51 protein-coding genes (1 of these 51 running past the window's edge) are annotated in these 57,107 nt (G+C 69.5%); 31 read left to right on the top strand and 20 right to left on the bottom strand.

What is annotated here, in order from left to right; all coding sequences use genetic code 11:
- Positions 1-21: 21 nt before the first annotated feature.
- The 5 genes from uraH to alc all read left to right on the top strand — a co-directional run bounded on the left by uraH (position 22) and on the right by alc (position 5,526).
- Entirely contained in the window at positions 22-366 is a 345-nt protein-coding gene (gene uraH, locus ABZ717_RS18670; protein WP_358511984.1) for a hydroxyisourate hydrolase, read from the top strand.
- A 183-nt stretch (positions 367-549) separates the two neighbouring features.
- Entirely contained in the window at positions 550-1,446 is an 897-nt protein-coding gene (gene pucL / locus ABZ717_RS18675; RefSeq protein ID WP_358512123.1) for a factor-independent urate hydroxylase, read from the top strand.
- A gap of 341 nt (positions 1,447-1,787) precedes the next feature.
- Positions 1,788-3,281, top strand: a complete 1,494-nt coding sequence (locus ABZ717_RS18680) for a nucleobase:cation symporter-2 family protein (RefSeq protein ID WP_358511987.1) — start codon at positions 1,788-1,790, stop codon at positions 3,279-3,281.
- Positions 3,282-3,371: 90 nt separating this feature from the next.
- Positions 3,372-4,310 carry a LysR substrate-binding domain-containing protein gene (locus ABZ717_RS18685; RefSeq protein ID WP_358511990.1) on the top strand — a complete coding sequence of 313 codons (939 nt, stop codon included), beginning with the start codon at positions 3,372-3,374 and terminating at the stop codon, positions 4,308-4,310.
- Between the two features lie 88 nt (positions 4,311-4,398).
- On the top strand, positions 4,399-5,526 hold the full coding sequence (gene alc, locus ABZ717_RS18690) for an allantoicase (RefSeq protein ID WP_358511993.1): 1,128 nt from the start codon (positions 4,399-4,401) through the stop codon (positions 5,524-5,526).
- A gap of 99 nt (positions 5,527-5,625) precedes the next feature.
- On the opposite strand, the gene allB is transcribed toward alc, so the two are convergent.
- Both allB and ABZ717_RS18700 read right to left on the bottom strand, forming a co-directional pair.
- A complete protein-coding gene (gene allB, locus ABZ717_RS18695) occupies positions 5,626-6,972 on the bottom strand; it encodes an allantoinase AllB (RefSeq protein ID WP_358511996.1) in 1,347 nt (448 codons plus the stop codon).
- The gene (locus ABZ717_RS18700) at positions 6,972-8,252 is read right to left on the bottom strand and encodes an aldolase (RefSeq protein ID WP_358511999.1); all 1,281 of its coding nucleotides are present in this window, start codon (positions 8,250-8,252) and stop codon (positions 6,972-6,974) included. Before ABZ717_RS18700 ends, allB begins: the two co-directional genes overlap by 1 nt.
- 244 nt (positions 8,253-8,496) lie before the next feature.
- Here ABZ717_RS18700 and ABZ717_RS18705 point away from each other — a divergent pair, with 244 nt between their 5' ends.
- Positions 8,497-9,279 carry an IclR family transcriptional regulator gene (locus tag ABZ717_RS18705; RefSeq protein ID WP_358512002.1) on the top strand — a complete coding sequence of 261 codons (783 nt, stop codon included), beginning with the start codon at positions 8,497-8,499 and terminating at the stop codon, positions 9,277-9,279.
- Positions 9,280-9,361: 82 nt separating this feature from the next.
- Here the strand turns inward: ABZ717_RS18705 and era are convergent, their stop codons facing one another.
- The 6 genes from era to ABZ717_RS18735 all read right to left on the bottom strand — a co-directional run bounded on the left by era (position 9,362) and on the right by ABZ717_RS18735 (position 14,365).
- Complete coding sequence (gene era / locus ABZ717_RS18710; RefSeq protein ID WP_358512005.1) at positions 9,362-10,330, bottom strand: GTPase Era; 969 nt, start codon at positions 10,328-10,330, stop codon at positions 9,362-9,364.
- A gap of 9 nt (positions 10,331-10,339) precedes the next feature.
- Positions 10,340-10,684, bottom strand: coding sequence for a cytidine deaminase (locus tag ABZ717_RS18715; protein ID WP_358512008.1), 345 nt, complete (start codon positions 10,682-10,684; stop codon positions 10,340-10,342).
- Positions 10,681-12,072: a hemolysin family protein gene (locus tag ABZ717_RS18720; protein ID WP_358512010.1), complete on the bottom strand. Its 1,392-nt coding sequence runs from the start codon at positions 12,070-12,072 to the stop codon at positions 10,681-10,683. The genes ABZ717_RS18715 and ABZ717_RS18720 overlap by 4 nt, the downstream gene beginning before the upstream one ends.
- Positions 12,069-12,566 carry an rRNA maturation RNase YbeY gene (gene ybeY, locus ABZ717_RS18725; protein WP_304077739.1) on the bottom strand — a complete coding sequence of 166 codons (498 nt, stop codon included), beginning with the start codon at positions 12,564-12,566 and terminating at the stop codon, positions 12,069-12,071. Before ybeY ends, ABZ717_RS18720 begins: the two co-directional genes overlap by 4 nt.
- Positions 12,567-12,703: 137 nt before the next feature.
- Entirely contained in the window at positions 12,704-13,798 is a 1,095-nt protein-coding gene (locus ABZ717_RS18730) for a PhoH family protein (protein WP_358512014.1), read from the bottom strand.
- Positions 13,799-14,014: 216 nt separating this feature from the next.
- Positions 14,015-14,365, bottom strand: coding sequence for a histidine triad nucleotide-binding protein (locus tag ABZ717_RS18735; protein WP_358512017.1), 351 nt, complete (start codon positions 14,363-14,365; stop codon positions 14,015-14,017).
- Positions 14,366-14,706: 341 nt separating this feature from the next.
- Here ABZ717_RS18735 and ABZ717_RS18740 point away from each other — a divergent pair, with 341 nt between their 5' ends.
- Together ABZ717_RS18740 and ABZ717_RS18745 are read left to right on the top strand one after the other, a co-directional pair.
- A complete protein-coding gene (locus tag ABZ717_RS18740) occupies positions 14,707-15,237 on the top strand; it encodes a SigE family RNA polymerase sigma factor (protein ID WP_358512126.1) in 531 nt (176 codons plus the stop codon).
- Positions 15,234-15,947 carry a hypothetical protein gene (locus ABZ717_RS18745; RefSeq protein WP_358512020.1) on the top strand — a complete coding sequence of 238 codons (714 nt, stop codon included), beginning with the start codon at positions 15,234-15,236 and terminating at the stop codon, positions 15,945-15,947. The genes ABZ717_RS18740 and ABZ717_RS18745 overlap by 4 nt, the downstream gene beginning before the upstream one ends.
- A gap of 86 nt (positions 15,948-16,033) precedes the next feature.
- On the opposite strand, the gene ABZ717_RS18750 is transcribed toward ABZ717_RS18745, so the two are convergent.
- Genes ABZ717_RS18750 through hrcA form a run of 3 tightly spaced genes read right to left on the bottom strand, consistent with a single transcriptional unit; the run spans position 16,034 to position 18,937 of the window.
- A complete protein-coding gene (locus ABZ717_RS18750) occupies positions 16,034-16,771 on the bottom strand; it encodes a 16S rRNA (uracil(1498)-N(3))-methyltransferase (RefSeq protein ID WP_358512023.1) in 738 nt (245 codons plus the stop codon).
- A complete protein-coding gene (gene dnaJ, locus ABZ717_RS18755) occupies positions 16,768-17,919 on the bottom strand; it encodes a molecular chaperone DnaJ (RefSeq protein WP_358512026.1) in 1,152 nt (383 codons plus the stop codon). Before dnaJ ends, ABZ717_RS18750 begins: the two co-directional genes overlap by 4 nt.
- 4 nt (positions 17,920-17,923) lie before the next feature.
- Positions 17,924-18,937 carry a heat-inducible transcriptional repressor HrcA gene (gene hrcA, locus ABZ717_RS18760; RefSeq protein ID WP_067605768.1) on the bottom strand — a complete coding sequence of 338 codons (1,014 nt, stop codon included), beginning with the start codon at positions 18,935-18,937 and terminating at the stop codon, positions 17,924-17,926.
- A gap of 177 nt (positions 18,938-19,114) precedes the next feature.
- On the opposite strand from hrcA, the gene ABZ717_RS18765 reads away from it, so the two are divergent.
- Positions 19,115-19,954 carry a DUF3097 domain-containing protein gene (locus tag ABZ717_RS18765; RefSeq protein ID WP_358512030.1) on the top strand — a complete coding sequence of 280 codons (840 nt, stop codon included), beginning with the start codon at positions 19,115-19,117 and terminating at the stop codon, positions 19,952-19,954.
- A 40-nt stretch (positions 19,955-19,994) separates the two neighbouring features.
- On the opposite strand, the gene ABZ717_RS18770 is transcribed toward ABZ717_RS18765, so the two are convergent.
- The gene (locus ABZ717_RS18770; protein WP_358512033.1) at positions 19,995-20,501 is read right to left on the bottom strand and encodes a hypothetical protein; all 507 of its coding nucleotides are present in this window, start codon (positions 20,499-20,501) and stop codon (positions 19,995-19,997) included.
- Between ABZ717_RS18770 and ABZ717_RS18775 the strand changes: the two genes are divergently transcribed.
- Both ABZ717_RS18775 and ABZ717_RS18780 read left to right on the top strand, forming a co-directional pair.
- Positions 20,490-20,819, top strand: a complete 330-nt coding sequence (locus tag ABZ717_RS18775) for a DUF4870 domain-containing protein (protein WP_358512036.1) — start codon at positions 20,490-20,492, stop codon at positions 20,817-20,819. The genes ABZ717_RS18770 and ABZ717_RS18775 overlap by 12 nt on opposite strands.
- 33 nt (positions 20,820-20,852) lie before the next feature.
- Positions 20,853-21,494 (top strand): DUF4870 domain-containing protein, encoded by a 642-nt coding sequence (locus ABZ717_RS18780; RefSeq protein ID WP_358512039.1) that lies wholly within the window; start codon positions 20,853-20,855, stop codon positions 21,492-21,494.
- Between the two features lie 75 nt (positions 21,495-21,569).
- Here ABZ717_RS18780 and hemW read toward each other — a convergent pair whose 3' ends face one another.
- Complete coding sequence (gene hemW / locus ABZ717_RS18785; protein ID WP_358512042.1) at positions 21,570-22,802, bottom strand: radical SAM family heme chaperone HemW; 1,233 nt, start codon at positions 22,800-22,802, stop codon at positions 21,570-21,572.
- A 257-nt stretch (positions 22,803-23,059) separates the two neighbouring features.
- On the opposite strand from hemW, the gene ABZ717_RS18790 reads away from it, so the two are divergent.
- Entirely contained in the window at positions 23,060-23,605 is a 546-nt protein-coding gene (locus ABZ717_RS18790; RefSeq protein ID WP_358512045.1) for a hypothetical protein, read from the top strand.
- Positions 23,606-23,715: 110 nt separating this feature from the next.
- On the opposite strand, the gene ABZ717_RS18795 is transcribed toward ABZ717_RS18790, so the two are convergent.
- A complete protein-coding gene (locus ABZ717_RS18795) occupies positions 23,716-24,783 on the bottom strand; it encodes a LacI family DNA-binding transcriptional regulator (protein ID WP_358512048.1) in 1,068 nt (355 codons plus the stop codon).
- Between the two features lie 96 nt (positions 24,784-24,879).
- On the opposite strand from ABZ717_RS18795, the gene ABZ717_RS18800 reads away from it, so the two are divergent.
- From ABZ717_RS18800 to ABZ717_RS18820, 5 genes are all read left to right on the top strand, one after another.
- Positions 24,880-26,481 carry a glycoside hydrolase family 13 protein gene (locus ABZ717_RS18800; RefSeq protein ID WP_358512051.1) on the top strand — a complete coding sequence of 534 codons (1,602 nt, stop codon included), beginning with the start codon at positions 24,880-24,882 and terminating at the stop codon, positions 26,479-26,481.
- Positions 26,482-26,623: 142 nt separating this feature from the next.
- Positions 26,624-27,856, top strand: a complete 1,233-nt coding sequence (locus tag ABZ717_RS18805) for a maltose ABC transporter substrate-binding protein (protein ID WP_358512054.1) — start codon at positions 26,624-26,626, stop codon at positions 27,854-27,856.
- A 216-nt stretch (positions 27,857-28,072) separates the two neighbouring features.
- Entirely contained in the window at positions 28,073-29,323 is a 1,251-nt protein-coding gene (locus ABZ717_RS18810; RefSeq protein WP_358512056.1) for an extracellular solute-binding protein, read from the top strand.
- Positions 29,324-29,325: 2 nt separating this feature from the next.
- On the top strand, positions 29,326-30,942 hold the full coding sequence (locus tag ABZ717_RS18815) for an ABC transporter permease subunit (protein WP_358512059.1): 1,617 nt from the start codon (positions 29,326-29,328) through the stop codon (positions 30,940-30,942).
- Positions 30,939-31,841: a sugar ABC transporter permease gene (locus ABZ717_RS18820; RefSeq protein ID WP_358512062.1), complete on the top strand. Its 903-nt coding sequence runs from the start codon at positions 30,939-30,941 to the stop codon at positions 31,839-31,841. Before ABZ717_RS18815 ends, ABZ717_RS18820 begins: the two co-directional genes overlap by 4 nt.
- Positions 31,842-31,935: 94 nt before the next feature.
- Here the strand turns inward: ABZ717_RS18820 and lepA are convergent, their stop codons facing one another.
- Positions 31,936-33,774, bottom strand: coding sequence for a translation elongation factor 4 (gene lepA, locus ABZ717_RS18825; protein WP_358512065.1), 1,839 nt, complete (start codon positions 33,772-33,774; stop codon positions 31,936-31,938).
- A 232-nt stretch (positions 33,775-34,006) separates the two neighbouring features.
- Between lepA and ABZ717_RS18830 the strand changes: the two genes are divergently transcribed.
- From ABZ717_RS18830 to holA, 5 genes are all read left to right on the top strand, one after another.
- Entirely contained in the window at positions 34,007-34,987 is a 981-nt protein-coding gene (locus ABZ717_RS18830) for a hypothetical protein (protein WP_358512068.1), read from the top strand.
- A 208-nt stretch (positions 34,988-35,195) separates the two neighbouring features.
- Positions 35,196-35,465: a 30S ribosomal protein S20 gene (rpsT, locus tag ABZ717_RS18835; RefSeq protein ID WP_067605805.1), complete on the top strand. Its 270-nt coding sequence runs from the start codon at positions 35,196-35,198 to the stop codon at positions 35,463-35,465.
- A gap of 153 nt (positions 35,466-35,618) precedes the next feature.
- Positions 35,619-36,734, top strand: coding sequence for a helix-hairpin-helix domain-containing protein (locus ABZ717_RS18840; RefSeq protein ID WP_358512071.1), 1,116 nt, complete (start codon positions 35,619-35,621; stop codon positions 36,732-36,734).
- Between the two features lie 7 nt (positions 36,735-36,741).
- Positions 36,742-39,081 (top strand): ComEC/Rec2 family competence protein, encoded by a 2,340-nt coding sequence (locus ABZ717_RS18845; protein ID WP_358512074.1) that lies wholly within the window; start codon positions 36,742-36,744, stop codon positions 39,079-39,081.
- 48 nt (positions 39,082-39,129) lie between these two features.
- Complete coding sequence (gene holA / locus ABZ717_RS18850; RefSeq protein WP_358512077.1) at positions 39,130-40,092, top strand: DNA polymerase III subunit delta; 963 nt, start codon at positions 39,130-39,132, stop codon at positions 40,090-40,092.
- Positions 40,093-40,097: 5 nt separating this feature from the next.
- On the opposite strand, the gene ABZ717_RS18855 is transcribed toward holA, so the two are convergent.
- Both ABZ717_RS18855 and hflX read right to left on the bottom strand, forming a co-directional pair.
- Complete coding sequence (locus ABZ717_RS18855; RefSeq protein ID WP_358512080.1) at positions 40,098-41,306, bottom strand: amidohydrolase family protein; 1,209 nt, start codon at positions 41,304-41,306, stop codon at positions 40,098-40,100.
- 448 nt (positions 41,307-41,754) lie between these two features.
- On the bottom strand, positions 41,755-43,203 hold the full coding sequence (gene hflX / locus ABZ717_RS18860) for a GTPase HflX (protein ID WP_358512083.1): 1,449 nt from the start codon (positions 43,201-43,203) through the stop codon (positions 41,755-41,757).
- Between the two features lie 314 nt (positions 43,204-43,517).
- Between hflX and aceB the strand changes: the two genes are divergently transcribed.
- From aceB to ABZ717_RS18880, 4 genes are all read left to right on the top strand, one after another.
- Positions 43,518-45,122 (top strand): malate synthase A, encoded by a 1,605-nt coding sequence (aceB, locus tag ABZ717_RS18865; protein ID WP_358512086.1) that lies wholly within the window; start codon positions 43,518-43,520, stop codon positions 45,120-45,122.
- 123 nt (positions 45,123-45,245) lie between these two features.
- Positions 45,246-46,736, top strand: coding sequence for an FAD-linked oxidase C-terminal domain-containing protein (locus ABZ717_RS18870; protein WP_358512088.1), 1,491 nt, complete (start codon positions 45,246-45,248; stop codon positions 46,734-46,736).
- A 31-nt stretch (positions 46,737-46,767) separates the two neighbouring features.
- On the top strand, positions 46,768-47,958 hold the full coding sequence (locus ABZ717_RS18875; protein WP_358512091.1) for an FAD-binding oxidoreductase: 1,191 nt from the start codon (positions 46,768-46,770) through the stop codon (positions 47,956-47,958).
- A 32-nt stretch (positions 47,959-47,990) separates the two neighbouring features.
- Positions 47,991-49,346 (top strand): (Fe-S)-binding protein, encoded by a 1,356-nt coding sequence (locus tag ABZ717_RS18880; protein WP_358512093.1) that lies wholly within the window; start codon positions 47,991-47,993, stop codon positions 49,344-49,346.
- Here the strand turns inward: ABZ717_RS18880 and dapF are convergent.
- Positions 49,312-50,127 carry a diaminopimelate epimerase gene (gene dapF, locus ABZ717_RS18885; RefSeq protein WP_358512096.1) on the bottom strand — a complete coding sequence of 272 codons (816 nt, stop codon included), beginning with the start codon at positions 50,125-50,127 and terminating at the stop codon, positions 49,312-49,314. The two genes, ABZ717_RS18880 and dapF, sit on opposite strands and share 35 nt — an antisense overlap.
- Before the next feature lie 92 nt (positions 50,128-50,219).
- On the opposite strand from dapF, the gene miaA reads away from it, so the two are divergent.
- Positions 50,220-51,227: a tRNA (adenosine(37)-N6)-dimethylallyltransferase MiaA gene (gene miaA / locus ABZ717_RS18890; protein WP_358512099.1), complete on the top strand. Its 1,008-nt coding sequence runs from the start codon at positions 50,220-50,222 to the stop codon at positions 51,225-51,227.
- Here the strand turns inward: miaA and ABZ717_RS18895 are convergent, their stop codons facing one another.
- Positions 51,228-51,914, bottom strand: a complete 687-nt coding sequence (locus tag ABZ717_RS18895) for a class III extradiol dioxygenase subunit B-like domain-containing protein (protein ID WP_358512102.1) — start codon at positions 51,912-51,914, stop codon at positions 51,228-51,230.
- Between the two features lie 134 nt (positions 51,915-52,048).
- Here ABZ717_RS18895 and ABZ717_RS18900 point away from each other — a divergent pair, with 134 nt between their 5' ends.
- Together ABZ717_RS18900 and ABZ717_RS18905 are read left to right on the top strand one after the other, a co-directional pair.
- The gene (locus tag ABZ717_RS18900) at positions 52,049-52,792 is read left to right on the top strand and encodes a helix-turn-helix domain-containing protein (protein ID WP_358512105.1); all 744 of its coding nucleotides are present in this window, start codon (positions 52,049-52,051) and stop codon (positions 52,790-52,792) included.
- Positions 52,793-52,811: 19 nt separating this feature from the next.
- Positions 52,812-54,059 carry a cytochrome P450 gene (locus ABZ717_RS18905; RefSeq protein ID WP_358512108.1) on the top strand — a complete coding sequence of 416 codons (1,248 nt, stop codon included), beginning with the start codon at positions 52,812-52,814 and terminating at the stop codon, positions 54,057-54,059.
- 18 nt (positions 54,060-54,077) lie between these two features.
- Here ABZ717_RS18905 and miaB read toward each other — a convergent pair whose 3' ends face one another.
- On the bottom strand, positions 54,078-55,544 hold the full coding sequence (gene miaB / locus ABZ717_RS18910) for a tRNA (N6-isopentenyl adenosine(37)-C2)-methylthiotransferase MiaB (protein WP_358512129.1): 1,467 nt from the start codon (positions 55,542-55,544) through the stop codon (positions 54,078-54,080).
- 358 nt (positions 55,545-55,902) lie between these two features.
- Here miaB and ABZ717_RS18915 point away from each other — a divergent pair, with 358 nt between their 5' ends.
- Positions 55,903-56,646 carry an amino acid ABC transporter ATP-binding protein gene (locus tag ABZ717_RS18915; protein WP_157091065.1) on the top strand — a complete coding sequence of 248 codons (744 nt, stop codon included), beginning with the start codon at positions 55,903-55,905 and terminating at the stop codon, positions 56,644-56,646.
- A gap of 56 nt (positions 56,647-56,702) precedes the next feature.
- Positions 56,703-57,107, top strand: partial view of a glutamate ABC transporter substrate-binding protein gene (locus ABZ717_RS18920; RefSeq protein ID WP_358512132.1) — the 5' portion only. The gene runs 438 nt beyond the window's last position; only the first 405 of its 843 coding nucleotides appear in the window; it begins with the start codon at positions 56,703-56,705; its stop codon lies off the right edge, out of view.

A 57,107-nucleotide genomic window follows, 5' to 3' on the forward strand; every position in this document is an offset into this window, starting at 1 on the left:
GGTCAAACTGTTGGAGGCGGCATGAGCCACGTGACCACCCACATCCTCGACGCCGCGCTGGGGCTGCCCGCCCGGAACGTGCCCGTACGTCTGGAGGCGGCCGCCGACGACGCGCGCACCTCCTGGAAACCGGTGGCCGAGGGCCGTACCGACGACGACGGGCGCATCCCCGACTTCGGCCCCGATCGGCTCGACGCCGGGTACTACCGGGTCGTGTTCGACACCGGGTCCTACTTCACCGCGACCGGGCAGAAGGGCTTCTACCCCGAGGTCACCATCGTGTTCGACCTCGCGGACGAGGACGCGCACTACCACGTGCCACTCCTGCTCAGCCCGTTCGCCTACTCGACCTACCGGGGCTCCTAGCCCCGGACCACCGGCCCCGAGAAGGAGGAACACCAGACCGTATCCCCGCCGCACACAAGGCATCCCCCGACTCTTCGAGTGCGTGACAGGTCCTTCCGCATGACCACAGCGGTCCTCCCTCATACGCACAGCGCGCACCGGCGCGAGCGATGAAACGAATCCACACGGATGGAGTTCACCCTGATGGGCATCAGGCTCGGAGACAACCAGTACGGCAAGGCCGAGGTCCGCCTCGTCCACATCAACCGCGACACCGACGTCCACCGGATCAAGGACGTCAACGTCACCTCCCAGCTCCGCGGAGACCTGGAGGAAGTCCACACCATCGGCGACAACGCCAAGTGCCTGCCGACCGACACCCAGAAGAACACCGTCTACGCCAAGGCCCGGGAGTGGGGCGGCGTCGGCGCGATCGAGGACTTCGCCCTTCGACTCGCGCGGCACTTCGTGGACGAGCACGACTACGTGTACGGCGCCCGGCAGGAGGTCCAGGAGTACTCCTGGGACCGCATCACCACCGCCAAGGGCCCGCACGACCACGCGTTCACCCGCCGTGGCGCCGAGACCCGCACCACCGTCGTCAACAAGGACGGGGACAAGGAGTGGGTGGTCTCCGGCTTCGAGGGCCTGACCGTCCTCAAGTCCACCGGCTCGGAGTTCCACAGCTACCCCAAGACCCGGTACACCACGCTGCCCGAGACCAACGACCGGATCCTCGCCACCGACGTCACCGCCCGCTGGCGCTACGTCGGCACCGAACACGACTTCGACAAGGTCTACGCCTCCGTCCGCGGCCTGTGCCTGGAGGCCTTCGCCGAGACGCACAGCCTCGCCCTGCAGCAGACGCTGTACGCGATGGGCAAGGCCGTCCTCGAAGCCCACCCGGAGATCGCCGAGATCCGCTTCTCCATGCCGAACAACCACAACTTCCTGGTGGATCTGTCCCCGTTCGGCCTGGACAACCCCAACGAGGTCTTCTTCGCCGCCGACCGTCCCTACGGCAAGATCGAGGCCGTCGTCGAACGTGACGACGCCCCCGAGGCGGGCGACGCCTGGAAGGCCGTCCCGGGCTTCATCTAGTACCACGTCGAGGGACCACGTCCCCATGATCGCGACGTGCGGGGCCGAGGCGGCACCGTCTCGGCTCCGACCTCGACAGGACTCCCGTTCTCCGGGGCCCGCATGTGCGGCCGGGCCCCGGTCCCTCGTCGGCGTACCCCGCGACCGGTTCATGCTCCCGTCCGCTCCGCCGTCCTGAGGGCACCATCCGAGGACCACCTCGCCTGGCCCACGCTCCAGTGGGCCCCGCCGGCCTCAGGCGTACCCGAAATCGGTCCGCCGGGCCGTAGCGACACCACGGATCCCCCGCATCCGCAATCAGGTCTTCCACGACCGCCGATCGCAAAGGCTGGAAACTGGCCATGTCGAACAGTCCGTCCGCGAAGGACTCGGCCACAACGAACGCCACGACCCCCGATCGTCCGGAGGACGAGAAGCTGCCCGTCCGGCTCCTCCTCGTCTACGGGCTCCAGCACATCCTCACCATGTACGCCGGTGCGGTGGCACCGGCCCTCGTCATCGGCAGCGCCGCTGGACTCGCGAACGACCCCGCGGCCATGGGAATCCTCGTCAGCGGCGCGCTCCTGATGGCGGGTATCGCCACGCTCCTGCAAACCGTCGGGCACCGGAAGGTCGGCGCGCAGATGCCGATCGTGGTGGCCTGTTCGTTCGTCCCCGTCAGCGCCATCGCCACCCTGGCCGCCGGGCAGGACGGGGAGAACATGCCCGTCGCCCTCGGCGCGTCCATGGCCGCCGGCGTGTTCGCGCTGCTGCTGACGCCCTTCTTCGGCCAGCTCATCCGCTTCTTCCCCCCGATCGTGACCGGCACGATCATCACCGTCATCGGCATCAGCCTCATGCCGGTGGCCGCCGGCTGGATCATGGACGACACCACCACGGTCCTCGACGACGGCTCCACGGTTCCGGCCGCCCCCATGGCCAACCTCGCCCTGGCCGGGGTGACCCTCGCGGTCATCCTGATCGGTTCCCGCGTGTTCCCCGGCATCTGGGGACGTCTGTCCATCCTCTTCGGCCTGGTCGTCGGCACCCTCATCGCCATCCCCTTCGGCATGGCCGACTTCAGCCGCGTGGGCGAGGCGGACATCGTGTTCAACCCGACCTCGGTGTTCTACTTCGGCGCCCCCGAGTTCGAGGTCGCCGCGATCGCCACGATGTGCGTGATCATGCTGGTGGTGCTCACCGAGGGCGCCTCGCACATCATCGCGGTCGGCGAGATCACCGGTTCCAAGGTCGACGCCAAGCGCATCTCCGCCGGTCTGCGCGCCGACGTGAGCGGCTCCATCATCGGACCGATCTTCAACACCACCCCCACCAGCTCCTTCGCGCAGAACATCGGGTTGCTGGCCCTGACCGGCATCCGCAGCCGTTACGTGGTGGCCACCGGCGCCGGCATCCTGCTGCTGCTGGGCATGTTCCCGATCCTGGGCGGGGTCATGGCGGCCCTGCCGACCCCGGTCCTGGGAGGGGCGGGCCTGGTCCTGTTCGGCACCGTGGCCTCCAGCGGCATCAAGACCCTGACCAAGGTCGACTTCACCAACAACCTCAACCTGATCCTGGTGGCCACCTCCATCGGTGTCGCCATCATCCCCCTGGCCTACCCGACCTTCTACTCCTTCCTCCCCGAGGCCGTCGAGATGATCGCGCACTCGGGCATCATCGGGGCGGCGATCGTGTCGATCCTGTTGAACATCTGCTTCAACGTGATCGGACGACCGGCCTCCGGCCCGCCCTCCGACATCGACCGGGAGGACATCGGCAGCGCCGGTCCGGGCGAGGCCAAGTACTCCGACCACGCCGGGCACGCCTACCGCGACGGCACGACCGACCCGGTCTGATCGACGACCCTCCGGGGCGGGCGCACGGGATCGTGCGCCCGCCCCTCTCTCGTTCCACGGATCCGATTCCGTTCAGCGAAGGTGAATGGTATGCCTGTGAAGGTGACCGACTGGGACCTGCGCAAGCTTCGTGTACTCCGCACCCTCCACGAACGCGGAACCGTCCGGGAGACCGCCGAGGCGCTGTCCATGACACCCTCCGCCGTCTCCCAACAGCTGTCATCGCTGTCCCGACAGGTGGGGGTGGCGCTGCTGGAGGCGCACGGGCGCCGCGTCCGACTGACCGACGCGGCACACGTGCTACTGCGCCACGCCGACGTGGTGCTGGCCCAATTGGAGCGGGCCGAGGCCGAACTGGACGGATTCGTCCGGGGCGAGGCCGGCCGGGTGCGCGTGGGCGCGTTCGCCACCGCCATCCCGACCCTGGTGGTGCCGGCGTTGAGCGCCCTGCGCCGCACCCATCCGCACCTTCGCACACGGGTGCACCAGGCCGAAGCCGCCGAGGTGTACGAACTGCTCTCCGCCGGGGAAGTCGACATCGGTCTGTCCCTGGCCGCTCACGCCCCCGGTGACCAGGACGGACGCTACGAACGAGGCGAGTTGCTGACCGACCCCCTGGACGTGGCGCTGCCCGCCGGGCACCGGCTGGCCGACGCCCCCGCGCCGCACCTGCGCGACCTGTCCGACGAACCGTGGATCTATGGCGCGTCCGGCCCCTGGCGCGACATCACGGTGGCCGCCTGCGCCCAGGCCGGCTTCGTACCCGAGCAGGGGCACGTGGCCTCGGACTGGCGGGCCATCCTCGACATGGTGGCGGCCGGACTGGGGGTGGCCCTCGTCCCACGACTGGCCGCGGCCGACGACGCGCCCGGGGTGGTGCTGCGGACCCCACGGTCGGACCGACCCCGCCGGCACGTGGTGTGGGCGGTTCGCGCGGGTTCGGGCCGACGCCCCCAGATCGACGCGGCCCTGCGCTCCCTTACACGGGTCGCCGAAGAACTGCACAGCACAACCGTTCAGTACAAGTGAACGTATAGATCAAAAAGTTTCGCTGGAAGTTATCGGTCTCCCCTGCCAACCTGGATACGTCCCCACCCACCGACGTGACAGGAGAACCATGAGCGGGGCCCAGCCCTTCGATCCTCGTGACTACAACGCCCGGCCCTACGGCGGAGGTGACCCCTACGCCGACTACAAGAAGACCGAGCTCGACTTCTCCGGCCTGGTCGACCTCGCCGACCGACGTCTGGGCGGCGGCGTGCTCGCGGCCAACGACGAGTTCTTCGCCCAGCGCGAGAACCTCCTCAAGCCCGAACCCGCCTTGTTCGACCCGCACGCCTTCGGGCACAAGGGCAAGGTCATGGACGGCTGGGAGACCCGGCGCCGCCGCGGCGTCAGCGCCGAACGGCCCCACCCCACCGCCGATGACCACGACTGGGCACTCGTCCGCCTGGCGCTGCCCGGCGTGATCAGCGCCCTGAACGTCGACACCGCGCACTTCCGAGGCAACCACCCCACCGAGATCGGTGTGGAGGCCGCCCAGGTGGAGGGCACACCCACCACCGAAGAGCTGCTCGCCGCCGACTGGACCGAGCTGGTGCCCCGCACCCCCGTGTACGGGCACGCCGCCAACGGCTTCGAGGTCACCTCGACCCGCCGCTGGACCCACCTGCGCCTCAAACAGTTCCCCGACGGCGGCGTGGCCCGCCTGCGCGTGTACGGCGAACCCGTCGCCGACCCCGCCTGGCTGGCCGCGCAGGGCGCCTTCGACGTGGCCGCGCTGCTCAACGGCGGTACCGTCGAGGACGCCTCGGACCGGTTCTACTCGCCGCCGGAGAACATCATCGCCCCGGGGCGTTCGCACAAGATGGACGACGGCTGGGAGAACAGGCGCCGCCGCGACACCGGCAACGACTGGGTGCGCTTCCGGCTGACCGCCCAGGCCACCGTGCGCGCCCTGGAGGTGGACACCGCCTACCTCAAGGGCAACGCGGCCGGGTGGATCACCATCAAGGGCCGTGACGCCCGCGGCACCGACCCGGACGCCTGGTTCGAGATCGTCGGCCGAACCCGCCTGGAACCCGACAGTCCGCACCGCTTCGTCCTGGACGCCCCGGTGACCGTGACCCACGTGCGCGTCGACGCGTTCCCGGACGGCGGCATGGCCCGCCTGCACGTCTTCGGCACCCTCACCGAGACCGGTGTGGCCGACCTGGAGTCCCGCTGGAAGGCCACCGGCTCCTGACCACTCGGTCCATCGATGAATCGATGAGGGGAGGGCCCCACCGTTCGTTTCGGTGGGGCCCTCCCTACGTCCGAGGACGGTCTTGCGACCCGAACACGCCTACCGGGTGATCATCCGCCCGTTCACGCTGTCCGCGGTGACCTCGACGCCGCGCAGCAACGTGCGACGCACGCGGCCCTTGAGTTCGGCGCCGTCGTAGGCGCTGACCGGGTTGCGGTGGGCCAGCTCGCCCACGGACACCCGGAAGGACTCCTGCGGGGCGAACACGGCCAGGTCCGCCTGGGCGCCCACCTCGATGGCGCCCCTGCCCCGAACCCCGGCGACCCGGGCCGGCCCCTCCGACATCCACCGCACGACCTCGGCCAGCGGAACCCCGCGGCCGGCCGCCTCGGTCCACATCGCCGACAGACCCAGTTGGAGTCCCGAGACACCGCCCCAGGCGGTACCGAAGTCGCCGGTCTCCAGCTCCTTCAGATCCGGTGTGCTGGGCGAGTGGTCGCTGACCACACAGTCGATCAACCCGTCCCGCAGCGCCCGCCAGAGCAGGTCCCGGTTCGCGGAGTCCCGGATCGGCGGGCAGCACTTGTAGCTGGTGTCCCCCGCCGGGATCTCCTCGGCGACCAGGGTCAGGTAGTGCGGGCAGCTCTCCACCGTGAGCGGCACGCCCTCCCCCTTGGCCTGGGCGATCAGCGGCAACGCGGAGGCGCTGGACAGGTGCAGCACGTGCGCCCGCACCCCGGTACGGCGGGCGGTGTCGATGACCCGGGCGATCGCGGCGTGCTCGGCCTCGTCGGGACGCGAGGCCAGGAAGTCCGCGTACTCGCGCCCGGACGCGGCGGGCGCCGAGTCCAGCACCGTGGGGTCCTCGGCGTGCACGATCAGCCGACCGCCGAAGGCGTGGATGGCGGCGGCCGCCGTGTCCAGGTGTTCGGGGTCCAGGTGCCCGAACTCGTCCACTCCGGAGGGCGACAGGAACGATTTGAACCCGAACACCCCCTCCGCCCACAGGTCGGCCAGGGCGCCGGTGGTGTCGGGTCCGGTGTTCTCGGGAACGGCACCGCCCCAGAACCCCACGTCGACGGCGAGCTTGCCCTCCGCCGCCGCCTTCTTCGCCTTGAGGCCGGCGGTGGTGGTCGTGGGCGGCACGCTGTTGAGCGGCATGTCCACGATGGTGGTCACCCCGCCCAGGGCGGCGGCGCGGGTCGCGCTGGCGAACCCCTCCCACTCGGTACGCCCGGGCTCGTTGACGTGCACGTGACTGTCGACCAGTCCGGGCAGCAGGACCTCGTCTTCGGCCGGCCGCAGCTCACGGCGGGCGCCGACGGCGTGGTCGGTCCCGGGGAGGACGTCGGTGATGCGCCCACCGTCCACCACCACGGTGACGGGGCGCTCCCCTTCGGGGGTGAGGGCGCGGTCGGCCCGCACCACGAGTTCGTGTTCGCCCATCACTGCTCCTGTCCGACCCGGCGGGTGGCGAGGGCCTCGATGCCGGCGGCGTCGGTACCGCAGGCGTCGACGACCTCGGGCTCCTCCAGGGCACCGCACCGCAGGCCGCGGGCCAGGACGGAGGCCAGCGCCTGGGCGGTGGCCGGTTCGTCCACGACGTTACCGGCGGCGTGGCCGAGGTAGGCCTGCAAGCGCGCCGCCGCGGGGGCGAAGGCCTCGCGGTAGAACGCGTAGGTGGCCAGGTAGCGGATGGGCAGCTGGTTGGGGTGCAGGTCCCAGCCCTGGTAGAAGCCGCGCTCCAGGGAGCGCCGCACCAGCCCGGCGTGCAGACGCCACGCGGAGTGAACCTCCTCGGGGGTGCCGGCGGGCATGATGTTGCTGCCGCCGTCGGAGAGCCACACGCCGGTGCCGGCGGCGGCCACCTGCATGACGGACTTGGCGTGGTCGGCCACGGGGTGGGCCAGGCTCTGGTGCGCGGCGGTGATCCCGCAGGCCGCGCTGTAGTCGTAGGTGCCGTAGTGCAGGGCGGTGACGCGGCCCTGTCCGGCCTGGATCATCCGGGAGACCGCGACGGTGCCGTCGGGCAGCAGGATCGACTGGGGGGTCTCGATCTGCAGCTCGAAGCGAATCCGCCCCTGTGCCAGGTCCAGGTCCCTCTCCAGGCGTTCGCTCAGCCAGACCATGGCCTCGACCTGCTCCATCGAGGTGATCTTGGGCAGGGTGAGCACGAGGTTGTCGGGCAGGGATCCGTGTTCCTCCAGGAGGGTGCCCAGGAACATGCCCAGGGTGCGCACCCCGCGGTGTCGGCCGGCGGCCTCCATTCCCTTCATGCGGATGCCGAAGTAGGGCGTGGCCTCCCCCTTCGCCAGGTCCGACGCGAAGGCGCGGGCCACCTTGAGCACGTCCCGGTCCTCGGCCTCGTCGCCGGGGCTGCCGTAGCCGTCCTCGAAGTCGGCGCGCAGGTCCTCGATGGGTTCACGGGCGAGTTTGCCGCGGACCAGGGGCAGGGCGTCGGCGACGGCGGCCTCACCGATGCCGGTGGCCGCGGCCAGGTCGGCGGCCTTGGGGGCGAACTCGTCGAGCGCGGCCAGGGCCTTGGCGCCCCAGTCGGCGGCGAGAGCGGCCCCGACCTTGTCGGCGGGGACGTAGACGCTGTGGATCGGCTGGCGGCCGCCCTGATCGCCCGGGTACTCACGGTCCAGGCGGGCGTCGGCCTCGGCGAGCCGGGAGTCGAGTTCGGTGGCCAGGCCGCTCAGGCCGGGTGGGGTGTCACTCGCCACGTGGGGTGTCCTCCTCCGTCTGCGTCACCGGTCTCCACTCGAAGACCGGTCAAGTTTTCTACATGCGGATACTAACTTTTGCAATTCGGAAGAACAAGAGCTCTCGGGCGGCGAAAATCCGTCGCCGAGAGCTTCCCCGCGTGACCGAGAGCGAAAGACACCTTTCGTATTGCAGAATGAGAGCGTGACCGTAGCGGCCCTCAGCATGGGAGCACGACCCTTGTCAGCCTCACAGACCCCCCCTATGGACCAACCCCGCCCCGCCGCGGAGACGGCCCGTCGCCCCGGTGGCGTACAGTCCCTCGACCGTGCCTTCTCCCTGTTGGAGATCATGGCCGAGGCGGGTGGCGAGGCCTCACTGAGTCAACTCGCCGACTCCTCCGGGCTCCCCCTGCCCACCATCCACCGCATCATCCGCACGTTGGTCGGCAACGGCTACGTCCGCCAACTCCCGTCCCGCCGATACGCCCTGGGCCCGCGCCTGATCGGGCTCGGCGACAAGGCCGCCCAGATGCTCGGCACGTGGGCCCGACCCCACCTGGCCCAGCTCGTCGATGACCTCGGGGAGACCGCCAACCTCGCCATGCTCGACGGCGACAAGGTCATCTACGTGGCGCAGGTCCCCTCGCCGCACGCGATGCGCATGTTCACCGAGGTGGGCCGGCGCGTCCTGCCGCACTCGGCGGGTGTGGGCAAGGCCCTGCTGTCCCAGCTGAGCGACGAGGAGGCGCTGGCCACCGTACGGCGCACCGGCATGCCCGCCGCCACCGAACGCACCATCACCGACCCGGACGCCTTCCTGACCGAACTCCACCGCATCCGGGAGGCCGGCTACGCCATCGACGACGGCGAACAGGAGATCGGCGTGCGCTGCGTGGCCGTCCCCGTCAAGGACGCCCCCTCGGGCATGGCCGTCTCCATCTCCGGACCGGAGGCCCGCGTGAGCTGGAAGTTCGTCGACCGGGCCGCACCCATCGTGCGAAGCGCGGCCACGCTCCTGGCCACCGACCTCAACAACCAGTCCTGAGGCACCCATGACGAGGGGCCCTGACCGTTTTCGGTCAGGGCCCCTCGTCATGCTCACAAGTGCCGGCGGAGACCCAAAATGACTAAGTCTGTTGGTCGAATCCCAGCTTGCGCAGCTGCTTGGGGTCACGCTGCCAGTCCTTGGCCACACGCACCCGCAGATCCAGGAAGACCCGCTGCCCCAGCAGACCCTCGATCTGCTTACGGGCCCGCGAACCCACGTCCCGCAGCCGCGAACCCTTGGAGCCGATCACGATCGCCTTCTGGCTGGAGCGCTCCACGTACAAGGACGCGTAGATGTCCACCAGTTCCTTGCCGGGCTTGGTGTTCTCACGCTCGAACATCTCGTCCACCACCACCGCGATGGAGTGCGGCAGCTCGTCGCGCACACCCTCCAGGGCCGCCTCGCGCACCAGCTCGGCCACGAGCATCTCGTCGGGCTCGTCGGTGAGGTCGCCATCGGGGTACAGCGGCGGCCCCTCCGGCAAGTGCGAGCAGAGCACCTCGGCGGCGGTATCAAGCTGGAAACCACTCTGCGCGGACACCGGCACGATGTCGGCCCAGTCGCCCAGCTCGTTCACGGCCATCAGGTGTTCGCCGAGCGCGCTCTTGTCGACCAGGTCGGCCTTGGTCACCATCGCCACCACGGGGGTGTTTCGCTGGGCGGCCAGTTCCTTGGCGATGTAGGTGTCGCCGCGGCCGATCGGTTCGTTGGCCGGCAGGCAGAACACGATCACGTCCACCTCGACCAGCGTGGACCGCACCAGGGAGTCCAACCGCTCCCCCAACAGGGTGCGGGGTTTGTGCAGTCCGGGGGTGTCCACGATGATCAGCTGCGCTTCGGGGCGGTGCACGATCCCGCGCACCGTCCGCCGCGTGGTCTGGGGACGATTGCTGGTGATCGCCACCTTCTGCCCGACCAGCGCGTTCATCAGGGTGGACTTGCCGACGTTGGGTCGGCCCACGAAGCACGCGAAACCGCTGCGGAAACCCTCCGGATAGGTGGGGAGTTCGAGCGGAACACGGAGCTTCTCGAGGTCGAGATCGTTCATGGGTCCTTCTCAGCGCCGGGTGATGCTCGCGGGCACCCCGTCAGGGGCGGCGATCACCAACACCTGGGTCTTCAGGTCGTCCGCCACAGCGCGGTCGTCCTCGGTCAGCTCCTTGGCCTCGGTGACGACCACCGCGGCCTCCAGGGCGGAGGCCTCGCTGGAGACCGCCGCGGCCACGGCGGCCTGGAGCGCGGACAGGCGCAACGAGCTCAACGACACCGTCGTGGCCACGTACGTTCGGCCGGTCTCATCGCGCACCGCGGCGCCCTCGGCGGTCGCGTTGCGTGCCCGGGAGGCGCGCGCGAGCGTGATGAGCTTGGTGTCCTCGGGGTCGAGCCCCGTCGTGTCCGTCACTGGTCCATGCTCCTTACGTTCTCTTCCTTGCCCGCCTCGGGGCCGGAGTCCTCCTCCGGCAGCCGTTCCACCAGGACGGTCGTCATCCGGTTGCGGCGGCTGCTCTTGCCCTCCAGCGTGAGCCTGAGTCCAGCGTATTCGGCCTGGGCCCCTCCGGCGGGGACCCGGCCCAGCACGAACGCGACGAGTCCGCCCACGGTCTCCACGTCCGACACCTCAAGGTCGAGTTCGGGGAAGAGTTCGGCGAGCTCGCCCAGCGGAAGACGGGCGGTCACCCGAACCCGGGATTCGTCCAGACGCTCCACCGGCGGGATCTCGTGGTCGTACTCGTCGGTGATCTCCCCGACGATCTCCTCCACGATGTCCTCGATGGTGACCAGCCCGGCGGTCCCGCCGTACTCGTCGATGGCCACGGCCACGTGGTTGCGCTGCTTCTGCATCTCGCGCAGCAACTCGTCGATCGGCTTGGTGTCGGGGACGTAGGTGGCCTGACGCATCACGTCGCCCGCGGTCAGCGGAACGTCGTCGGCACCGCCCGCGGCGGCCGCCCAACGGTCGCGCAGCCGCTCCACCAGGTCCTTGAGGTAGACGATGCCGACGACGTCGTCCTCGTCCTCACCCGTGACCGGGATGCGCGAGTAGCCACTGCCCAAGGCGAGGGTGAGCACCGCGTCGGCGTCGGCCTCGCGCGCGGTGAAGACGATGTCGGGCCGGGGCACCATCACCTCGCGCACGGAGGTGTCGTCGAGCTTGAACACGGAGTGGATCATCTGCCGTTCCTCGGCGTCGATGACCTCACCCCGTTCGGCCAGGTCCACCAACTGCCGCAGTTCGGTCTCGGTACTGAAGGGTCCCTCTCGGTCGCCCTTGCCGCGCGGGGTGAGCGCCCGGCCCGCCCCCACCAGCAGCCGGGCCAGGGGACCCAGCACGACCTGTACCGGGTGGATGATCGCGGCACTGAACCTGGCGACGGGTCCGGCGAACTGCCGGCCGAGGATACGCGGGGTGACGGCGATCAGGACGCACTCCACCACGATCATCACGACGGCGGTCAGGATGATCGCGGGCCAGCCGATGCCCAGCAGGAACACCATGCCGATCCCGGCGGCCAGGACGGCGCACACCTCGCACACCACACGCAGGAACAGCAGCATGTTGAGGTGCGCGGTGGGGTCCGCGGCCACCCGTTCCCAGGCGGGACTCGCCTTGACCGCCCGCTCGCCGTAGGTCGCCTCCATACCGACCGCCACCACGCGGGTGACGGCGACCTCGGCGGCCACGAGAAGTCCGGCCAGCGCTGTCAGCACCAGCGCGACGACCAGGGCCAGCGCCCATTCCCAGGGTTCCCCGGTGCTCACCGGTGCCAGATCGGGCCAAAGCGCGCTCATCGTGCGGTCTCGTCCCCTTCGAGCTCTTCCTTCCGCGCGGCCTCACGCTCGCGCCAGGAGGCCAGGATCTCACCCTGGAGCCCGAACATCTCCTTGTGTTCGTCGGGCTCGGCGTGGTCGTAACCGAGCAGGTGCAGGATGCCGTGGGTGCACAGCAGGTCGATCTCGGCCTCGGTGCCGTGTCCGGCCTCCTCACCCTGGCGTTCGGCGACCTGCGGGCAGATGATCACGTCACCGAGCACGCCGGGGTCGCTGGTGCGGCCGGGGCCACCGGGACGCAGTTCGTCCATGGGGAAGGAGAGCACGTCCGTGGGTCCGGGCTCGTCCATCCAGCGCACGTGCAGGTCGGTCATCGGCCCTTCGTCCACCAGCACGACGGAGAGTTCGGCCAGCGGGTGGACGCGCATGGCGTCGAGCACGTGCCGGGCGAGGCGGGAGAGCCTCTCCTCGTCCATGCCGGAGACGCCGGACTCGTTGGCGACGTCGATACTCATCGAATGCGGGTGCCTCACTTGATCGGTGGTGGTCGGCGGGGCGACCCGCCGGGCGTTCTCGCGACAACGCCGTATCCGACAGCGGTGGGCCCGCGCGTTCGGCGGACCCACCGGCCGGTGTCACTACGTACTCTTCCTCAGTCTGCCCGCTCCGGGCCGTCCCCGGAGACGTCCTCTCCCCGGGTGTCGCCCGCGGGTCGGCGCCCGCGACGGGGCCGCGACCCACCCGCGTCGCCGCCGCGCCCGCTCTGAGCGGCGTCGTAGCGGCCGTAGGCGTCGACGATCTGCCCCACGAGCTTGTGCCTGACGACGTCCTCACTGGTCAGCCGGCAGAAGGCGATGTCGTCGATATCACGCAGGATGTTCTCGATGGTGCGCAGCCCGCTGGTCTGTCCACCGGGCAGGTCCACCTGGGTGACGTCACCGGTGACCACGATCTTGGACCCGAAGCCCAAACGCGTGAGGAACATCTTCATCTGCTCCGGCGAGGTGTTCTGCGCCTCGTCCAGGATGATGAAGGAGTCATTGAGGGTCCGGCCACGCATGTACGCCAGGGGGGCGACCTCGATGGTGCCGGCGGCCATCAGCTTGGGGATGGAGTCCGGGTCGAGCATGTCGTGCAGGGCGTCGTAGAGCGGACGCAGGTAGGGGTCGATCTTGTCGTAGAGGGTGCCGGGCAGGAAGCCCAGGCGTTCACCGGCCTCGACCGCGGGGCGGGTGAGGATGATCCGGTTGACCTCCTTGTCCTGCAGGGCCTTGACCGCCTTGGCCATCGCCAGGTACGTCTTGCCGGTACCCGCCGGGCCGATGCCGAAGACCACGGTGCGCTGGTCGATGATGTCGACGTAGCGCTTCTGGTTCAGCGTCTTCGGGCGGATGGTCTTGCCCCGGTTGGACAGGATGTTGGTGGTGAGCACGTCCGCGGGGCGTTCGTCGCCCGGGGCGCCCAGCATGTGGATCATGCGCTCGATGGTGTCCGGGGTGACGTGCGTGCCGCTCTTGGCGAGTTCGATGAGCTCCTCCACGAGGCGGACCACGACGGCCGTCTCCTCGGGGTCTCCCTTGATCGTGAACTCGTTGCCGCGAACGTGGATGTCGCTGTCGAAGGCCCGCTCCAGCGCTCGGAGCAGTTCGTCACCCGAGCCGAGCAGGCTGATCATCGTGTGTTCGTCCGGCACCACGACCTTGACCTGACTGCCGGCGTCCGGGTGCGTGTGAGTTGAATCGGCCATGGTGTGGCCTTACGGCCGCTGTCCCTACCCTTCGGTCACAGACCCCTCGTCGGGGCCGGGTCCCGGGCCAGGCACCGCGGTCGACGGCGCCGTTCCGGCTCACCACGGGGGTTCGGTTCACCCGAAGTGGCCGGTGGGGCCCTGTGTTCGAGTCTACCAAGGCGGATCCGGCGGATTCGAGGAGTTTGTTCGCGCCCCACCGTCACTTCCGGCCACTCACCCGGGGGGCCAGTTGAGGCCACGACCTCCCAGGACGTGCGCGTGGAGGTGGAACACGGTCTGCCCGGCACCCGCGCCGGTGTTGAAGACGAGCCGGTATCCGGTCTCGTCGATGCCCTCGGCCACGGCGACCTCGTGGGCGTCCTGGACCAGGGCGTCCAGCAGGCCGGTGTCGTGGGCGGCCGCGGAGGCCGCGTCGGGGTGGTGGTCGCGCGGGATCACCAGGACGTGGGTTGGTGCCTGGGGGTTGATGTCACGGAAGGCCACCGTCCGCTCTCCCTCACGGACGATCTCCGCCGGCACCTCCCCCTCGACGATCTTGCAGAAAAGGCAGTCGGGGTCGGCCATCGCACACCTTCCATCATGGGACCCTCGCCGTGCGGCGGGGCCCGTACCCGGTTCGTCCGTGGACCATGATGCCGCAGTGGCCCGTAGGTCGCAGGGGACACAAGGAAGAGATGAACCCTCAACCTTTCCGGGATCGTACCGATCCCGGCTCCCCCCACGGGAGTGGGATACGGCACGATAGGCTTGGCGTCCGTGCGCGTCGAAGTGTCCATTCCACCTGCCCTTCGGCCGGATCCGGCGCGTTCGGACGGGATCGCACGACTACCTGGAAAAGAAGAGGTATGCCCTTTCGTAAACCCCGCGACAAGGGTGTGCGTCGAACAGACGTGACGACAGAAACCATGGTCGCCGGAGCCGGCACGGCGCCGCTCTCGGTCGAGTGGGACGCGGACCACGCCGTGACGGAGCTCTATCGAGAGCACTACCGTCCACTCGTTCGACTCGCCACCCTTCTCGTCCGGGACCACGCGACCGCCGAGGAGGTCGTCCAGGACGCCTTCGTGGCCATGCACGGAGCCTGGCGCCGGCTGCGAGACCCCAACAAGGCCCTCTCCTACCTGCGTCAAGCGGTGGTGAACAAGGCCAGGTCCGTCCTGCGTCACCGCGCCGTGGTCGAGAAGCACGCCCCCAAGGCCCTGCCGGACGCCCCCAGCGCCGAGCACGGGGCCATGAACCTGTTGGAACGCGAGGCCGTGATCCGCGCCCTGCGTAAACTTCCCACCCGCCAGCGAGAGGCCATCGTGCTCCGGTACTACGGTGACCTGTCCGAAGCACAGATCGCCGATGCCATGGGCATCAGCCGAGGCGCGGTCAAGAGCCACACCTCCCGTGGTGTTTCCGCGCTCCGCTCTGCACTGGAGCAGACCTCATGAGCAGCCCCAACGATCCGAACGAGATGGAGTTCGAGAACCGACTCCGGCAGGCCCTGCACGCCTCGGCCGACGAATTCACACCGTCGGCCGAGGGACTCAATCTGATCCGTGAGCGCACCGAACGCCGCCGTGGCGCGCTCTGGCTCGGTCTTCCCTGGCTACGCCCCGTCGCCGCGGTGGCGGGGGCCGTACTCATCGCCGGTTCGGTGATCATGTCGAACCCCCAAGTGCGCGACCAGGTGATGGAGATCGTGCCCGCCGGGGCGGACCGCGAGGACACCCCTCCCGCCGCCGGTGAGGAGCAGGGCGGTGACGCGTCCGCTTCGTCCACCGCGAGCGACTCCGCGACCGGGACCAGCCACCCCACCGAGAAGCCCGAGGAGGGTTCCGAGGCCTCCCCCTCTCCGGAGGACGAGGAGGACACGGAGGAGGAGGGCGTGGAGTCCACCTCCAGCTGCCCGCCCAAGGACGAGGTCACGCCCACGGCGACCGACTCCGAGCGGGACAAGGAGGAGCGGGACGCGGCTTCGGCCGATCCCGAGTGCGACCCGGAACAGGAGCCGACCGAGGAACCGACCGGTCCCGGCACGGACCCCGGCACCGCCCCGGAGGACGACCCCGAGGACGACGAGTCCCCCGGTGGCGGCACCCCCGGTAACGGGAACAACGGCGGCGGCGGTACCGAGGACGAGCTTCCCAGCGCCCAGTGACCCGGGTGGCATGAGGACTCCGGTGGTGTGACACCGAGAAAACGAGGAGGACCCGCGCCTACGGCGCGGGTCCTCCTCGTTTCGTTCTACCAGCGCCCGGTTCGGGCCTGGAGCAGTGACAGGGCCGCCACCCCCGCGGTGGAGGTGCGCAGGACCGAATCGCCCAGCAGCGCCCGGACGGCACCCGCCTCGTCGAACGCGGCGAGCTCCGCTTCGGACACTCCGCCCTCGGGCCCCACCACAAGTACGACCTCGGTGACGGAGTCCGGCAGCGGCAGTCGGGACAACCGTTCGGTCGCGTCCTCGTGCAGGACCACCGACAGGTCGGCCTCGGCCAGCAGCGCCGCCGCGCCCTTGCGGTCGACGGGTTCGGTGACCTCGGGCAGGCGCGCCCTGCGGGCCTGTTTGCCGGCCTCCCGGGCCACGGCCCGCCACTTGGCGAGGGCTTTGGCGCCCCGGTCGCCCTTCCACTGGGTGACGCACCGTTCCGCGGCCCAGGGAACGATGGTGTCGACCCCGACCTCGGTCATCGTCTCCACCGCGAGCTCCCCCCGGTCCCGTTTGGGCAGGGCCTGGAGCACGGTCAGACGGGGACGCGGCTCGGGTTCGTCGAGGCGTTCGAGAACCCGGCACAGGAGGGCTTCCTTGCCGAGGACCTCCACCACCTCGCACCGCGCCCGCGAGCCGAGACCGTCGGAGAGATCAACGGTCTCGCCCTCACGGACGCGTCGGACCGCGGCGGCGTGCCGCCCCTCGGGCCCGTCGAGCCGGATCCGGTCGGCGGCCAGGGCCGCGGTGTCGACCAGGAATACCGGTGGGGTCACTTGCCGGCGCCGAAGGCGTCACGGATCTTGGAGAAGAACCCGCCGTGGCCAGGGCTGAACCGGCCCGGGTTCTGGTCCTCCCCGCGCAGTTCGGCGAACTTGCGCAGCAGGACCTCCTGCTCCTCGTCGAGCTTGCTCGGCGTCTCCACGTCCACCCGGATGCGCAGGTCGCCCCGTCCACCACCGTCGAGGTGGCTGACGCCCTTGCCGGGAAGGGTGATGACGTGTCCGGAGTTGGTACCCGGGCGCAGGTCGATGTTCTCTGTGCCGTCGAGGGTGTCGAAGGCGAAGGAGGCGCCCAGCGCGGCCGCGGTCATCGGCACGGCGATGGTGCAGTGCAGGTCGTCACCGTGACGCTCGAAGGTCGGGTGCGACTTCTGGACGATCTCCAGGATGATGTCGCCGCGCGGTCCGCCGTTGGGGCCGACCTCGCCCTCTCCCGCGAGCTGGATGCGGGTGCCGTCGTCGACACCGGCGGGGATCTTGACGGTGCGGGTGACCTTCTCGCGGACCCGCCCCTCACCGGCGCAGTCACCGCAGGGGTTGGTGATGACCGAGCCCTGGCCCGAGCACTGCGGGCAAGGGCGCGAGGTCATGACCTGGCCCAGGAAGGAGCGCGTGACCTGGGATACCTCACCCTGGCCATGGCACATGTCGCAGGTGGTTCGCTGTGAACCGGCCGCCGTCCCCTCACCCTGGCAGGTGTCGCACAGGATGGCGGTGGGGAAGGTGATCTCCTTGCTGACGCCGAACGCGGTCTCGACCAGGTCCAGCTCGATGCGGATCTTGATGCTGCGTCCGCGCCGGACCCGCTCGCGCGGGCCCCGCCCACCGGGCTGGCCGCCGCCGAAGAAGGCGTTCATTATGTCGTCGAAGGCGAAGCCGCCCGCGCCACCGAAGCCGCCGGCGCCGCCACCGCCTCCGCCACCCGGGGCGAAGGGGTCGTGACCCATGTCGAACATCCGACGCTTGTTCTCGTCGGAGAGGACCTCGTAGGCCTGGGTCACCTCTTTGAAGCGATCCTGGGTCGCCGGGTCGGGGTTGACGTCCGGATGCAGCTCGCGCGCGAGCCGCCTGTACGCCTTCTTGATCTCGTCCTTGGACGCGTCGCGACGCACCCCGAGAACCTGGTAATAGTCTCTGGCCACTGAGTTACTGTCCTGCCAAAATCTGTCCGACATACCGAGCCACCGCACGGACGGCGCCCATCGTCCCCGGGTAGTCCATCCGGGTGGGTCCCACCACACCGATCTTGGCCAGCGACTGGTTTCCCACACCGTAGTCGGCCGAAACGATGGAGGTGGATCGAAGGCCCTCGTGGAAGTTCTCGGCGCCGATGCGCACCGTGAGCATCGAGGGGTCCTTCGCCTCACCCAGCAAACGGATGAGGACCATGTTCTCTTCCAGTGCTTCGAGCACGTCCCGCAGACTCGCCGCGAAGTCGACCGCGGCGAGGTTGGCGGTTCCCGCCAGTACGATCTTCTCCTCGTGTCGTTCGACGAGGCTCTCCAGCAGGACCGAGAGGACGGCGACCGCCACGGGCCGGTCCTCCGGGGCAACCTGCGCGGGGAGGTCGTCCACCGCGTCCGGTACGTCACCGAGGTGCTTCCCGGATATGGCGCGGTTGAGCATGTTGCGCAGATCGTCGACCACCTTCTCGTCGACGACGCCCAGACCGTCGATGACGCGCTGTTCGACCCGTCCGGTGTTGGTGATGACGACCATCATGATGCGTTGGCCGCCCAGGGGTACGAGTTCCACGTGCTGCACCGACGAACGGGTCAGCGACGGGTATTGGACGATCGCGACCTGACGGGTGAGCTGCGCGAGCAACCGCACCGTGCGGGCGACGATCTCGTCGAGGTCCACGGCACCGCCGAGGAAGGACTCGATGGCGCGGCGTTCGGCGGCCGAGAGCGGCTTGACCGAGGAGAGCCGGTCCACGAACAGGCGGTATCCCTTGTCCGTGGGCACTCGCCCCGCGCTGGTGTGCGGCTGGGCTATGTACCCGTCCTCCTCCAGCGCGACCATGTCGTTGCGGATGGTCGCCGGGGAGACACCGAGCGGGTGTCGGTCGGCCAACGACCTGGAACCGACGGGCTCGTTGGTGTTGACGAAATCCTCGACGACGGCACGCAGGACCGCGAGCTTGCGCTCATCCAGCAACTCGCCACCTCCTGGCACTCCGTGGTCCTCAGTGCTAATTCTATGCCCGACCGCAAACGCGTGTGGGTACCCGCCGGTAGTAACACGGGAGCGAGGCCGTCTTCTTCCCGACGGATCGGCGACGTGCGCCACCCGACCACGCGGTTCCTGAGCCTGTCACCAGTACACTGCGGCACCGTGGTTACCAATGGAACCGGCCGTTACGGCCGCGACGTTCTGGCCGGAGACCGGCGACTCCCCAAGAAGGGCACGGTGCCCGAGAACCCACTCGACCACGACCTGGTGGTCGAGGACGCCGACGAGACGTTCTGTGGGGCGGTGGTGGCCTGGGACAAGGCCACGGTGACCCTGGAGGACCGTGACGGTGGTCGCCGGGTGTTCGAGTTGGCACCCGCCGCGTTCCTGGTGGACGGGAGACCGGTGACGCTGGTGCGCCCCACCGCGAAGCCGAAGGGCCCGCTGCGCAGCGCCTCGGGATCGATCGCGGTGACCGGCGCGCGGGCGCGTACCGCGCGGGAGAGCCGTATCTACGTCGAGGGCGCGCACGACGCCGAGCTCGTGGAGAAGGTGTGGGGTCACGACCTGCGGGTGGAGGGCGTGGCCGTGGAGTTCTTGGAGGGTGTGGACGACCTGCCCGCGGTGGTGGCGGAGTTCGCCCCCGGGCCGGGGCGCCGGTTGGGTGTGCTGGTGGACCACCTGGTGCCCGGGTCCAAGGAGAGTCGTATCGCCGAGCGGGTGCGCGGCGAGGACGTGCTGGTGGTCGGGCACCCGTATGTGGACGTGTGGCAGGCGGTCCGGCCGGGCGCGGTCGGGATCGGGGCCTGGCCGCGGGTGCCGCGTGGACTCCCGTGGAAGGAGGGGGTCGTGGACGCCCTGGGGTGGCGGATGGAGACGGGTGAGGCATGGCGCCGCATCCTGGGGTCGGTGCGCGGCTATGGTGACCTCGAACCCTCCCTGTTGGGACGTGTCGAGGAGCTCATCGACTTCGTCACGGGCCCCCATCCCCTGGAAGACTAGGCTTGCGGGACCACCGGCCCCACCATTCGGGCACGTCCGATCAGCATCCCCGACAGCGGATCCAAGGAAGACCATGAGCGAGACTCCGTCGAATCCCCCGTCCCCGGACGAGCCGCAGGGGCAGCAACGGCCTCCGCTGCCGCCACAGGCGCCGCAGGCGCCCCCACAGCAGGGCGGGCCGGGGTACGGGCGGACGCCCGGGCCGCATCCGCAGCAGCCCCCGGGCGCCCGGCCCGGTCCCGGTCCCGGTCCCGGTCAGCAGTATCCGCCTCAGCAGCCGCAGCAGCAGGCCCAGATGCCGCAGCAGTACGCGCAGCGGCCACCCCAGCAGGGACAGCCGGGTTTCGCCCCGCCCGCATCCGCGCGACCCGCCGACCACGGGCAGCAGTACGCGCAGCAGCCGCAGGCGCCACAGCAGGGGTTCGCCCAGCAGCCCCCGCAGCCCCAGCAGGTTCCCGGGCAGCAGCCCTACGTTCAGCAGGGGTACGCGCGGCAGCCCCAGCGGTCGAGCGGCGACGATGGCATCCTGGTCGCGATGTCGGCGCACCTGACCGGCTTCATGATCGCCTTCCTCGGCTGGATCCCGCCGCTGGCCATCTACTTCGCCAAGCGCAACACGTCGCCGTTCGTGCGGCACCACGCCGCCGAGGCCGCGAACTTCCAGATCACGATGCTGATCCCTTACGTGTTCGCGGGGGTTCTGTACGTTGGTCTGGGTATCTTCTTCGGGAACCTGGCGTGGATCGGTTCCCTTCTCATCGCCCTCGTATGGATCCTTTCCATCGTCTTCGGCGTCCTAGGGGCCTCAGGCGCGAACAAGGGGGCGTGGTACCGCTACCCGTTCAGCATCCGACTTCTCAAGTAGATACAGCTCTCGCACCGACAAGGAAACCGAGCCATGTCCTACCCCAACGGCCCATCTCCGGAGGATCCGTACTCCCAGCAGGGCGGCCAACCCGGTCAGCCCTCGGGCGGCTATCCCGCGCCCGACCAGGGCGGAGGATACCCGCCCCCGCCGCCCGGTCAGCCCGGCTATGGTCAGAGCGGCCCGCAGCAGCCCGGATATGACCAGGGTGGCCACCCGCAGCAGCCCGGCTACGGCCAGGGCGGTTACCCGCCGCCTCCCGGCTACGACCAGGGTGGTTACGCGCAGCAGGGCCAGTACGGCGGCTACGCCCCGCACCCCGGCATGCAGGGGTCCTCGGCGACCACCGGTCAGCCCAACCAGGACGAGCGCACCATGGGTCTGCTCAGTCACCTGAGCGGCATCCTGCTCAGCTTCCTCGGCCCGCTGATCTTCTTCCTGATCAAGAAGGACGAGTCCCCGTTCGTTCGCGACCAGGCCGCTCAGGCGCTGAACTTCCAGTTCATCCTGTTGATCGGCTACCTGATCTCGGCGGTGCTGTACATCATCTTCATCGGGGCCATCCTGCAGCTGGCCGTGTGGGTGTGCGCGGTCGTCTTCGGCATCCTCGGCGGCATCGCGGCCAACAAGGGCGAGTGGTACCGCTACCCGTTCAACGTCAGCTGGGTGAAGTAGTCTCCGGCCACGACCGGGGCTCGGCTTCGGCCGGGCCCCTTCGTCGTGTCCGGGTCGCGCGTTCGCCGGCGCGACTCAGGTGAGGTCGCGCACGACCGCGTCGGCGAGCAGACGGCCTCGGCGGGTCAGGGCGGCGTATCCGCGGGCGTGGGCTCCGGGTTCCAGCAGCCCCTCCCCCACCAGGCGTTCGGCGGTGGTCAGACCGGAGGCGTCGAGCAGCTCCAGGGGGCAGCCCTGTTCCATCCGTAGTTCGAGCAGGACGCGTTCGAAGCGGCGTTCGTCCTCGGTGAGGATCTCCCTGGCCTGTGCCGGCGTCTCCCGGGCGGCCAGGCGCGCGGCGTAGGCGGCCGGGTGCTTGACGTTCCACCAGCGGGTTCCACCGACGTGGCTGTGCGCGCCGGGGCCCACGCCCCACCAGTGCCCACCGGTCCAGTACAGCGAGTTGTGCGCGCTGCGGCCCTCGGGCGCGCGTGCCCAGTTGGAAACCTCGTAGGGGGTGTATCCGGCGGCGGCCAGGGCCTGGTCGGCCATGAGGTAGCGGTCGGCCATGGTGTCGTCGTCGGGTTCGGTGAGTTCGCCGCGGCGCACCCGGGCGGCCAGCCGGGTGCCCTCCTCGACGATGAGCGAGTAGGCGGAGACGTGATCGGGGCCCGCGCCGATCGCGGCCTCCAAGGACCTCGCCCAGTCGTCGTCGCTCTCACTCGGGGTGCCATAGATCAGGTCGAGGTTGACGTGCTCGAACCCGGCCTCACGTGCCCAGGCCACGCACTGTTCGGGCCGTCCGGGCGTGTGGCCTCGCTCCAGGACGCGCAGGACGTGCGGGCGGGCGCTCTGCATACCGAAGGAGACCCGGCTGAAGCCGGCCTCGCGTAGGCGGCGCAGGTAGTCGAGGGTGACCGTCTCCGGGTTGGCCTCGGTGGTGACCTCGACGTCGGGGGTGAGACCGAAGCGGTCCCTGATGGCGGCCAGCACGCTCCCCAGGTCCTCGGCGGGCAGCAGGGTGGGCGTGCCGCCTCCGATGAACACGGTGCTCACCGGGGGGCGCTCGCCGGTCAGGACCTTGTCGGCGAGGTCGATCTCGGCGATGGCCTGTTCGGCGTAGGTCTCGCGGGAGGAGGTGGCGGTGCCGTCCCGGGAGACGAGTTCCTCGGCGGTGTAGGTGTTGAAGTCGCAGTAGCCACATCGGGTGACGCAGAAGGGCACGTGGACGTAGAACCCGAGGGGCCGGTCGCCGAGTTCGGCGAGGGAGTGCGCGGGAAGCTCCCCGGTGCGGGGCACCGGTTCGCCGTCGAGGGCTACGGAAGGCATGTTCCCAGTGTCGCCGACGGGGCGGGGTGGGCGGGCACGGTCGCGGCCCGGCTGTGGCGGAGAGCTCGCGACATCGAGAGCTCGGACACATACCGACCGGTCGCGGACGTGCGCGGGGGCGGTGATCCGGGGCTTTCCCGGAACGCCCGCCGAGGTGGGACCTTCGTCCTTGGCGGCCATTACCACCGGGCCTCGAAAGGCGCTCGTACAAGGGGTTGTCTTGGAGGTGACACAACAGTTCGGCGAGAGGACACACGATGTCCGACCACACGACCACCCCCCGGAGCGCGCCGATGGAGGGGCGATCCCTCATCGGGTCCCGCGCGGCCCGTTACGTCTTCGCCGTCACCCGGATCTCGATCGGCTGGGTGTTCCTGTGGGCCTTCTTCGACAAACTGCTGGGGCTGGGGTTCGCCACCCCCGCCGAAGCCGCCTGGATCAACGGGGCGAGCCCCACCGAAGGGTTCCTCACCAACGCGGTCGATGGTCCCTTCGCCGGAGCGTTCGGCTCGATCGCCGGGACTTTCTGGGCGGACCCGCTGTTCATGGCGGGGCTGCTGGGCATCGGAGCCGCCCTGGTCCTGGGCATCGGTGAGAGGATCGCCGCCGCCACGGGCGCGTTGATGATGATCCTGATGTGGGCGGCGGTGCTGCCCTTGGAGACCAACCCGTTCATGGACGACCACATCGTCTACGCCCTGGTGCTGGTGGGCCTGGCGTGCGTGCGGTCGGCCGAAACCCTCGGGCTGGGTCGCTGGTGGGGTTCCACCGCCCTGGTCCGCGGGTTCCCCGCCCTGCGGTGACCCGAGCTCCCGTCCCGCGGTGGGTGCGGGACGGGAAACGGGGGTGCGTGCGCGCGGCACGCACCCCCCTTTTCGTGTTCGTGTCTCTTCGTGTTCGGGCGCCCGGCCGGTCAGTGGCCCTGGGCGGCGACCCTGGGTTGGTGTCGGGAGGGCGCCGCGACGGTGTGGGAGGGGGCGGCCGGTACCGCGGTGGTGGAGCCGCGCACGACCAGTTCGGGGTCGAAGACGTACTCGGCGTGGGAGACGGGGTGTCCGGCGATCTCGTCGCACAGGGCTCGCACGGCGGCCATCGCCATGGCGTTGATCGGCTGCCGGACGGTGGTCAGGGGCGGGTCGGTGAAGGCGATGAGCTGGGAGTCGTCGTAGCCGACCACGGAGAAGTCCTGGGGGACGCGCAGACCGCGCTGGCGGGCGGCGCGGATGGCGCCCAGCGCCATGATGTCGGATCCGCAGACCATGGCGGTGACACCGCGTTCGATGAGGCGGTTCGCGGCGGCGTGCCCACCCTCGACCCCGAACAGGGAGAGTTCGACGAGGTCGTCGGCGTCCAGGCCGTGTTCGGTCAGCGCCTGGTGGAAGCCCTCCAGCTTGCGGTGGACCGGGACGTAGCGCTCGGGTCCGCTGGTGAAGCCGATGCGGGTGTGGCCGAGGGCGACCAGGTGGTTGACGGCCAGACGGCCGGCCTCACGGTCGTCGGCGGAGATGAACGCCGCGGGGATGGCGTCGGAGTAGCCGTTGACCAGCACGATCGGCAACCGTCTGGCGACCAGGGCGTGGTAGCGCTCGTGCGAGGCGGAGGTGTCGGCGTGCTTGCCCGAGACGAAGAGGATGCCGGAGACGTTGCGCTCCAGGAGCAGCTCGACGTATTCGTCCTCGGATATTCCGCCGGGGGTCTGGGTGCACAACACCGGGGTGTAGCCACGCTGGGCGAGGGCTCCCTCCGCGGCCTGGGCGAACATCGGGAAGACCGGGTTGTCGAGCTCGGGGATCACCATGCCGACCAACCCGGCGGAGCGTTGTCGCAGCCGCGCCGGACGCTCGTATCCAAGGACGTCGAGGGCGGTCAGGACGGCTTTTCGGGTGTCGCCGCCGACGCCGGGCTTGTCGTTCAGCACCCGCGAGACGGTCGCCTCGCTGACGCCTGCGTGCCGCGCGATGTCGGCAAGTCGTGGACCCATAACGACAACTCTAGTCGAGATCGGCGTCACATGGCAGAAAGTTGACGGTAATCTTGCGCAAGAACTTGCAGCCACTCTTACGGAAGGACCCCGCTGATGCAGCACGAGGCGCACTGGTGGCGTGAAGCAGCCATTTACCAGATCTATGTGCGCAGCTTCGCCGACTCCAACGGGGACGGAGAGGGTGACCTGGCGGGGATCCGCGAGCGTCTCCCCCACCTGGCGGAGTTGGGCGTCGACGCGATCTGGTTGACCCCGTTCTACGTCTCACCGCTCGCCGACGGCGGATACGACGTCGCCGACTATCGTGACGTCGACCCACGATTCGGTACCCTCGACGACTTCGACGCCCTGCTCAAGGACGCCCACGAACAGGGCATCCGTCTGATCATCGACGTCGTCCCCAACCACTCCTCCTCGGAGCACGCGTGGTTCCGCGAGGCCGTGGCCGCCGAGCCGGGCGACCCGGCTCGCGCGCGCTACATCTTCCGGGACGGCAAGGGCGCCGACGGCGAGGAGCCGCCGAACAACTGGAAGTCGATCTTCGGTGGTCCGGCCTGGACCCGCCTCACCCGCCCCGACGGCACCCCCGAACAGTGGTACCTGCACCTGTTCGACCCCGGTCAGCCCGACTTCGACTGGACCCACCAGGAGGTGCACGACGAGTTCGACGACGTCCTGCGCTTCTGGTTGGACCGTGGGGTGGACGGCTTCCGGATCGACGTCGCGCACGGCATGGTCAAGGACCCGGCCCTGCCCGACATCGACCCCGACGCCAAGGCCGACATGCTCGACGGCAGCACCTCGCTGCCGTACTTCGACCAGGACGGCGTGCACGAGATCTACCGTCGTTGGTCGCGGATCGCGTCCACCTACGAGGGCGACCGCGCCCTGGTGGCGGAGGCCTGGGTCGAGGACTCGAACCGGATCGCGCGCTACCTGCGTCCGGACGAGCTGCACCAGGCGTTCAACTTCGAGTACCTGACCGCCCCCTGGGACGCGGCCCGGCTGCGCGAGGTGATCGACGGTTCCCTGAAGGCCAACGGGGCCGTGGGCGCCACCACCACCTGGGTGCTGTCCAACCACGACGTCGTCCGGCACGTGACCCGCTTCGGCGACGGCGAGCAGGGCCTGCGTCGTGCGCGCGCGGCGACGCTGCTCATGCTCGGCCTGCCCGGTTCCGCGTACATCTACCAGGGCGAGGAGCTGGGCCTTTCGGAGGTCACCGACCTGCCCGAGGAAGCGTTGCAGGACCCCAACTGGGAGCGTTCGGGTCGTACCGAGCGCGGCCGTGACGGGTGCCGTGTGCCGCTGCCCTGGGAGGGCGAGGAGGCGCCGTTCGGGTTCGGTCCCGAGGGTTCCATCCCGTGGCTGCCCATGCCCGAGCGTTGGGCCGGGTCGACCCGGGCCGACCAGAGCGGCGTGGAGGGCTCCACCCTGGAGCTGTACAAGACCGCGCTGCGGCTGCGTCGGGAGCTGGACGCCCTGGGCGACGGCTCCATGAACTGGCTGGAGTCGCCCGAGGGTGTCCTTTGCTTCGAGCGCGAGCCCGGTGTTCGGGTGGCCGTGAACATGACCGAGGCGCCGGTGGAGCTGTCCGCCTCCGGTGAGGTCCTGGTCGCCAGTGGCCCGGGTGTCGAGGTGTCCGAGGGCACCTTGACGCTGCCCGCCGAGAGCTCGGCCTGGCTGAGCGTCTGACCACCGACGCCGGGCGGCCCTCGTCCCGGACCGCCCGGCGTCACCCCCTGTTTCACCCCTGCTTCACCCCCAGATCCCCTGATGCGGGGCCACCCCTTCCGTGTGTCCACGGTCCCCGCCGGCTCTTCCTTTGGAGTGCATCATGAGGAAACTTCCTCTCTCACTGTGCGCGGGCACGCTGGCGTTGACCCTGGTCGCGTGTTCGGGCGCGGAGGAGGTCGACGACTACTCGTCGATCCCCTTGACCATCTGGGCCGACGAGGACCGTGCGCAGGCCATGCGGACCTTCGCGGAGGCCTTCTCCCGTGACGTCAACCAGGAGGTGGAGGTGATCGTGATCGACCACGAGGAGCTGCGCGCCAGCTTCCTGAGTTCGCACGCCACCGGCCTGGGCCCGGACCTCCTGGTCGGCCCCCATGACTGGACGGGTGAACTGGCCGCGGCGGAGTCGATCGTTCCGGTGGGGCTGGACCCCTCCCGGTCCGACCTGTTCTCACCGGGCGCCTTGGAGGCGGTCGGTTACGACGGCGAGGTGTACGGGGTTCCGTACGCCACCGAGAACCTGGGGCTGTTCCGCAACACGGACCTGGTCCCGGAGGCACCGGAGTCGATCGAGGACATGGCCCGGATCGGGAAGGACCTCGTGGACGCGGGGTCGGTCGATCAGGCGTTGAGTCTGCAGGTCGGCGAGGAGGGCGACGCCTACCACATCCACCCGTTCTTCACCTCGGCCGGTGGCTACCTGTTCGGCGAGGACGAATCGGGCGACCCGGACCCCACCGAGTTGGGGGTGGCGGCGCCCGAGTCGATCGCGGCCTTCGAGAAGTTGGCCGAACTCGGCGAGGACGGTTCGGGGTTGCTCGATCGCGACACCACCGCCGACAACGCCACCGACCTGTTCGCCACGGGCGCGGCCCCCTTCCTGGTCAGCGGCCCCTGGAGCGTCTCCACCATCGAGACGAACGGGATCCCGTTCGAGGTGAGCCCGATCCCCGGGTTCGCCGACGGCGCCGAGGCGCGCTCCCTGATCGGTGTGCAGACGTTCTTCGTGGCCTCCGGCGCGGCCGAGCCGACGTTGGCCCAGGAGTTGGCCGAGGCCTTCCTCGCCGACCCCGAGCTGTCGGTGATCCTGTACGAGTCCGACCCCCGTGTGCCCGCGCTGGACGCGGCGATGGAGATGGTGGCCGGCCAGGACCCCCACATGGAGGCGTTCCAACGGGCCGGGGAGGGCGGCATCCCCATGCCCGCGATCCCGGAGATGGAGGCCGTGTGGAACCCGTTCTCCCAGGCGACCGCGGACATCATCGGTGGAGCCGACCCGGCGGATGCGCTGACCGAGGCCGAACAACTGATCCTGGAGAGCTTCAGCCCCTGACCCGGGCCCTCGAACGAGCACCGGTTCATGCACTCCCAGTGACCATCACCCGACTGTTTCCAGGGTGTATCCACATCTTTATCCCCAGAGTTTGCAAGGACTTTCATGTCCTGCAAGTTATTGCTAACGTCACATCATCAAGCATGCCCGCAACGGACCCGCAACCTCCAGAACCGCATGCATGCCCTCCGTCAGTCCTCTTGGAAGGAAGACACCATGAGATCTCGAAGCGCGTCAGCGGTCGCAGGCATCGCCGCGATCGCCTTGATGGCGACCGCGTGTGGCAGCGACGGCGACACCGGCGGCGGTGAGGAGGGCTCCGCAGAGGGCACCCTCGTCATCTGGTCCGACCCCGAGCGCGCCGACGCCATCCAGAGCGCCGCCGCCGAATTCGCCGAGGCCAACGGCATCGAGGTCGACGTCCAGAACGTCTCCTTCGACGACATCCAGGGCGACATCGTCAACGCCCACCAGGCGGGCAACGCCCCCGACGTCTTCATCGGCGCCCACGACTGGACCGGCAACCTGCTGCGCAACGGCACCGTCCAGCCGATCGAGCTGCCCACCGACCGCGCCGAGGCGCTGGACGAGACCGCCGTGGAGGCCATGACCCTGGAGGGTCAGCTCCTGGGCGTTCCCTACGCGCAGGAGAACATCTTCCTCATGCGCAACACCGAGTTGGCTCCGGACGCCCCGGAGACCTTCGAGGAGCTCGTCGAGGTCGGCACCGACCTCAAGGACGACGGTGAGACCAGCGAGGTCCTGGCGATGGCGGTCGGCCAGGAGGGCGACCCCTTCCGCATGAACGCCCTGATGACCTCGGCCGGCGGCTACCTGTTCGGGCAGGACGACAACGGCGACTGGGACCCCGAGGACCTCGGCATCGGCTCCGACGAGACGATCGAGGCCATGGAGAAGATCGCCGAGTACGGCGAGGAGGGCGAAGGGGTGCTGCGCCGCTCCATCGACCTGGAGAACGAGGCCTCCCTGTTCTTCGACGGCGAAGCCCCGTTCTTCGTCGCCGGCCCTTGGAACGTCAGTGACGCCAACACCTCCGACATCGACTACGAGATCAGCGCCATCCCCGGTTTCGACGGGCTCGACCCCGCCAGCCCCTACATCGGCTACCAGGGCTTCTTCGTGACCGAGGGCAGCGCCAACAGCGCGCTGGCCGAGGAGTTCGTGGTCAACTACGTCACCGACTCCGACTTCATCCAGACGCTCTACGACGCCGACCCGCGCACCCCGGTGCAGAGCGAGGCCCTGGAGGCCGTCTCCGAAGAGGACCCGAACATCGCGCTGATGGCCGAGACCGGTGAGAACGGCATGCCGATGCCGAACATCCCCGAGATGGGTGAGACCTGGGAGCCCCTGGGTGTGGCCCAGGCCCAGATCATCAGTGGCGCGGACCCCCGTGAGGCCCTGGAGACCGCCCACGAAGCCGTCGCCGAGCGGATCGGCCGGTAACCGTGGCGGCAGACCGTTCCGGCGACGCGGGCGCCTCCTCCAAGGGGGCGCCCGCGGGCCGCAAAAGCCCGAGAGGCCCACTGGCGGGCGGCTCCCTCGGCGGCCAGATCATGAAGATCCTCCTATTGGGTCTCTTCACCGCCCTCGGCGTATGGGCGGTCCTGCCCCTGTACCTCGCGGGTGTGTGGTGGGGAATCGGTCTGGTCGTGGCCGTGGTGGCCCTCGTCTACTGGGTCTACTTCTCCAAGCGCACCGTCCCGGCCAAGTACCTCGTGCCGGGTGTGCTCTTCCTGATGGCCTTCCAGATCTTCCCGGTGCTCTACACGATGAGCACCTCGCTCACCAACATGAGCGATGGTCACCGGGGTTCCAAGGACCAGGCGATCGCGTCCATCGAGGCGTTCTCGGTGACCCGCGACGCCGACTCCCGTGAGTTCGTCCTCACCGTGGCCGCCAACGGCGACCCCGAGACCGGTGAACTGGTCTTCCTCCTCAGCGACGGCGAGGGTGGAACCTACGCCGGCACCGAGGAGGGGCTGAGCGACCTGGTCGGCGCCCAGGTAGACGACTCGGGCAAGATCACCGACACCATCGGCTACACCGTCCTGACGCCCGCCCAGGTGAACTCGCGCAGCGACGAGATGCAGGAGTTCGCCGTCCCCACCGACGAGGGCGCGGGCATCCGTTCCAGCGGCCTGTCCAGTGCCTTCGAGGGCAACGCCGTTCGCGTCTACGACGAGTCCTGCGACTGCATCGAGGACACCGAGACCGGCGTCGTCTACCACGCGGACGACGAGCGCGGCGCGTTCTACGACGAGGACGGTCAGCGCCTTCCCCAGGGGTGGCAGGTCGGGGTGGGACTGGACAACTTCCTCCGGTTCCTGTTCAACCCGACCTTCGCTTCCTCCTTCTTCGGCACCCTGGTGTGGAACATCGTGTTCGCCGTCACGGTCACCTTCCTGGTGTTCGTGGTCGGCCTGGCGGTGGCCCTGACCCTGCACGTGCCCAAGATGCGCGGCAAGGTGGTCTACCGAATCCTGGTCGTGTTGCCCTACGCCATGAGTTCGCTGGCCATGTACCTGCTGTGGCGGGACATGTTCAACGCCGACTTCGGCCTGTTCAACCGCATGCTCGGGTTGCAGGTGGACTGGTTGGGCGACGTGTGGGCGGCACGGTTCGCGGTGATCCTGGCCAACGTGTGGCTGGGCTACCCGTACATGTTCCTGGTCGCCACCGGAGCGTTGCAGGCCATCCCCCGGGAACTGGGCCAGGCGGCGCAGCTGGACGGGGCGGGGCCCTGGCAGGCCTTCAGACACGTCACCCTGCCGCTGCTGATGGTCGCGATGACCCCGATCCTCATCTCCACGTTCGCGTTCAACTTCAACAACTTCAACGCGGTGTGGCTGATCACCAGGGGTGGGCCGTTCGGTTCGGAGGGCACCACCGCGGGTGGCGCCACCGACCTGCTCATCACCTACACGTACAGGCTGGCCTTCAGTGAGGCCACCGCGCAGTACGGCTACGCGGCGGCGTTGTCGGTGATGATCTTCCTGATCGTCTCGGTGATGTCCGTGGTCACCCTGAGTCGGACCAAGGCCCTGCAGGAGGTGGAGCGATGAGCGTCTCCGAAGTCGCCGCCAGGCCCGTCTACCGGCGCAGTCCGAGCGCCCGGTTCACCCTGTGGGCCGGTCGGCTGGGTTGGCGTCACGCCGTCATGTGGGTGATCGCGGCGTTCGCGATCTTCCCCGTGTTGTTCGTGGTATCGGCCGCGATCAACCCGCTCGGTACCCTGAGCAGTTCCCAGTTGTGGCCGACGGGCGCCAGCCTGTCCAATGCCATGGAGCTGTTCCGCAACACCCCGTTCACCACCTGGTACGCGAACTCACTGTTCTTCGCGCTCACCAACGCGGCGGTCACCGTGCTGCTGTCGGCGCTGGCGGCCTACGCCTTCAGCCGGATGCGGTTCAAGGGCCGTCGGGTGGGGCTGATCGGGCTTCTGGTCATCCAGATGTTCCCGCAGTTCCTGGCGATCGTGGCGATCTACCTGATGTTCTCCAACATCGGCGAGCTCTACCCGGCGATCGGCTTCGACACCCGTTGGGGCCTGATGCTGGTGTACCTGGGCGGTGCGCTCAGCATCAACACGTGGTTGATGAAGGGTTTCTTCGACACCGTGCCCAAGGAGCTGGACGAGTCCGCCCAGATGGACGGGGCCACGCACGCCCAGGTGTTCTTCCGGATCATGTTGCCGTTGGTCACCCCGGTGCTGGCGATCGTGGCGCTGCTGGTGTTCATCAACACCATCAACGAGTTCCTGTTGGCCAGCGTGTTCCTGCGGGACACCGACTCCCAGACCCTGGGCCTGGGGCTGTACCAACTGGTGGACTCCCAGCGCAACGCCAACTTCGGCATGTTCGCGGTGGGCGCCATCATGCTGTCCCTGCCCACCCTGGCGGTGTTCTGGTTCCTCCAGCGCTACATCAGCGAGGGCCTGACCTCGGGAGCGGTCAAGGGCTAGCGGTCACGAACGACACCTCGTTCATCGACGAAGGGCGGTGGGGACTCCCCCACCGCCCTTCGTCGTCGCCCGCCGGCCGAAGCCGGACGGACCACTACTTCTTCTTCTTGTCCTCGGGGGCCGACTCCGTGGACAGCGCGGTGATGAAGGCCTCCTGGGGCACCTCGACCCGGCCGACCATCTTCATCCGCTTCTTGCCCTCCTTCTGCTTCTCCAACAGCTTGCGCTTACGGCTGATGTCGCCGCCGTAGCACTTGGAGAGCACGTCCTTGCGGATCGCGCGAATGTTCTCGCGGGCGATGACCCGGGCGCCGATGGCCGCCTGGACCGGGACCTCGAACTGCTGCCTGGGGATGAGTTCGCGCAGCTTCTTGGTCATCTCCACGCCGTAGGCGTAGGACTTCTCCTTGTGCACGATCGCGGAGAAGGCGTCCACCGGCTCACCCTGCAGGAGGATGTCGACCTTGACCAGGTCGGCCACCTGCTCGCCGATGGGCTCGTAGTCCAGCGAGGCGTACCCCTTGGTGCGGGACTTGAGCGCGTCGAAGAAGTCGAAGACAATCTCGGCCATGGGCAGGATGTAGCGCATCTCCACCCGGTCCTCGGACAGGTAGTCCATGCCCTGTAGCTCGCCGCGGCGCTCCTGGCACAGTTCCATGATCTGACCGATGTGGTCGGAGGGGGTGAGCAGGGTGGCCTTGACCATGGGCTCGTGGATGGAGTCGATCTTGCCGTCGGGGAACTCGCTGGGGTTGGTCACCACGTGCTCGGTGCCGTCCTCCATCTCCACCCGGTAGATGACGTTGGGGGCGGTGGAGATCAGGTCCAGGTTGAACTCGCGCTCCAGGCGGGCGCGGGTGATCTCCAGGTGGAGCAGACCCAGGAAACCGCAGCGGAAACCGAAGCCGAGGGCGGCCGAGGTCTCCGGTTCGAAGTTCAGGGCGGCGTCGTTGAGCTGGAGCTTCTCCAGGGCGTCGCGCAGCACCGGGTAGTCGGTGCCGTCGATCGGGTACAGCCCGGAGAACACCATGGGCTTGGGTTCCTGGTACCCGGCGAGCATCTCCGTGGCGGACCGGTTCAGGGCGGTGATGGTGTCACCGACCTTGGACTGGCGCACGTCCTTCACGCCGGTGATGATGTAGCCGACCTCGCCCACTCCGAGGCCACCGGACTTTTGGGGCTCCGGCGCGCTGACGCCGATCTCCAGGATCTCGTGGGAGGCCTTGGTGGACATCATCTGGATGCGCTCGCGCGGGCTGAGCTTTCCGTCCACGACCCGCACGTAGGTGACCACGCCGCGGTAGGTGTCGTACACCGAGTCGAAGATCATCGCGCGGGCGGGGGCGTCCGCGTCGCCGACCGGGGCCGGGATCTGGTTGACGATCTCGTTGAGGAGCTCCTCGACGCCCTCACCTGTCTTGGCGCTGACCTTGAGTACCTCGGAGGGCTCGCAGCCGATGATTCCGGCGATCTCCTCGGCGTACTTCTCGGGCTGGGCCGCGGGAAGGTCGATCTTGTTGAGCACCGGGATGATCTGCAGGTCGTTCTCAAGCGCCATGTACAGGTTGGCGAGCGTCTGCGCCTCGATGCCCTGCGCGGCGTCGACCAGCAGGATCGCGCCCTCACAGGCGGCCAGCGAACGCGACACCTCGTAGGTGAAGTCGACGTGGCCGGGGGTGTCGATCAGGTCGAGCGTGTAGGTCTTGTCGTCCAAGGCGGTGAACGGGATCCGCACCGCCTGGGACTTGATGGTGATACCGCGCTCGCGCTCGATGTCCATGCGGTCCAGGTACTGGGCGCGCATCTGGCGGTCCTCGACGACCCCGGTGATCTGGAGCATCCGGTCGGCCAGCGTCGACTTGCCATGGTCGATGTGCGCGATGATGCAGAAGTTGCGAATCAGCGCGGGATCGGTCCAGTTCGGCTGTGCCACCGTGCTCCGTTCAACGGGTTTGGTTCAGGGTCGTGTGCGCCTGTGGGGGCGGTTTCCCGCCTCGGCCGCGGGCACACGGCGTCCTCCATCCTCCCATGACGCGGGCACCGCCCTCACCGGGTGTATCCCGAGGCGGTACGGCAGTATGGGCGCGAGGCGCGGGTGTCGATGTCCAGATTATGCGAACCGACGCCGGGAACGGACCCGGTGGGTGAGAGCGGGTGGCGTAGGGGTGAAGTGGTTTCTGACACGGCTGTTGGCCGGGGTCGCGGCGGTCCTGGTGCTGGTGGTCGCCGCGGGCGCGCTGTTGAGCTTCCAGTTCTCGGGCACGCCGAGCGACGGGGCCGCCTCCCAGGAAACGGACGCGGCCTGGGTGGGTTCGTGGGAGGACACCGGAGCCCTGGCCGAGCTGTTGGACACCGGCGCGGTGAACACCCTGTACGTGTACGCGGGCGACGTGGCCGCCGACGGAACGGTGGAGCGGGTGCCCGACACCGAGGCGCTGCTTTCGTGGCTGGACTCCACCTACCCGCAGGTGCGTCCGCTGGCGTGGTTGCGGCACGTGGAGTCCGGGTCGTCGTTGCTGAGGGACCGTTTCCCCACCGAGGCCCGTGAGACGCTCGCGCCGACTGTCGCCGAGGTGGCGGCGGACGGTTTCGCCGGGCTGCACATGGAGATCCGACCGGTGACGGTGAACGACCCGTCGATCCCCACGCTGATGGCGATGGTGCGGGAGGAGTTGGGCGCGGACCCGGTGCTGTCGGTGCAGGCCCACCACGTGGAACTGCTCCCCGGTGGTCGCGTGGCGTCGTTCGTCGCCGACGGCGAGGAGAAGTACTGGTCCAAGGGGTATCTGGACCAGGTGACCGAACACGCCGACGAGGTCGTGTTGCCGGGGGTGGACGCGAACATGCCGACCGAGGGCATGTACGGCGGATTCATGGTGCGGCAGGTGACCGAGTCCGTGGCGGCTCTGGGTGGGCGCGAGGACCTGACCCTGCGTTTCGGGGTGCCCGCCTACAGCGGTGAGAAGTGGGGGCCCGGCCATGAGAACGAGAACGCGCTGACCGCGATCGCCGCGATCAGGTTGGGGCTTTCCAGGGCGGAGCCGCCCGAGGAACTCACCACGGGTGTGGCGCTCTACCTGGCCGACGAGGCCGAGGAGGCCGATCTGGACGCCTATCGCACGGGGTGGCTGGGACCGATACCGTGACCTCGCGTTCCCGAGGTCCGAGTGGTCCAACGGATACGGCATAATGGAGAGTCCGTGTCTCGGACTTCCACGTTCGAATTCGAGCCCTTCTGGTCTCACACACACCCTGCGTCGGCGCCCACGCGAGCCACTCATGGAACGGCTGCCCATGAGACGAGCCGCCGGATCGATCGGCGCGCAGATCAAAGTTACTGGAGCACGTTTTCGCATGGCGAACATCAAGTCGCAGAAGAAGCGCAACCGGCAGAACGAGAAGGCTCGTCTCCGCAACCAGGCGGTGCGCTCCTCGCTGAAGACCTCCATCCGGAAGTTCCGCGAAGCCGCCGAGGCCGGGGACGTCGAGAAGGCCACCATCCTGCAGCGTGACGCCGCTCGTACCCTGGACAAGGCCACGAGCAAGGGCGTCATCCACAAGAACCAGGCCGCGAACCGCAAGAGCGCGATCGCCAAGCGTCTGGACGCTCTCCGGTCCGCCTAGGGATCAGATAGCACGCGACCTTCAGGGCCCGGTCTCCCCCGAGGAGACCGGGCCCTTCGCGTCCCCGGGTCGCCCGGGCGGGCCACCCGCGAGTTATCCACAGGTTGAGATCACCCGGTGACAGCCGGTGGTGAGCTCCCTAGCGTTGAATCCATGACCGCTTCGCGCCGGTCACGGCGCCGCACTCCCGTCTCGACCCCCGAGGAACGACTCCGCGCACTCGGCTTGGACTCCTCCCCCTCCGCCAGGCGTCTGCGCGCCCGTATCCCGCGTCCACCCGCCGATCCCGCGACCGTCCCCGTGCCCCGGCCGGGCACCGACGTCCCGAGCGCGCCCTACGCGGTGCGCGACACCCGCACCCCCTATCGGCCCGCCGGGCGGGACTGGCCCGAACGCGCCCCGGAGGACGTGCTCACCGTCCCCGCGCCCGCGCCCGTTCCCGGTCCCGGGACAAAGCGGCCCGAGCCCACCCCTTCGACGGACGAGCCCCACACCGGTTCCGGCCCGTGGCGGGACCCCGGCCGCCGTGGACGTTCGGTGCCGGACCGGCCCACCGGAACATCCCGCCCTCCCGCCGGGTACACGGAGTTGGTCCCGGACGAACCCGCGGCGGCCCTGGACCGGATCACCCGGGGCTGGGCCACCGAGGCCGCGTTGTCGCGTCGTTCCCTGGCCGTACTGGTGGTCTTGGGTCTGCTGGCGGTGGGGGTCGCGTTCCTGATGCTGCGCGAACGCCCCGAGGAGGTCGTCGCACCAGAGCTGGTCACCCAGGCGGCGTCCGACGACGCCCCGCCGGCCGCCTCCGGCGCTCCCCCACCGGACGACGACGCCCCGGACGGCGAGGTGGTGGTGCACGTGGGCGGCGAGGTGAACGAACCGGGCCTGTACACGATGCCCGCGGGTTCCCGCGTGGCCGACGCCGTGGAGGAGGCGGGCGGCGCACTTCCCGACGCCGATCTCGACCTGCTCAACCTCGCCCGGACGCTGACCGACGGCGAACGCGTCCTCGTGGGGGTTCCGCAGGAGGAGATACCGGGTGACGGTGGCGCGGCGGCGAGCGGTGGGGAGGGAGCGACGGTGAACATCAACACCGCCGACGAGGAGGAGTTGCGTTCCCTCCCGGGGATCGGGGAGAAGAAGGCGCGCCAGATCATCGACCACCGGGAGTCCATCGGTGGTTCCTTCGCCAGCGTCGAAGACCTGCTCGGGGTGGACGGGATCGCGGAGAAGACCCTGGAGAACCTGCGTCCGCACGTGACGGTGGGGTGAGTCGACCATGGTGACGTGGTTGGGGACCGACGCGCACGGGTTGGGGCGTCCGCCGGACCTACGGCTGGTCGCTCCGGCCTTGGCGTCCTGGGCCGCGGCACTGGTGGCCTTGGCCGTGCCCGCGTGGGCGGCGTGGTCGTTGGCGGCCGCGATGGCGCTCACCGCGGCACTGGCGTTCCTGGGAGGACGGGCGTCCGCACTGCTCGGGGAGGCTCCGCTCGCCGCCGTCGCGGCGACCCTGGTGTGCGCGGCGACGGTCGCGGCGGTGGCCGGCCTCCACGTGCATCGGACGGTGACCAGCGCCGCGGTGGCCGCAGCCGAGCGGGGCGGTGAGGTGGAGTTCCGTGCCGTGGCGACCGTCGATCCGCGGTCTCGGGCGGGCATGCCCCGGCCGGGAAGGGCGCAATGGGTGGTCCCGGCCCGCACCGTGTGGGTCCGTGTGGACGGTGAGATCCGTGCCTCGCGGGCGTCGGTGGTGGTGTTGGCCTCCGGTGCGGATTGGTCGGGGCTCCTGCCGGGCCAGGAGTTCACCGCGCGCGGGGTGTTCCTGACCGCCGAGGACGAACCACTGACGGCGGCGTTGGTACCGGTGCGCGGGCCTCCGGAGGAGACCGACGGGCCGGGGCGACTCCAGGCCTTCGCCGGTGAGGTCCGCGCCGACCTGAGGGAGGCCGCGTCGGCGCTGCCCCAACCGGAACGCGGGCTGTTGCCGGCGTTGATCGTCGGCGATACCTCTGAGCTGCGGGAGGAGACCGCGGAGGACTTCCGGGCCACCGGGATGACGCACCTGTTGACGGTCAGCGGGGCCAATCTGGCGATCCTGACCGGGTTCGTGTTGGCGGTGGCGCGATGGACCCGGGCGCCGACGTGGTGTTCGGTCCTGGGCGGCGCGGTGATGATCTGGCTGTTCGTACTGGTGTGCCGACCGGAGCCGAGCGTGGTGCGGGCCGCGTTCATGGGCTCGTTGGGGTTGTTGGCGCTGGCCACCGGGCGGGCGCACGCCGGTCTGGGCGCGTTGGGCGTGACCGTGGTGGGCGTGCTGTTCGTGGCTCCGGGGCTGGCGACCTCCTTCGGGTTCGCGTTGTCGACGTTGGCCACGGCCGGGATTCTGCTGCTGGTGCCGGGATGGTCGCACGCCTGGTCGGCGCGGATGCCCCTTCCCGTGGCGGAGGCCCTGGCGGTGGCTGTGGCGGCGCACGTGGCGGTGGCCCCGGTGCTGGTGCTGCTGTCGGGGGAGGTGTCGTGGGTGGCGGTACCGGCCAATGTGTTGGCCGCTCCGGTGGTGGCGGTGGTGACCGTGGCGGGGTCGGCGTTGGCCGCACTGGCGTCGGTCTGGTCGGATGCGGCGACGGTCCTGGTGCACCTGCCGGGACTCGGGGTGTCCTGGATCGCCGCGGTGGCGACGGTGGGGGCGCGGGTTCCGTACGGGGCGCTGCCATGGCGCTCCGACGTGGCCGGGGCGTTGCTGCTGGCGGCCCTGGTGGCGGTGTTCCTGCTGACCCGCGGTCGGCCACGCCGGGTGTTGGCCGCCGTGACCGTCGCGGTGCTCCTGTTGGGACTCTCGGCCCGTTGCCTGCCGGGGGGTTGGCCACCGAAGGGGTGGGCGCTGGTCTCCTGTGACGTGGGGCAGGGAGACGCGTTGGCGCTGTCCGTCGGCCCCGGAGAGGCGGTGGTGTTCGACACCGGGGACGACGTGGAACTGGTGGACGGATGCCTGGAGCGGCTGGGGATACGAGAGGTCCCGTTGTTGATGCTCAGTCACGACCACTCCGACCACGTGGACGGTGTTCCGGGGGTGCTGCGGCACCGCCGGGTCCCGGCGGCGTTGGCCCCCGCGGGTTTCGAGGACACCGCGGTGGGGCGCCTGTTGGCGGAGGAGGGCGTGGAGCTCCTGACCGCCGAGCGGGGACAGACCTTCAGGGTGGGTTCGTGGACGCTGCGGGTGTTGTGGCCACGGCCGGGCTACGTGGGGACGGTCAACGACACCTCGGTGGTGGTCCGGGCGGACGGCACGCACCTGTCGGCGCTGCTCACCGGGGACATCGAGGTGCCGGCCCAGGGTGAGCTGCTGCGCGGGCCGGACTCCGAGCTGTTGGCGGTCACCGTCCTGAACACCCCGCACCACGGGTCGGGTACCCAGGACCCCGCCTTCCTGGCCGCGACTCGGGCGAGGGTGTCGGTGACCTCGGTGGGCGCGGACAACCCCTACGGGCACCCGGCACCGTTCACCCGGAACATCCTGAAACGGATGGCGCCGGTGAACGCGCGTACCGATACGGACGGGGACGTGGCGGTGCTGGACGACCCGGTGCGCGTGGTCTCCCGCGGGCCCTCCCCGGGCCGATGACCCACCGAACGGCACCGGCCGGTCGGTGGGTCGTGGCATGCTCGTGGTATGCCTGCACCCGCCCTCATCACACTCATCGTCGGCGACGAGGAACTGCTCGTCGACCGGGCCGTGGCTGCGGTGGTCGCCGCGGTCCGCGAGTCCGATCCGGAGGTGGACGTCCACGACCTCGTGCCCTCCCAGATCGGCCTGTCCACCCTGGTGGAGGTCACCTCGCCCTCCCTGTTCGGCGACCGCCGGGTGGTGGTGCTCCGTTCCTCCCAGGACCTGACCAAGGACCTGGCGGCGACCGTCATCGACTACCTCAAGAGCCCCGCCGACGACGTGAACCTGGTGCTCACCCACGCCGGCGGCGCCAAGGGCAAGGCGGTGTTGGAGGCCGCCACCAAGGCCAAGGCGCAGCGGATGGACTGCAAGGGCCCCAAGAAGGGTCCGGAGCGGGTGGCGTTCGTCAGGGGCGAGTTCACCACGGCCAAGCGACAGATCACTCCCGACGCCGCGGAGGCCCTGGTCGACGCGGTCGGCACGGACCTGCGGGAGATCGCCGCGGCCTGCACCCAGTTGATCGCCGACACCGAGGGCCGTGTGGACGCCGCCGCGGTGGCCCGCTACCACTCGGGCAAGGCCGAGGCCTCCGGGTTCACGGTGGCGGACCGGGCCGTGGAGGGGCGTCTGCCCGAGGCCCTGGAACAGCTGCGCTGGTCGCTGGCGGTGGGCACCGCACCGGTGCTGATCAACAGCGCCCTGGCCGGGGCGGTGCGCGGGATCGCGGTGGCCGCCCAGCCCCCGCGTGGGATGAGCGAGGCCGATCTGGCCAAGCGGGCGAAGGTACCACCGTGGAAGATGCGGTCCCTGCGCCAACAGGCCAGGGGATGGAGCCCCGCCGGGGTCACCCGTGCCATGGCGGTGGTCGCGGAGACGGACGCGCTGATCAAGGGCGCCGGCCGTGACCCCGAGTACGCGTTGGAGCGCGCGGTCATCGAGATCGCCCGCGCCCGCAGCAACCGCTGAGGCCGTCAGCGGATGGTCTGACCGCCCTGCCACACGCGCAGGGTCTTCAGCCCCATGGACCAGGCGAAGGCACCCTCGTGGTCGGCGTCCCACTGCACCATGTCGGCGAGACCGCCCGGGGCGATCCGTCCACGGTCGTTGAGTCCGAGGGCCCGTGCGCCGCCGACCGTGGCGGCGTTGAGCGCCTCCTGCACGGTCATCTCGAACATGGAGACCGCCAGGGAGATGACCAGGGGCATGGAGGTCGTGCCGGACTGGGCGGGGTTGTGGTCGGTGCCCAACCCCACGGGGACACCGTGGTCGAGCAGGGCTCGCACCGGCGGGGTGCGGCGTTCGTGCAGGGCCGTGGTGGGGCAGGCGACCACCGGTGTGCGGGTGGCGGCCAGGGCGAGCATGTCCTCGTCGTCGGCCTCGTGCATCAGGTCCACGGAGGTGCAGCCGAGTTCGGCGGCCATGCGCACGGCGCCGTGGCGGGGCCGTGAACAGGCGTGCATGGTGGTGCGCAACCCCACGGACTGTCCCACGCCGAGCAGCATGTGGGCGTCCTCGGTGGTGAACTGCTGGTTGTCGCAGTAGATGTCGACCCCGTCGGCGCCCGCCATGGCGGCGTCGCCGAGCCAGGAGGCCGCGGTGGCCACGTATTCCTGGGGGCGGCCGAAGAACTCGGGCGGTACCCCGTGCGCGGGGAAGAACGTGACGTGCAGGCGCGGCATGCCGGGTTCCTCCTCCAGGGAGCGCAGCAGGCGCACGTCGGCGAGTTCGCCGTCCCGGGTGAGGTGGTAGCCGGTCTTGGCCTCCACGGTGGTGCAGCCGGAGAGCACCCAGTGCCGGAGCCGTTCGCGGACGGCGTTGCACAGGGTCCAGGGGTCGGTTCCACGGGTGATGGTGACGGTGGTGGACACTCCTCCGCCGGCGGCGAAGATGTCGGCGCGGGTGGCGCCCTTGGCCCACATGTTGACCTCGGCGTAGCGGTCGCCGGCGTACACGGGGTGGCAGTGGGCGTCGATGAGTCCGGGGGTGACGAGTCCGCCGTAGATGTTGACGATCTCGTCGACGCCGGTGAGGTCCTCCATCACGCCGGGAATGCATTGTGGCAGCTCGGCGGCGGGTCCGACCCAGGCGATGCGGTCGTTGTCGATGAGGACCGCCGCCTTGGTCAACAGCTCGTTACCGGTCCAGAGGCGACCGATGTTGGTGAGGAGTACTACCGACATCAGATGGTCCGCCCCCGCCGGTCAGGTCCGTTGCGCGCCACGCGAACGGGGGGCGCGAAGAACACGGGCGGACATGGCGACCTCGTATCTGGCTGTGCTTCCGACAGGGCCGTGGGCGGCCTGGGGCCACCGCGCGGTACCGGGTCAGTGGGGGCGCACCGTCGGGGGGCGGAGGCCACTGCCGGCCAGTGCTCCAAAACCGTAGTCCATTCGCCGACGCCGTGTACACCTCCCCACAGGGACGAATGCGAACGTTCCGGGGCGAAGTTCGCGGAATCGTTGAGTGACGAAGAGCACCCGAATTGCGCTTGAGCTGCGATGACCCGCGTCACGGGTGGAAAACGGCCTATCTCTCAGAACACGAGAGACCCGGAAGACGCCCGGGGCCGGGGTGTCCATGCGGACTCCCCGGCCCCGGGCGTGTCACCGTCCGGAGGACGGCCTCCGGTCAGACGGTGCTCAGCGCGTACCCCTCGAACCTGGCCGCGAGCGACGCGGGCACGAACGCGTGCAGCTCGGTGCCGTCCGCGGTGTGCTCCTCGGTGACCACGCGCCCCTCGTCGTGGGCGCGGGCGATGAGGTCGCCCCGCGAGTACGGGACGAGCGCGCGCACCTCCTCGGCGATCTCGGGAAGCGCCTCGGCCAGGGCCGTCACCAGGCCCGGGATGCCTTCGCCGGTACGCGCCGAGACCTCGACCAGGTCGGGGTATCGGGTGCGCAGGGTCTTGACGATGTCGGGGTCGGCGGCGTCGACCTTGTTGAGCACCATGAGCTCGCGGACGTCACCGGCCTCGATGTCGGCGAGGACCTCGTGCACGGCGGAGATCTGCGCCTCGGGGTCGGGGTGCGAGCCATCGACCACGTGCAGGATCAGGTCGGAGTCGGCGACCTCCTCCAGGGTGGAGCGGAAGGCCTCCACCAACTGGTGCGGCAGGTGGCGCACGAAACCGACCGTGTCGCTGAGCGTGAAGCCGCGACCGTCGGGCGTGCGGGCCTGACGGACCGTCGGGTCCAGGGTGGCGAACAGCGCGTTCTCCACCAGCACCCCGGCTCCGGTGAGCCGGTTGAGCAGACTGGACTTGCCCGCGTTGGTGTACCCGGCCAGAGCGACCGAGGGCACCTGTCGGGTACGACGGACGTCGCGCTTGACGTCGCGGGCGGTGCGCATGTGGACCAACTGCCGGCGCAGCTTGGCGACCCTGTCGTGGATCCGACGACGGTCGGTCTCGATCTTGGTCTCACCGGGACCGCGCAGACCCACTCCGCCGTTGCCGCCACCACCGGCGCCACCGGCCTGGCGGGACAGGGAGTGGCCCCAACCGCGCAGTCGTGGCAACAGGTAGTTGAGCTGGGCGAGTTCGACCTGGGCCTTGCCCTCGCTGCTGCTCGCGTGCTGGGCGAAGATGTCCAGGATGAGCGCGGTGCGGTCGATCACCTTGACCTTGACCACGTCCTCCAGCTGGATCAGCTGACCGGGGGTGAGCTCGCCGTCGGTGATGACGGTGTCGGCGCCGGTGGCCTCGACGATGTCGCGGAGCTCGGCCGCCTTGCCCTTACCGATATAGGTGGCGGGGTCCGGCTTGGAACGGCGCTGGGTGATGCCTTCCAGGACCAGGGCACCGGCGGTCTCGGAGAGTGCGGCGAGTTCGGCGAGCGAGTTGTCGGCGTCGGCCTGGGTTCCCCGGGTCCAGACTCCGATCAGGACCACGCGCTCCAGGCGCAGGGCCCGGTTCTCGACCTCGGTGACGTCGGTGAGTTCTGTGGACAGCCCCTGAACGCGACGTAGCGCGTGGCGTTCGGCCAGTTCCATCTCGCCCTGATCGGGCGAGCCCTCACGGAACGCGTCCTCGGCCTCGTGGCCGGTTCGGTCGTCTCCGTGGAAGTCAGCAGTATTCATATCCCTCCAGTTGGGTCAACGCGGGTGGCTCCGGGAATCTTCCCTGGCTCGATGGTGGCATCCGCCTTGAGTGAAGGCACGTTAATTATCGCGGCCGGTGTGACACAAGCCACCAGGACACGGTCGCCGTGTAACCTTCGAAAGTGCGGCGAGACCAAAGAAACCACGTATTTGCGGAAGAAGATTCACGAAGCTTCCCTTAGCGGAAACTTCACCCGCCATCGACACCGCGAGTGACGTTGACCGCTTGACATCGAGATAGTAGTTTCACTTCCACATACCAGAAGCTTATTTCGTATTGCGGAAGGTTTTCCATGGGCGCCACGCACGGGGTCGAGATCACGGGACCCCTCAACGACCGGTTCGACGAGATCCTCACCGACGACGCCCTCGCGCTCGTCGCCGAGCTGCACCGCACCTTCGAGTCCCGCCGCCAGGACCTCCTTGCCGCGCGCAGGACCGTCGAGGCGCGGGTCGCGGCCGGGGAGGACCTCGACTTCCTCCCCGAGACCAAGCACATCCGTGAGGACGACTCCTGGAAGGTCGCGCCCGCCGCCCCCGGCATCACCGACCGCCGCGTGGAGATCACCGGACCGACCGACCGCAAGATGACCATCAACGCGCTCAACTCCGGCGCGAAGGTGTGGCTGGCCGACCTTGAGGACGCCAACACCCCGCTGTGGGAGAACATGATCCAGGGGCAGCTCAACCTGCGCGACGCCCTGGACCGGCAGATCGACTTCACCTCCCCCCAGGGCAAGACCTACGCCCTGAAGGAGGACTCCGAGCTGGCCACCATCGTCGTGCGCCCCCGAGGCTGGCACCTGGACGAGAAGCACATCCTCGTCGACGGTCAGCGCACGAGCGGCGGCATCGTCGACTTCGCGCTGTACTTCTTCCACAGCGCACAGCGTCAGATCGACAAGGGCAAGGGCCCGTACTTCTACCTTCCGAAGATGCAGAGCCACCTGGAGGCCCGCCTGTGGAACGACGTCTTCGTCCTGGCCCAGGAGCGGCTGGGCATCCCGCGCGGCACCATCCGCGCCACCTGCCTGATCGAGACCATCCCGGCCGCGTTCGAGATGGAGGAGATCCTCTACGAGCTGCGTGAGCACTCCGCGGGTCTCAACGCCGGCCGCTGGGACTACCTGTTCAGCATCATCAAGACCCACCGCACCCGCGGCCGCGGGTTCCTGCTGCCCGAGCGCAACGCCGTCACCATGACCGCCCCGATGATGCGCGCCTACACCGAACTGCTGGTCAAGACCTGCCACAAGCGCGGCGCCCACGCCATCGGCGGCATGGCCGCGTTCATCCCGTCCCGCAAGGACGAGGAGGTCAACAGGAACGCCTTCGCCAAGGTCCGCGACGACAAGTCCCGCGAGTCCGGTGACGGCTTCGACGGCTCCTGGGTCGCCCACCCCGACCTGGTCCCGATCTGCCGCGAGATCTTCGACGGCGTCCTGGGCGAGCGGCCCAACCAGATCGACAAGCAGCGCCCCGACGTCGAGGTGACCGCGGCCGACCTGCTCGCCGTCGACCAGACCCCCGGCGGCGTCACCAAGGCCGGTCTGCGCGCCAACATCAACGTCGCCCTGCAGTACCTGGCCGCCTGGATGGGTGGCAACGGCGCGGTGGCCATCCACAACCTCATGGAGGACGCCGCCACCGCCGAGATCTCCCGTTCGCAGATCTGGCAGTGGCTGCACAACGACGTCACCCTCGACGACGGGCCCAAGGTCACCGCCGAGCTCGTCAAGCAGATCATCGAGGAGGAGCTCGTCACCATCGAGGACGCCCTCGGCGCCGGCTACGACGAGGGCTTGTTCGAGCAGGCCAAGGAGCTGTTCACCGAGGTCGCCCTGGACGACGAGTACGTCGACTTCCTGACCCTGCCCGCCTACGAGCGCATGCCGTAATGGTCAGTTATATTTCATAAAACGGAAGATTGTTTCCACCGCACCCCTTGTCTCGGCAAGGGGTGCGGTCGTACGGTCCCTCTGCGAGGTCGAGTCCTTCCGACCGCACCAGGGGAGACGCCCATGGCCACGTCCGTACGCCCGACGAGCATCCCGGCGGCGCTGACCGCCCTGGTCCCCCGACTACGCGAGATCTGCGGTGAGGACGGTGTCCTCACCGACCTCTCCCGACGTCGCGTCTACGAGAGCGACGGCCTCACCTACCACCGCGCCACCCCGGGCGTGGTCGCCCTGCCGACCACCACGGCGCAGGTCGCAGCCGTCATCTCCCTGTGCGCCGAACACGGCGTCCCCTACGTTCCCCGCGGCGCCGGCACCGGCCTGTCCGCGGGAGCGCTCCCCCACGCCGAGGGAGTCCTCCTCGTCACCTCGCGCATGCGTCGCGTCGTCGAGATCGACCTGGAGAACGAGTGCGCCGTGGTCGAACCCGGCGTGGCCAACCTCGACATCACCCGTGCCGCCGCCCCGTACGGCTACTACTACGCGCCCGATCCCTCCAGCCAGCAGGTCTGTTCGGTCGGCGGCAACGTCGCGGAGAACTCCGGCGGGGCGCACTGCCTCAAGTACGGGTTCACCTCCGGGCACGTGCGCGGTCTGGAAATCGTCACCCCGTCCGGCGAGGTCGTGGAGCTGGGCGGCAAGGCGACCGGCGCGCACGGATACGACCTCATCGGCGCGTTCATCGGATCCGAGGGCACCCTGGGCGTCGCCACCCGCGTCACCGTCTCCCTGACCCGCTCGCCACAGAAGACCGTCACCCTGCTGTCGGCGTTCACGTCCATGGACGCGGGGGGTGAGGCCGTGGGCGCGATCATCGCCGCCGGGGTACTTCCGTCCGCGATCGAGATGATGGACGTGTTGGCCATCGAGGCGGCCGAGGCGGCGGTGGCCTGCGACTACCCGGCGGGTGCCGCCGCGGTTCTGGTGGTGGAGTTGGACGGGCCGGCCTCGGAGGTCGACGCCCAGGTGGAGAGGGTGACCGAGCTCTGTTCCGCCAGCGGTTCCTTCGAGACCCGCACCGCCAGTGGCGCGGAGGAACGGGCGCTGATCTGGAAGGGCCGCAAGTCCGCCTTCGCCGCGGTGGGCCGGATCAGTCCGGCCTACATCGTGCAGGACGGGGTGGTGCCGCGCACGGCCCTGGGCGAGGTGCTGGGCCGCATCGCCGCGTTGTCCGCCCGGACGGGCATCCGGGTGGCCAACGTCTTCCACGCGGGTGACGGCAACCTGCATCCACTGGTGTTGTTCGACGACGCCGAACCCGGCGCGGGAGAGCGCGCCGAGGAGGTGTCCGGGGCCATCCTCGACCTGTGCGTGGAGCACGGGGGCTCCATCACCGGTGAGCACGGGGTGGGTGTGGACAAGGCGTGCAAGATGCCGCGCATGTACTCCGACGACGACCTGGCCACCTTCGACCTGTTCCGGCGGGCGTTCGACCCCGACGGGATCGCCAACCCGGACAAGCTTTTGCCCACCCCGCGTCTGTGCGGGGAACGGCCCGGGGTGCGCACCGGGGCGCACCCCTTGGTGGAGTCCGGGCGGGCCGAGCAGTTCTGACCCCGGACGGCGAGAGGTGGGAAGGGCGAGCGTGAAGGACTTGGACGTCGAAGGCGTCACCCTGCGGGCGGGGATCGGGGCGGACGCGGTGTGCGGGGTCGCACCCGACCGTGTGGCCCGTCCCGAGGACACCGAGGCGCTCGGACGGCTGCTGGCCGCCGCCCGTGACGCCGGGGCGACGGTGACCCCGCGCGGGGGCGGCACCGCCCTGGACTGGGGTTCGCCGCCCCGATCCCTCGACCTGATGGTGGACACCTCGGCGCTGTCCTGGGTCGACCACAACGCCGGCGACCTGGTCGTCGAGGTGGGCGCGGGTACGCCACTGGCCGAGCTTCGGCGGACGCTGGCCGAGGCCGGGCAACGCCTGTCCTACGACCCGGTGCGCGTGGGCGGGACCGTGGGCGGTGCGTTGGCGACCGGGGTGAACGGACCCCGTCGGTTGCTCGCCGGAACGCTGCGGGACCTGGTGATCGGGATGACCGTGGTGCGCGCCGACGGGGTGGTGGCACGCAGCGGTGGTCGCGTGGTCAAGAACGTGGCCGGGTACGACCTGGCCAAGCTGCACACCGGCGGCTACGGAACACTCGGGGTGATCGCCTCGGCGGCGTTCCGGCTGCACCCGTTGCCACCGGCCGTTCGGGTGGTGGGCGTGCCGCTGCGGTCTCGGGAGGGGACCGAGCGGGTCCTGTCGGCGCTGCGGGCCACCACGGTGGTACCCGCGGCGGTGGAACTCGACCACGGTCGGTTGTGCGTGGTCCTGGAAGGAACCACCGAGGGTCTGGTCCCCCGGGTCGAGGAGACCGTTCGGGCGTTGGGCGGGGACGACGTGGAGATCGCCGAGGCGCTCCCCGAGGGGTGGGGCGTCCTGCCCACCGAGGGCACCCTGGCGCGGGTCCTGGTACCTCCGGCCGACGTTCCGGCCCTGGTCGAGGATCTGGACGCCCTGGCCGGCGACGTCCGATGGTACGGGTCGATCCCGGCGGGGACCCTGTACCTGTCGTTCGCTCCCGGTACCCCCGCCGACGTCGTGGAGAAGATGTCGGCGGCGGTCCGCCGCGCCCCCGATCGGTCCGCGGTCCTGCTGCGCGCCGAACCACACCTGCGGGAGGCCGGGGTCGATCCCTGGGGCGAGGTTGCGGGCCTGTCGCTGATGCGGGCGGTCAAGGACTCCTTCGATCCCGACCACCGACTCTCGCCCGGCCGCTTCGCCGGCGGGATCTGAACCGTTCACCGAGCGCCTCCTGGGAGGATCCCGTGACCGAACGACCGACCGAACCGGCAGCCGGACCGGAACGACTCTTCGGCGATCTGCTGAACGACTGCGTGCACTGCGGTTTCTGCCTGCCGACCTGCCCCACCGACGTGCTGTGGGGCCAGGAGATGGACTCCCCGCGCGGGCGCATCCACCTGATGTCGCAGATGCACGAGGAGGACGTGCTCACCGAGACCGCCGTCGGGCACTTCGACAACTGTCTGGGCTGTCTGGCGTGTGTGTCCTCGTGCCCGTCCGGGGTGGCCTACGACGCGCTCATCGAGCACACCCGGTACCGGGTCGAGGAGGAGTACGAACGCCCTCGGGGACAGCGCGCGCTGCGCGGGGCGGTGTTCTCGCTCTTCCCGTACCGCAACCGCCTCCGGGCCATGCGCGGCCCGCTGCGCGCCTACCAGGCGAGCGGGGTCTCGTCGCTGATCCGCAGATCCGGGATCCTGGACCGGATCTCGCCGACCCTGGCCACCATGGAGCGCATCGCCCCGCCGCTGTCGGCTCCCCCGCCCCCGCTGCCCGAGCTGGTACCCGCCGTGGGTGAACGACGCGCCCGGGTGGGCATGCTCGTGGGCTGTGTGCAGGGCGCGTTCTTCCCCGAGGTCAACACCGCGACCGCCCGGGTACTGGCCTTGGAAGGCTGTGAGGTGGTGATCCCGCGCGCCCAGGGCTGCTGCGGAGCGCTGTCGGGTCACTCGGGCAGGCTGACCGAGTCGGCCGGCTTCGCCAAACGGCTGGTCGAGGTCTTCGAGGCACGCCAGGTGGAGCGGATCGTGGTGAACTCGGCCGGCTGCGGCTCCAGCATGAAGCACTTCGACCGGACCCTGGAGGAGGCGGGCGCGGGCACGGCCTGGGTGGAGCGCGCCCGGGCGATCTCGGCGAAGGTGGTGGACCTGACCGAGTACCTGGTCGCCCTGGGACCGCGCGCCGAGCGCCACCCGATCCCGCTCCGGGTGGCCTACCACGACGCCTGTCACCTGTCCCACGGCCAGGGGATCACCGACCAGCCCCGTGAGCTCCTCCGACAGATCCCCGGTCTTGAGGTGGTCGACCTGCCCAACAAGGAGATCTGCTGCGGTTCGGCGGGCGTGTACAACCTGTTCAAGCCCGAGGCCGCGGGCGAGCTGGGCGACCGCAAGGGGCAGGACGTGGCCACCACCGGCGCGGAGGTACTGGTGTCGGGCAACCCCGGGTGTTCACTGCAGATCGCCTCGGCGATGGAACGCGCCGGCACGCCGGTGACGGTGACCCACACCGCGCGACTCCTGGACGCCTCCCTGCGCGGCCTGAGAGCGGAGCGACTGCTCGGGGTCAGACCAGGACGGTCTCGCCCTCTGCGACGATGACCGCGGGGCCCCGGAGGCGGGCACCCGAAGCGTCCAGGTGAACGGTGCACTCGCCGCCCAGGACACGCACCTTCCAGGTGGAGCTTCGGCCCTCGGGGGCGGCCGCGGCGGCGGCCGCGACGATGCCGGTGCCGCAGGAGCGGGTCTCGCCGGAGCCGCGCTCGAACACCCGCATGTCCAGCACCCCGGGAGCGACCTCGTTGTAGACCTCGACGTTGGCGCCCTCGGGGAAGGCCTCGGGGTCCAGTTCCGGGGGCAGGCTCAGGTCGACGTCGGCGACCGGGATGTCGACCTCGCAGGCCAGATGCGGGTTGCCCACGGAGATCTGGTCGCCGTGGACGACCTGACGGGCGAGCTTGGCCGAGGAGGTGCCCTGCATCTCCACCCGGCCCATGTCTATGGTGACGTCACCGTCGTCCTCGATGACGACCTCCTTGGCGCCGTCACGCGTGCCGACCTCGAACCGGTCGGCGTCCACCAGCCCGGTGTGCAACAGGTAGCGGGCGAAGACGCGCACCCCGTTTCCGCACATCTCGGCGACGCTGCCGTCGGCGTTGCGATAGTCCATGAACCACTCGGCCCGTTCGGCGGTGCGCGCCGCCGGGGCGAGGGCCTCGCCGAGCTCACGCGTGCGGATCACCCGAAGGACGCCGTCGGCGCCGATGCCCGCTCTGCGGTCGCACAGCAGCCGGACGTCCTCCTCCGTGAGTCGAAGCTCCCCGTCGGGGTCGGGGAGGATCACGAAGTCGTTCTCTGTTCCGTGGCCCTTGGCGAATCGCATGCGGCCATCCTAGGGGCGCTCGTGGACATGACCCGACCATCGATCCTCCGTTGATGGTCACGAGCCGTGCCCGGCGTGGTTACGCTGGAGGAATGATCAAGGTGATCGCGGTCGTGGGCCCGACCGCTGTGGGCAAGTCGGACCTGGCCGTCGACCTGGCGGAGCGGTTGGAGGAGAGCACCGGACGCCGGGGCGAGGTGATCAACGCCGACTCCATGCAGCTGTACCAGGGCATGGACATCGGCACCGCGAAACTCTCCGAGGCCGAACGTCGTGGTGTCCCCCACCACCTGTTGGACGTGTGGGAGGTGCACCAACCCGCCGACGTGGCCAGCTACCAGAGCATGGCCCGCGAACTCGTGGAGGACTGCGCCGACCGGGACGTCATCCCCGTGCTGGTGGGCGGTTCCGGACTGTACGTCCGAGCGGTGCTGGACCACATGGAGTTCCCCGGCACCGACCCCGCGGTGCGCGCCCGTCTGGAGGCCGAGTTGGCCGACGTGGGGCCGGGTCTGCTGCACGCCCGTCTGGCCGATTCCGATCCCGAGGCGGCCCGCACCATCCTGCCCGGCAACGGACGACGGATCGTCCGCGCGCTGGAGGTCATCGAGCTCACCGGCAGGCCGTTCACCGCCAACCTGCCCGACCACACGTCCTTCTACCCGTGCCTGCAGTTGGGGTTGACCACCCCGCGCCCCGAACTGGACGAACGCATCGACCTGCGCGTGGAGCGCATGTGGGACCAGGGTCTGTTGGAGGAGGTCCGCCGACTGGACAAGCAGGGGCTGCGCGAGGGCCGCACCGCCGCCAAGGCCCTGGGATACGCCCAGGCGTTGGCGCAGCTGGACGGGGAGATCACCGAATTGGAGGCCAAGGAGAGCACCGCCCAGGCCACCCGTCGGTTCGCCCGCAGGCAGGAGTCCTGGTTCCGCCGGGACCCGCGCGTGCGTTGGCTGCCCTACGACTCCCCCACCCTGACGGAGCGGGCGATGGCCCTGGTCGAGGCGGCCCTGACCGGCCGCGGCGACGAACCGGGCGAGGCCCTGGTGGACGTGGCCACCATGGTCCCCTTCCCGCAGGGCCGAGACCAGGACACCTGATCAGGCCTTGAGCCACAGGGCGACGTGGTAGCCCACGCCGTAGGGGGCCTCGTAGGCCAGGGTCTCCGCGTCGAAGGGCCGCTCCCCCGCCGCGCCCGCCAGGGCCTGCCAGGCGGGGCGGCCCGCGACCATGAGCGCACGGGCGGTGTCGGGGTCCAGCCCGGCCAGATGAGCCGTGTCGGCCTCGGCCAGGGCTTCGGCGACGGCGTCGTCGTAGGGGATCGCGCGTTCGTCCACGTATCCGGGTGAACTCTCGGTGCGGCGTGCGCTGCCGTCCCCCATCACCAACAGGACCACCCGCGCGGCGGAGTCGGCCAGGGCCGCGCCCCGTTCGGCGGCCCGCTCCGGGGTGACGTCGGCGGGTAGTTCCAGGTAGCCGTCCGGGGTGAGGCCACCGCGTTCGGCCAGCCATCGGCCCGTGGTCGCCGCCAGGTCCAACACCCCCGGGGCCGGTCCCACGCGTACGTCCACGCCGTAGGCCCGTAGGTCCCCACCGGTGTCCGCTCCGTACTCCCGTTCGATGGGGCCACGTCCCACCACGTACAGCCGGTCGGCCCCGCGGCGGGCGAGCGCGGTGACGGCACGGTCACAGGCGGCGCGCAGTGGGTCGAGTTCGGCGCGAGCACCCTGGGCGACCTCGGGGAAAAGTACTGGCGGATGGGGACACACGGCGGCGGCGATCAACACATGAGGAGGCTACCGCCGAATCACCGGTACCTCTTGTGCGGGGCGTCGGGTCGATCTATCGTTGACTTCGTGACCGGTTTTGAAATCCGGTCAGGAAGTCAGCGACATCGACCCGAAGACGACGAGGTACCACCGTGACGACGAGAAGCGGCTCCAGGACGGCCAGGGAGGCCGAACGCGCCCGACGCGCGGCACGCATCCTGGACGTGGCCGGGGAAGCCCTCGTCACCTGGGGATACACCAAGATCACGATGGAGGACGTGGCGCGTCGGGCCGACGTCGGCAAAGGCACCGTGTACCTGCACTTCCCCACCAAGGAGACGCTGTTCAGCACGGTGCTGGTGCGCACGCAGATCGAGGTCGGCACCCACCTGATCGAACGTTTCCGGGCGGATCCCGCGGCGGTCCTGCCGAGTTCGATCGCCCGTGAGATCCACCTCGCCCAGGAGCGATGGCCGATCCTCAAGGCGCTGCTCACCAGTGACAACAACACCCTCGGCTCGATGCTCACCGCCGTCGGCGAGGAACGCGGCGACCTGATCAGGCGCCGGGCCCGGGTGATGCTCACCTACACCGAACTGCTGCGAAGGCACGGTCTGCTCCGTGCGGAGCGCACCGCCGAGCAGCAGAACCACATGTTCGTCTCGACCGTTCTGGGGGCGCTGGTCACGCCGTCGCTCCTGGAACTGCAGTCCTATCCGCTTCCGGACTTCGCGACACGGGCGGACATCCTCGCCGACACCGTGCACCGCGCCCTGGAGTCACCCGCGAGCCCTGAGGCGTTGCTCGCGGCCAGAGACGAGATCCTCCCCCTGTTCGACGCCCTGCTGGCCACGGCCCGGGACGTCCTGGCGGAGTATCTCCCACCCGTAGGCTGACCTCCCCTTTGGAGGGGACATGAGCACTCCGACGCTTCCCGACCTGACCTCACCCGAGGCGGCCGCCGAACTGCCCGGCATCCTGGAACGCCTCCGCGAGGCCGGGGGTTCGGCCCCCGCCTCCTTCGGTGGATCACCCGCCCGGCTGTTCGTCGACGACACCGACGCGCGCACCATCCTCAGCGACAGGCGCTTCGTCGTGGACGCCGCGAACATGGAGGGGGAGACCACCTCGCTGTCCCGTCCCGAACTCCTGCGTCACCTGGGGATCGAACCCGACCTGATCGTCTACGCCACCCAAGGTGTGCTGGACAAGGACGGAATCGACCACGTGCGTCTGCGCAAGCTGGTCTCGCGCACCTTCACCGTGCGCCGGGTCCAGGCGATGCGCCCCGGTGTCCAGGCCATCACCGACGAGCTCCTGACCGAACTGCCCGACCACGTCGAGGACGGCTCGGTCGACCTGCTCCAGCACTTCGCCTACCCGTTGCCCATCAGGGTCATCTGCGACCTGGTGGGCGTGCCCGAGGAGGAACGCGACATCTGGCAGGTGTGGAGCCACGCCCTGACCTCGTTCGACCTGAGCGATCCCGCGCGGCTCAACTCGACCCTGCGGGAACTGACCGCCGCCTCACGACGACTCATCGCCGCCCACCGGGCACGGGAACACGACGACCTGTTGGGCGACCTGGTCCGGGTGACCGACGACAACGGCGACCGCATGTCCGAGGACGAGCTGATCACCATGATCCTCTCGCTCGTCATCGCCGGGCACGAGACCACCGCCAACCTCATCGGCAACGGCACCCGCGCCCTGCTCGCCCACCCCGACCAGCTGACGCTGCTCAAGGACGACCCGGAACTGCTGCCCGCGGCCGTCCACGAGCTGCTGCGCTGGTGCGGCCCGGTGTTCCAGACCCGGATGCGTTACGCGACCGAGGACGTGGAACTGAACACCGGCGTGGTCCGACGTGGAGAGGCGGCCATCGCGATGATCGCCGGTGCCAACCGCGACCCGAACGTGCACCCTGATCCCGACCGGCTCGACCTCACCCGCCACCAGGGCGTTCCCGGTGAGGCCCACGTGGCGTTCGGGCACGGCATGCACTACTGCCTGGGCGCCGCCCTGGCCCGGTTGGAGGGTCAGGTGGCCTTCGGGTCCTTGTTCGGAGCCTTCCCGGGCCTGTCCCTGGATCCGGACAGGCCCGCCTCCCGACAGCCCAACTTCGCCTTCAACCGCTTGGAGAACCTGTACGTGCGGCCGTAGGTCCGGTCGAGGTCGGGGTCAGACGTCGCAGCAGCCGCCGGCGGGGGCCGGCTGTTCGTCGGGGGCCCCGATCTTCGGCATGCCGAGCAGCACCTCGGGCTTGCTCACCTGGACCGGCCTGCCCTGACGGGCGTCCCAGGCGTCGCCGGCGCGGGTCCGACGCAGTTTCCGAATCCCGGAGTCCGCGACCAGGTGGTGCGGGGCCGCGTAGGTGATCTCGACGGTGACCATGTCGCCGGGGCGGGGCTCCTCGCCGTCGCCCAGGCCGAAGTGCACCAGACGGTTGTCGGGGGCGCGGCCGGACAGGCGGCGGTGTTCGCCGTCCTTCTTGCCCTCGCCCTCGGCGACCATGAGCTCGACCTCCCGACCGACCAGCTTCTGGTTCTCCTCCCAGGAGATCTGGTCCTGCAGGGCCACCAGGCGCTGGTAACGCTCCTTGACGACCTCCGGCGGCACCTGCTCGTCCATGGTGGCCGCCGGCGTCCCGGGGCGCTTGGAGTACTGGAAGGTGAACGCCATCGCGAACCGGGACTCCCGGACCACGTGCAGGGTCTCCTCGAAGTCCTCCTCGGTCTCACCGGGGAAGCCCACGATGATGTCGGTGGTCAGGGCGGCCTCCGGCATGGCGGCCCGCACCTTCTCCACGATGCCCAGGAAGCGTTCCTGGCGGTAGGAGCGACGCATGTCCTTGAGGACCTTGCTCGACCCCGACTGCAACGGCATGTGCAGCTGCGGCATGACGTTGTGCGTCTCGGCCATGGCCTCGATGACGTCGTCGGTGAAGTCGCGCGGGTGCGGGGAGGTGAAGCGGATCCGCTCCAGCCCCTCGATCTCGCCACAGGCGCGCAGCAGCTTGGAGAAGGCCTGACGGTCACCGAACTCGCTGCCGTAGGCGTTGACGTTCTGCCCGAGCAGGGTCACCTCGGTGACGCCCTCCTCGACCAGCGCGCGCACCTCGGCCAGCACGTCACCGGGACGGCGGTCCTTCTCCTTGCCGCGCAGCGCGGGCACGATGCAGAAGGTGCAGGTGTTGTTGCAGCCCACCGAAATGGAAACCCAGGCCGCGTACGCGGACTCGCGACGGCTGGGCAGCGTGGACGGGAAGTGCTCCAACGACTCGGCGATCTCGACCTGCGCCTCCCGCTGGACGCGCGAACGCTCCAGCAGGGTCGGCAGGGAACCGATGTTGTGCGTTCCGAACACCACGTCCACCCACGGGGCGCGGCGCACGATCTCGCCGCGGTCCTTCTGGGCGAGGCAACCGCCCACGGCGATCTGCATCCCGGGGTTGGCGTCCTTGACCGGACGCAGGTGCCCGAGGTTGCCGTAGAGGCGGTTGTCCGCGTTCTCTCGGACCGCACAGGTATTGAAGACGACGATGTCTGCGGTGGTGTCCTCGGCTGCGCGCGCGTACCCAGCGTCCTCCAGCAGACCGGAGAGGCGCTCGGAGTCGTGGACGTTCATCTGGCAGCCGTAGGTCCGCACTTGGTAGGTACGACTCTGGCTCACCGGTCCAGGCTATCCGCTCTTGGACGGGCCGCCGTCCCGGAGACCGGAAGCGAGGGCGGACACGGTGGGTGGCCGGTATCGGCCGGCCGATGGGGACTTCGATCCTGACCTGGGTATCTCCCGAAGGCCTCCGCACGGAGGGAGCCCGACGAGATCACGGGGAGTCACGAATGAGACGCTACAGAACGGAACCGCCACTCGTTGCGACGAGGGCGGATCCATGCATGCCATCACATAACGGTTTCGCGAATCACGCCGTAACAAGTCTGCTACTGGCGAAGCCAGGTGGCGTTTTCGTGATGACACGGCAACTCGGACCCATTAGGTTCCGATCATGACTTCAACTCCTCTCGTCGTGCTGGAGAACGTCAACAAGCACTTCGGCGACCTGCACGTGCTCCGCGACATCGATCTGACGGTGAACTCCGGCGAGGTGGTAGTCGTCATCGGTCCGTCCGGATCCGGCAAGTCGACGCTGTGCCGCACGATCAACCGGCTCGAGACGGTCGACTCCGGCACCATCTCCCTCGACGGACAACCGCTGCCCGCCGAAGGCCGCGGTCTGGCCAAGCTGCGCAGCGACGTCGGCATGGTCTTCCAGTCCTTCAACCTGTTCGCCCACAAGACCGTTCTGCAGAACGTGACGCTGGGCCCGATGAAGGTGCTCAAGCAGTCCAAGTCGGACGCCGAGGCGCGCGGCATGGAACTGCTCGACCGGGTGCAGATCGGCGACCAGGCGAACAAGTACCCAGCCCAACTCTCCGGCGGCCAGCAGCAGCGCGTGGCCATCGCCCGAGCCTTGGCGATGAACCCCAAGGTGATCCTCTTCGACGAGCCGACCTCGGCCCTGGACCCCGAAATGGTCCAAGAGGTCCTCGACGTCATGACCGACCTGGCGAACGAGGGCATGACCATGGTCGTGGTCACCCACGAGATGGGGTTCGCCCGTCGCGCGGCCAACCGGGTCGTGTTCATGGCCGACGGACAGATCGTCGAGGAGAACACCCCCGACGAGTTCTTCACGTCCCCCCGGTCGGACCGGGCCAAGGACTTCCTGTCCAAGATCCTGACCCACTAGTCCGCCCCCGGACGATGACCCAGCAGCTTCGCACGCTCAAGGAAGAGGTACCCCACATGCGAGCCCGTCGCATCAACACCGTTCTGGGCGGCGCCGCCGTCCTCGCTCTGGCCCTCACCGCCTGTGGTACCGCCGAGGTCGGCGACTCCGGCGGCGACGGAGGCGAGGGCGGTGGCGACACCATCACCATCGGTGTCAAGTACGACCAGCCCGGACTCGGCCTCGACGAGGGCGGTTCCCCCGTCGGCTTCGACGTCGACGTCGCCACCTTCATCGCCGAGGAACTCGGCTACTCCGCCGACCAGATCGAGTGGACCGAGGCAGCCTCGGCCAACCGCGAGTCCTTCCTCCAGCAGGGCACCGTGGACATGATCATCGCGACCTACTCCATCACCGACGAGCGTCGCCAGGTCGTCGACTTCGGCGGCCCCTACTACGTCGCCCAGCAGGACATCCTGACC

This window comes from Nocardiopsis sp. NPDC006832 (assembly GCF_040635885.1).
Taxonomy (GTDB): domain Bacteria; phylum Actinomycetota; class Actinomycetes; order Streptosporangiales; family Streptosporangiaceae; genus Nocardiopsis.

What these genes read in the sequence shown, in the direction of transcription:
- uraH (WP_358511984.1), top strand. Translation starts at nt 22, where the DNA reads ATGAGCCACGTGACCACCCACATCCTCGACGCCGCGCTGGGGCTGCCC.
- pucL (WP_358512123.1), top strand. Translation starts at nt 550, where the DNA reads ATGGGCATCAGGCTCGGAGACAACCAGTACGGCAAGGCCGAGGTCCGC.
- ABZ717_RS18680 (WP_358511987.1), top strand. Translation starts at nt 1,788, where the DNA reads ATGTCGAACAGTCCGTCCGCGAAGGACTCGGCCACAACGAACGCCACG.
- ABZ717_RS18685 (WP_358511990.1), top strand. Translation starts at nt 3,372, where the DNA reads ATGCCTGTGAAGGTGACCGACTGGGACCTGCGCAAGCTTCGTGTACTC.
- alc (WP_358511993.1), top strand. Translation starts at nt 4,399, where the DNA reads ATGAGCGGGGCCCAGCCCTTCGATCCTCGTGACTACAACGCCCGGCCC.
- allB (WP_358511996.1), bottom strand. Translation starts at nt 6,972, where the DNA reads ATGGGCGAACACGAACTCGTGGTGCGGGCCGACCGCGCCCTCACCCCC.
- ABZ717_RS18705 (WP_358512002.1), top strand. Translation starts at nt 8,497, where the DNA reads ATGGACCAACCCCGCCCCGCCGCGGAGACGGCCCGTCGCCCCGGTGGC.
- era (WP_358512005.1), bottom strand. Translation starts at nt 10,330, where the DNA reads ATGAACGATCTCGACCTCGAGAAGCTCCGTGTTCCGCTCGAACTCCCC.
- ABZ717_RS18720 (WP_358512010.1), bottom strand. Translation starts at nt 12,072, where the DNA reads ATGAGCGCGCTTTGGCCCGATCTGGCACCGGTGAGCACCGGGGAACCC.
- ybeY (WP_304077739.1), bottom strand. Translation starts at nt 12,566, where the DNA reads ATGAGTATCGACGTCGCCAACGAGTCCGGCGTCTCCGGCATGGACGAG.
- ABZ717_RS18730 (WP_358512014.1), bottom strand. Translation starts at nt 13,798, where the DNA reads ATGGCCGATTCAACTCACACGCACCCGGACGCCGGCAGTCAGGTCAAG.
- ABZ717_RS18735 (WP_358512017.1), bottom strand. Translation starts at nt 14,365, where the DNA reads ATGGCCGACCCCGACTGCCTTTTCTGCAAGATCGTCGAGGGGGAGGTG.
- ABZ717_RS18740 (WP_358512126.1), top strand. Translation starts at nt 14,707, where the DNA reads ATGGTCGCCGGAGCCGGCACGGCGCCGCTCTCGGTCGAGTGGGACGCG.
- ABZ717_RS18745 (WP_358512020.1), top strand. Translation starts at nt 15,234, where the DNA reads ATGAGCAGCCCCAACGATCCGAACGAGATGGAGTTCGAGAACCGACTC.
- ABZ717_RS18775 (WP_358512036.1), top strand. Translation starts at nt 20,490, where the DNA reads ATGTCGGCGCACCTGACCGGCTTCATGATCGCCTTCCTCGGCTGGATC.
- ABZ717_RS18780 (WP_358512039.1), top strand. Translation starts at nt 20,853, where the DNA reads ATGTCCTACCCCAACGGCCCATCTCCGGAGGATCCGTACTCCCAGCAG.
- hemW (WP_358512042.1), bottom strand. Translation starts at nt 22,802, where the DNA reads ATGCCTTCCGTAGCCCTCGACGGCGAACCGGTGCCCCGCACCGGGGAG.
- ABZ717_RS18790 (WP_358512045.1), top strand. Translation starts at nt 23,060, where the DNA reads ATGTCCGACCACACGACCACCCCCCGGAGCGCGCCGATGGAGGGGCGA.
- ABZ717_RS18795 (WP_358512048.1), bottom strand. Translation starts at nt 24,783, where the DNA reads ATGGGTCCACGACTTGCCGACATCGCGCGGCACGCAGGCGTCAGCGAG.
- ABZ717_RS18800 (WP_358512051.1), top strand. Translation starts at nt 24,880, where the DNA reads ATGCAGCACGAGGCGCACTGGTGGCGTGAAGCAGCCATTTACCAGATC.
- ABZ717_RS18805 (WP_358512054.1), top strand. Translation starts at nt 26,624, where the DNA reads ATGAGGAAACTTCCTCTCTCACTGTGCGCGGGCACGCTGGCGTTGACC.
- ABZ717_RS18810 (WP_358512056.1), top strand. Translation starts at nt 28,073, where the DNA reads ATGAGATCTCGAAGCGCGTCAGCGGTCGCAGGCATCGCCGCGATCGCC.
- ABZ717_RS18820 (WP_358512062.1), top strand. Translation starts at nt 30,939, where the DNA reads ATGAGCGTCTCCGAAGTCGCCGCCAGGCCCGTCTACCGGCGCAGTCCG.
- rpsT (WP_067605805.1), top strand. Translation starts at nt 35,196, where the DNA reads ATGGCGAACATCAAGTCGCAGAAGAAGCGCAACCGGCAGAACGAGAAG.
- ABZ717_RS18840 (WP_358512071.1), top strand. Translation starts at nt 35,619, where the DNA reads ATGACCGCTTCGCGCCGGTCACGGCGCCGCACTCCCGTCTCGACCCCC.
- ABZ717_RS18845 (WP_358512074.1), top strand. Translation starts at nt 36,742, where the DNA reads ATGGTGACGTGGTTGGGGACCGACGCGCACGGGTTGGGGCGTCCGCCG.
- holA (WP_358512077.1), top strand. Translation starts at nt 39,130, where the DNA reads ATGCCTGCACCCGCCCTCATCACACTCATCGTCGGCGACGAGGAACTG.
- ABZ717_RS18855 (WP_358512080.1), bottom strand. Translation starts at nt 41,306, where the DNA reads ATGTCGGTAGTACTCCTCACCAACATCGGTCGCCTCTGGACCGGTAAC.
- hflX (WP_358512083.1), bottom strand. Translation starts at nt 43,203, where the DNA reads ATGAATACTGCTGACTTCCACGGAGACGACCGAACCGGCCACGAGGCC.
- aceB (WP_358512086.1), top strand. Translation starts at nt 43,518, where the DNA reads ATGGGCGCCACGCACGGGGTCGAGATCACGGGACCCCTCAACGACCGG.
- ABZ717_RS18870 (WP_358512088.1), top strand. Translation starts at nt 45,246, where the DNA reads ATGGCCACGTCCGTACGCCCGACGAGCATCCCGGCGGCGCTGACCGCC.
- dapF (WP_358512096.1), bottom strand. Translation starts at nt 50,127, where the DNA reads ATGCGATTCGCCAAGGGCCACGGAACAGAGAACGACTTCGTGATCCTC.
- miaA (WP_358512099.1), top strand. Translation starts at nt 50,220, where the DNA reads ATGATCAAGGTGATCGCGGTCGTGGGCCCGACCGCTGTGGGCAAGTCG.
- ABZ717_RS18905 (WP_358512108.1), top strand. Translation starts at nt 52,812, where the DNA reads ATGAGCACTCCGACGCTTCCCGACCTGACCTCACCCGAGGCGGCCGCC.
- ABZ717_RS18915 (WP_157091065.1), top strand. Translation starts at nt 55,903, where the DNA reads ATGACTTCAACTCCTCTCGTCGTGCTGGAGAACGTCAACAAGCACTTC.